55 protein-coding genes and 2 pseudogenes are annotated in these 41,683 nt (G+C 54.0%); 10 read left to right on the top strand and 47 right to left on the bottom strand.

From position 1 onward, the window contains the following. Nucleotides 1-577, bottom strand: a pseudogene (locus AB8B76_RS13525) (amino acid hydroxylase); the annotation flags it as partial. Next, nucleotides 574-1,050: a MarR family winged helix-turn-helix transcriptional regulator gene (locus tag AB8B76_RS13520; RefSeq protein ID WP_405273248.1), complete on the bottom strand. Its 477-nt coding sequence runs from the start codon at nt 1,048-1,050 to the stop codon at nt 574-576. The gene AB8B76_RS13520 and the pseudogene AB8B76_RS13525, both read right to left, overlap by 4 nt. A gap of 76 nt (nt 1,051-1,126) precedes the next feature. On the opposite strand from AB8B76_RS13520, the gene AB8B76_RS13515 reads away from it, so the two are divergent. The 3 genes from AB8B76_RS13515 to maiA are packed head-to-tail and all read left to right on the top strand — an operon-like array spanning nt 1,127 to nt 3,936. After that, complete coding sequence (locus AB8B76_RS13515) at nt 1,127-2,260, top strand: homogentisate 1,2-dioxygenase (RefSeq protein WP_405273246.1); 1,134 nt, start codon at nt 1,127-1,129, stop codon at nt 2,258-2,260. A gap of 29 nt (nt 2,261-2,289) precedes the next feature. Beyond that, on the top strand, nt 2,290-3,282 hold the full coding sequence (locus tag AB8B76_RS13510; RefSeq protein WP_405273244.1) for a fumarylacetoacetate hydrolase family protein: 993 nt from the start codon (nt 2,290-2,292) through the stop codon (nt 3,280-3,282). 3 nt (nt 3,283-3,285) lie between these two features. Continuing rightward, nucleotides 3,286-3,936 (top strand): maleylacetoacetate isomerase, encoded by a 651-nt coding sequence (gene maiA / locus AB8B76_RS13505; protein WP_405273243.1) that lies wholly within the window; start codon nt 3,286-3,288, stop codon nt 3,934-3,936. Here maiA and AB8B76_RS13500 read toward each other — a convergent pair. Beyond that, nucleotides 3,918-4,547, bottom strand: a complete 630-nt coding sequence (locus AB8B76_RS13500) for an NTP transferase domain-containing protein (RefSeq protein ID WP_405273241.1) — start codon at nt 4,545-4,547, stop codon at nt 3,918-3,920. The genes maiA and AB8B76_RS13500 overlap by 19 nt on opposite strands. A 179-nt stretch (nt 4,548-4,726) precedes the next feature. Between AB8B76_RS13500 and AB8B76_RS13495 the strand changes: the two genes are divergently transcribed. Continuing rightward, the gene (locus AB8B76_RS13495) at nt 4,727-5,320 is read left to right on the top strand and encodes a YegP family protein (RefSeq protein WP_405273239.1); all 594 of its coding nucleotides are present in this window, start codon (nt 4,727-4,729) and stop codon (nt 5,318-5,320) included. Nucleotides 5,321-5,544: 224 nt separating this feature from the next. On the opposite strand, the gene AB8B76_RS13490 is transcribed toward AB8B76_RS13495, so the two are convergent. After that, nucleotides 5,545-5,889: a UrcA family protein gene (locus tag AB8B76_RS13490; RefSeq protein WP_405273238.1), complete on the bottom strand. Its 345-nt coding sequence runs from the start codon at nt 5,887-5,889 to the stop codon at nt 5,545-5,547. Nucleotides 5,890-6,219: 330 nt separating this feature from the next. On the opposite strand from AB8B76_RS13490, the gene hemH reads away from it, so the two are divergent. Continuing rightward, on the top strand, nt 6,220-7,314 hold the full coding sequence (hemH, locus tag AB8B76_RS13485; protein ID WP_405273236.1) for a ferrochelatase: 1,095 nt from the start codon (nt 6,220-6,222) through the stop codon (nt 7,312-7,314). On the opposite strand, the gene AB8B76_RS13480 is transcribed toward hemH, so the two are convergent. From AB8B76_RS13480 to rplU, 5 genes are all read right to left on the bottom strand, one after another. Further along, nucleotides 7,303-8,199 (bottom strand): ZIP family metal transporter, encoded by an 897-nt coding sequence (locus AB8B76_RS13480; RefSeq protein WP_405273235.1) that lies wholly within the window; start codon nt 8,197-8,199, stop codon nt 7,303-7,305. The two genes, hemH and AB8B76_RS13480, sit on opposite strands and share 12 nt — an antisense overlap. Beyond that, nucleotides 8,199-9,326: a glutamate 5-kinase gene (gene proB / locus AB8B76_RS13475; RefSeq protein WP_405273233.1), complete on the bottom strand. Its 1,128-nt coding sequence runs from the start codon at nt 9,324-9,326 to the stop codon at nt 8,199-8,201. The genes AB8B76_RS13480 and proB overlap by 1 nt, the downstream gene beginning before the upstream one ends. After that, complete coding sequence (gene cgtA / locus AB8B76_RS13470) at nt 9,323-10,510, bottom strand: Obg family GTPase CgtA (protein ID WP_405273231.1); 1,188 nt, start codon at nt 10,508-10,510, stop codon at nt 9,323-9,325. The genes proB and cgtA overlap by 4 nt, the downstream gene beginning before the upstream one ends. Before the next feature lie 150 nt (nt 10,511-10,660). Then, nucleotides 10,661-10,918, bottom strand: a complete 258-nt coding sequence (gene rpmA / locus AB8B76_RS13465) for a 50S ribosomal protein L27 (RefSeq protein WP_405273229.1) — start codon at nt 10,916-10,918, stop codon at nt 10,661-10,663. A 12-nt stretch (nt 10,919-10,930) separates the two neighbouring features. Beyond that, a complete protein-coding gene (gene rplU / locus AB8B76_RS13460; protein WP_405273227.1) occupies nt 10,931-11,239 on the bottom strand; it encodes a 50S ribosomal protein L21 in 309 nt (102 codons plus the stop codon). Nucleotides 11,240-11,643: 404 nt separating this feature from the next. On the opposite strand from rplU, the gene AB8B76_RS13455 reads away from it, so the two are divergent. Continuing rightward, nucleotides 11,644-12,606 carry a polyprenyl synthetase family protein gene (locus tag AB8B76_RS13455; RefSeq protein WP_405273226.1) on the top strand — a complete coding sequence of 321 codons (963 nt, stop codon included), beginning with the start codon at nt 11,644-11,646 and terminating at the stop codon, nt 12,604-12,606. A 27-nt stretch (nt 12,607-12,633) separates the two neighbouring features. Here the strand turns inward: AB8B76_RS13455 and AB8B76_RS13450 are convergent, their stop codons facing one another. From AB8B76_RS13450 to AB8B76_RS13440, 3 genes are all read right to left on the bottom strand, one after another. Further along, nucleotides 12,634-13,986, bottom strand: coding sequence for a phosphomannomutase (locus AB8B76_RS13450; protein WP_405273224.1), 1,353 nt, complete (start codon nt 13,984-13,986; stop codon nt 12,634-12,636). An 8-nt stretch (nt 13,987-13,994) separates the two neighbouring features. Beyond that, a complete protein-coding gene (gene galU, locus AB8B76_RS13445) occupies nt 13,995-14,825 on the bottom strand; it encodes a UTP--glucose-1-phosphate uridylyltransferase GalU (protein WP_405273222.1) in 831 nt (276 codons plus the stop codon). 78 nt (nt 14,826-14,903) lie between these two features. Then, nucleotides 14,904-16,313, bottom strand: a complete 1,410-nt coding sequence (locus AB8B76_RS13440; RefSeq protein WP_405273220.1) for a mannose-1-phosphate guanylyltransferase/mannose-6-phosphate isomerase — start codon at nt 16,311-16,313, stop codon at nt 14,904-14,906. A 469-nt stretch (nt 16,314-16,782) separates the two neighbouring features. On the opposite strand from AB8B76_RS13440, the gene fabA reads away from it, so the two are divergent. Both fabA and fabB read left to right on the top strand, forming a co-directional pair. Further along, on the top strand, nt 16,783-17,298 hold the full coding sequence (gene fabA / locus AB8B76_RS13435) for a 3-hydroxyacyl-[acyl-carrier-protein] dehydratase FabA (protein WP_405273218.1): 516 nt from the start codon (nt 16,783-16,785) through the stop codon (nt 17,296-17,298). A 3-nt stretch (nt 17,299-17,301) separates the two neighbouring features. Further along, nucleotides 17,302-18,528 carry a beta-ketoacyl-ACP synthase I gene (fabB, locus tag AB8B76_RS13430; protein ID WP_405273216.1) on the top strand — a complete coding sequence of 409 codons (1,227 nt, stop codon included), beginning with the start codon at nt 17,302-17,304 and terminating at the stop codon, nt 18,526-18,528. A 97-nt stretch (nt 18,529-18,625) separates the two neighbouring features. Here the strand turns inward: fabB and glp are convergent, their stop codons facing one another. The 5 genes from glp to AB8B76_RS13405 form a co-directional block, all read right to left on the bottom strand. Then, entirely contained in the window at nt 18,626-19,831 is a 1,206-nt protein-coding gene (glp, locus tag AB8B76_RS13425) for a gephyrin-like molybdotransferase Glp (RefSeq protein WP_405273214.1), read from the bottom strand. 9 nt (nt 19,832-19,840) lie between these two features. Beyond that, entirely contained in the window at nt 19,841-20,353 is a 513-nt protein-coding gene (gene moaB, locus AB8B76_RS13420; protein WP_405273212.1) for a molybdenum cofactor biosynthesis protein B, read from the bottom strand. Between the two features lie 2 nt (nt 20,354-20,355). After that, a complete protein-coding gene (locus AB8B76_RS13415) occupies nt 20,356-21,237 on the bottom strand; it encodes a sugar nucleotide-binding protein (protein WP_405273211.1) in 882 nt (293 codons plus the stop codon). Nucleotides 21,238-21,295: 58 nt separating this feature from the next. After that, nucleotides 21,296-21,799, bottom strand: coding sequence for a single-stranded DNA-binding protein (gene ssb, locus AB8B76_RS13410; RefSeq protein WP_405273210.1), 504 nt, complete (start codon nt 21,797-21,799; stop codon nt 21,296-21,298). Between the two features lie 76 nt (nt 21,800-21,875). After that, nucleotides 21,876-23,081 carry an MFS transporter gene (locus AB8B76_RS13405; protein WP_405273208.1) on the bottom strand — a complete coding sequence of 402 codons (1,206 nt, stop codon included), beginning with the start codon at nt 23,079-23,081 and terminating at the stop codon, nt 21,876-21,878. A gap of 171 nt (nt 23,082-23,252) precedes the next feature. Between AB8B76_RS13405 and uvrA the strand changes: the two genes are divergently transcribed. Beyond that, nucleotides 23,253-26,102, top strand: coding sequence for an excinuclease ABC subunit UvrA (gene uvrA / locus AB8B76_RS13400; RefSeq protein WP_405273206.1), 2,850 nt, complete (start codon nt 23,253-23,255; stop codon nt 26,100-26,102). Between the two features lie 211 nt (nt 26,103-26,313). Here the strand turns inward: uvrA and rplQ are convergent, their stop codons facing one another. From rplQ to AB8B76_RS13255, 29 genes are all read right to left on the bottom strand, one after another. Then, a complete protein-coding gene (gene rplQ / locus AB8B76_RS13395; RefSeq protein ID WP_405273205.1) occupies nt 26,314-26,706 on the bottom strand; it encodes a 50S ribosomal protein L17 in 393 nt (130 codons plus the stop codon). Between the two features lie 101 nt (nt 26,707-26,807). Beyond that, complete coding sequence (locus AB8B76_RS13390) at nt 26,808-27,812, bottom strand: DNA-directed RNA polymerase subunit alpha (RefSeq protein WP_405273203.1); 1,005 nt, start codon at nt 27,810-27,812, stop codon at nt 26,808-26,810. A 72-nt stretch (nt 27,813-27,884) separates the two neighbouring features. Then, nucleotides 27,885-28,505, bottom strand: coding sequence for a 30S ribosomal protein S4 (rpsD, locus tag AB8B76_RS13385; RefSeq protein ID WP_405273201.1), 621 nt, complete (start codon nt 28,503-28,505; stop codon nt 27,885-27,887). A gap of 14 nt (nt 28,506-28,519) precedes the next feature. Continuing rightward, a complete protein-coding gene (gene rpsK, locus AB8B76_RS13380; RefSeq protein ID WP_405273199.1) occupies nt 28,520-28,912 on the bottom strand; it encodes a 30S ribosomal protein S11 in 393 nt (130 codons plus the stop codon). A gap of 94 nt (nt 28,913-29,006) precedes the next feature. Next, nucleotides 29,007-29,363, bottom strand: a complete 357-nt coding sequence (rpsM, locus tag AB8B76_RS13375) for a 30S ribosomal protein S13 (RefSeq protein WP_405273197.1) — start codon at nt 29,361-29,363, stop codon at nt 29,007-29,009. Nucleotides 29,364-29,498: 135 nt separating this feature from the next. After that, nucleotides 29,499-29,615, bottom strand: coding sequence for a 50S ribosomal protein L36 (rpmJ, locus tag AB8B76_RS13370; RefSeq protein WP_075998814.1), 117 nt, complete (start codon nt 29,613-29,615; stop codon nt 29,499-29,501). 27 nt (nt 29,616-29,642) lie between these two features. Continuing rightward, nucleotides 29,643-30,965 (bottom strand): preprotein translocase subunit SecY, encoded by a 1,323-nt coding sequence (secY, locus tag AB8B76_RS13365; protein ID WP_405273194.1) that lies wholly within the window; start codon nt 30,963-30,965, stop codon nt 29,643-29,645. 64 nt (nt 30,966-31,029) lie between these two features. Then, nucleotides 31,030-31,464: a 50S ribosomal protein L15 gene (rplO, locus tag AB8B76_RS13360; RefSeq protein WP_405273249.1), complete on the bottom strand. Its 435-nt coding sequence runs from the start codon at nt 31,462-31,464 to the stop codon at nt 31,030-31,032. An 8-nt stretch (nt 31,465-31,472) separates the two neighbouring features. After that, nucleotides 31,473-31,661 carry a 50S ribosomal protein L30 gene (rpmD, locus tag AB8B76_RS13355; protein ID WP_405273193.1) on the bottom strand — a complete coding sequence of 63 codons (189 nt, stop codon included), beginning with the start codon at nt 31,659-31,661 and terminating at the stop codon, nt 31,473-31,475. 76 nt (nt 31,662-31,737) lie between these two features. Next, the gene (gene rpsE, locus AB8B76_RS13350; protein WP_008292592.1) at nt 31,738-32,244 is read right to left on the bottom strand and encodes a 30S ribosomal protein S5; all 507 of its coding nucleotides are present in this window, start codon (nt 32,242-32,244) and stop codon (nt 31,738-31,740) included. A 12-nt stretch (nt 32,245-32,256) separates the two neighbouring features. Beyond that, nucleotides 32,257-32,607 (bottom strand): 50S ribosomal protein L18, encoded by a 351-nt coding sequence (gene rplR / locus AB8B76_RS13345; protein WP_009024895.1) that lies wholly within the window; start codon nt 32,605-32,607, stop codon nt 32,257-32,259. A 12-nt stretch (nt 32,608-32,619) separates the two neighbouring features. Beyond that, a complete protein-coding gene (gene rplF / locus AB8B76_RS13340; RefSeq protein WP_405273191.1) occupies nt 32,620-33,147 on the bottom strand; it encodes a 50S ribosomal protein L6 in 528 nt (175 codons plus the stop codon). 82 nt (nt 33,148-33,229) lie between these two features. Then, nucleotides 33,230-33,625, bottom strand: a complete 396-nt coding sequence (gene rpsH / locus AB8B76_RS13335) for a 30S ribosomal protein S8 (RefSeq protein ID WP_405273188.1) — start codon at nt 33,623-33,625, stop codon at nt 33,230-33,232. Nucleotides 33,626-33,649: 24 nt separating this feature from the next. After that, entirely contained in the window at nt 33,650-33,955 is a 306-nt protein-coding gene (gene rpsN, locus AB8B76_RS13330) for a 30S ribosomal protein S14 (RefSeq protein ID WP_405273186.1), read from the bottom strand. A gap of 8 nt (nt 33,956-33,963) precedes the next feature. Beyond that, nucleotides 33,964-34,503, bottom strand: coding sequence for a 50S ribosomal protein L5 (gene rplE, locus AB8B76_RS13325; protein WP_405273184.1), 540 nt, complete (start codon nt 34,501-34,503; stop codon nt 33,964-33,966). Nucleotides 34,504-34,526: 23 nt separating this feature from the next. Continuing rightward, nucleotides 34,527-34,841, bottom strand: a complete 315-nt coding sequence (gene rplX / locus AB8B76_RS13320) for a 50S ribosomal protein L24 (protein WP_405273182.1) — start codon at nt 34,839-34,841, stop codon at nt 34,527-34,529. A 66-nt stretch (nt 34,842-34,907) separates the two neighbouring features. Further along, the gene (rplN, locus tag AB8B76_RS13315) at nt 34,908-35,276 is read right to left on the bottom strand and encodes a 50S ribosomal protein L14 (RefSeq protein ID WP_008292599.1); all 369 of its coding nucleotides are present in this window, start codon (nt 35,274-35,276) and stop codon (nt 34,908-34,910) included. Continuing rightward, nucleotides 35,273-35,542 (bottom strand): 30S ribosomal protein S17, encoded by a 270-nt coding sequence (rpsQ, locus tag AB8B76_RS13310; RefSeq protein ID WP_405273180.1) that lies wholly within the window; start codon nt 35,540-35,542, stop codon nt 35,273-35,275. The genes rplN and rpsQ overlap by 4 nt, the downstream gene beginning before the upstream one ends. Before the next feature lie 2 nt (nt 35,543-35,544). Further along, on the bottom strand, nt 35,545-35,736 hold the full coding sequence (gene rpmC / locus AB8B76_RS13305) for a 50S ribosomal protein L29 (RefSeq protein WP_008292601.1): 192 nt from the start codon (nt 35,734-35,736) through the stop codon (nt 35,545-35,547). Then, complete coding sequence (gene rplP, locus AB8B76_RS13300; protein WP_405273177.1) at nt 35,736-36,149, bottom strand: 50S ribosomal protein L16; 414 nt, start codon at nt 36,147-36,149, stop codon at nt 35,736-35,738. Before rplP ends, rpmC begins: the two co-directional genes overlap by 1 nt. 29 nt (nt 36,150-36,178) lie before the next feature. Continuing rightward, nucleotides 36,179-36,847 carry a 30S ribosomal protein S3 gene (rpsC, locus tag AB8B76_RS13295; protein WP_405273175.1) on the bottom strand — a complete coding sequence of 223 codons (669 nt, stop codon included), beginning with the start codon at nt 36,845-36,847 and terminating at the stop codon, nt 36,179-36,181. Nucleotides 36,848-36,866: 19 nt separating this feature from the next. Continuing rightward, the gene (gene rplV, locus AB8B76_RS13290) at nt 36,867-37,205 is read right to left on the bottom strand and encodes a 50S ribosomal protein L22 (RefSeq protein WP_008292606.1); all 339 of its coding nucleotides are present in this window, start codon (nt 37,203-37,205) and stop codon (nt 36,867-36,869) included. A 28-nt stretch (nt 37,206-37,233) separates the two neighbouring features. Further along, nucleotides 37,234-37,509: a 30S ribosomal protein S19 gene (rpsS, locus tag AB8B76_RS13285; RefSeq protein WP_405273174.1), complete on the bottom strand. Its 276-nt coding sequence runs from the start codon at nt 37,507-37,509 to the stop codon at nt 37,234-37,236. 48 nt (nt 37,510-37,557) lie between these two features. Next, nucleotides 37,558-38,385 (bottom strand): 50S ribosomal protein L2, encoded by an 828-nt coding sequence (gene rplB / locus AB8B76_RS13280; protein ID WP_405273173.1) that lies wholly within the window; start codon nt 38,383-38,385, stop codon nt 37,558-37,560. Between the two features lie 14 nt (nt 38,386-38,399). Next, nucleotides 38,400-38,696, bottom strand: a complete 297-nt coding sequence (gene rplW / locus AB8B76_RS13275; protein ID WP_405273172.1) for a 50S ribosomal protein L23 — start codon at nt 38,694-38,696, stop codon at nt 38,400-38,402. Further along, complete coding sequence (gene rplD, locus AB8B76_RS13270) at nt 38,693-39,310, bottom strand: 50S ribosomal protein L4 (RefSeq protein WP_405273170.1); 618 nt, start codon at nt 39,308-39,310, stop codon at nt 38,693-38,695. Before rplD ends, rplW begins: the two co-directional genes overlap by 4 nt. A gap of 17 nt (nt 39,311-39,327) precedes the next feature. Continuing rightward, nucleotides 39,328-39,963, bottom strand: a complete 636-nt coding sequence (rplC, locus tag AB8B76_RS13265) for a 50S ribosomal protein L3 (RefSeq protein WP_405273168.1) — start codon at nt 39,961-39,963, stop codon at nt 39,328-39,330. A gap of 128 nt (nt 39,964-40,091) precedes the next feature. Then, entirely contained in the window at nt 40,092-40,403 is a 312-nt protein-coding gene (rpsJ, locus tag AB8B76_RS13260; RefSeq protein WP_008292615.1) for a 30S ribosomal protein S10, read from the bottom strand. A gap of 194 nt (nt 40,404-40,597) precedes the next feature. Next, nucleotides 40,598-40,834, bottom strand: coding sequence for a YdcH family protein (locus tag AB8B76_RS13255; RefSeq protein WP_405273166.1), 237 nt, complete (start codon nt 40,832-40,834; stop codon nt 40,598-40,600). Nucleotides 40,835-41,017: 183 nt separating this feature from the next. Here AB8B76_RS13255 and AB8B76_RS13250 point away from each other — a divergent pair, with 183 nt between their 5' ends. Beyond that, nucleotides 41,018-41,401, top strand: coding sequence for an NINE protein (locus tag AB8B76_RS13250; protein WP_405273164.1), 384 nt, complete (start codon nt 41,018-41,020; stop codon nt 41,399-41,401). 147 nt (nt 41,402-41,548) lie between these two features. On the opposite strand, the pseudogene tuf reads toward AB8B76_RS13250, so the two are convergent. Further along, nucleotides 41,549-41,683, bottom strand: a pseudogene (gene tuf, locus AB8B76_RS13245) (elongation factor Tu); the annotation flags it as partial.

Here is a 41,683-nt window from a genome sequence, read left to right as displayed (position 1 = left end):
CAGAGACTTCTTCGACCTGGCTCGCGGGGTTCTCCTTGAGAATGGATAGCTCCCTAATCGCTTCGTACAATTCGTGATCGTGCTCGTTAGCGATCGCTTCCATACCGACTTCACCGAATCGCTGCAGGAATTCGGCATAGTCAACGTCGATAAGAAACGGCGCATGCCCTGCAGACTCGTGAAGGATATCGGGAGCCGGCGTATAAAGAAGATGCTCAACACTGCGCATCTCAAGGGCAATCACCAGGACTTTTAGTGCCTGAAACTCCATAAAGATCGCTGGTGGAATGAAGCCATCAACGACCACTGCACGCCACCCGAGCTTCGCCAGGCAGGCGTTCATTTCGTCGATGGAAGGTATATGGCCAAGAGCGATACCCGTTCTTGCGAGACCCTCTAGATAAACAGGATGGGCAGTCTCAGCAAGCCCCCGCGTTAAAGCAGTCATGAGAAACCGCCATACCGCATGATCGCGAGCCGTATACTGACTCTCAGGGTCCTGCACCGTGACGAACGGGCGCAGATGCGCTGGCAAACTGGCCACAATCTGTTGCTGACTCACAGAACTAGCACTCACCGTGTAGCTCCTCCCATAACCGCCTTCATCTCCGCCGGCATCTTCGCGTGCTCCTCAAGCCTTTGCAGGATTCTCGCGAGATCTCGACGATCCCCATCCTCGAGCACCCCCAAAAAATCCTCCTCCCAACGGAGAGCCAGCGGTGCAATAGACTCAAACAGTCTTGCTCCCTCCAGTGTCAGACAAAGCTCATTGACCCTCGCATCGTCCGGGCTCAGATAGCGCTTGAGCAAACCCCGCGCCTCAAGATCCGCCACCGCCCGGGACACCATGACTTTGTCGAGATTGCCCTGCTGAGCAATAGCTTTGCTGCTGAGGTGTGGCGTTTCGTGCAGCAACGCCAGGATGCGCCACTGCGGCACAGTGATATTAAAACGACGTCGATACACCTCCGCAAAGGAAACGCTGATGTGTTTGGCGAGACGATCAAACCGGTAGGGCAAAAAACCCTCGAGCTGAAAGAACTTTTTCATACCACTTCCACGCGCTAGATAGTTTCATATGAAACTAGTATGCTGCCGTCCTGTCAAGAGCAAAGGAATATTGATCATGAGTCGGCAGTGGTTTCCCCATGTGATTCGCGAAGGACAGCATTCGCGACAGGCGCATTGCGATCTTCCCGAGGGCACCTATGAACGAGAAATGGGTCGCGAGGGATTTTTTGGTCCGGCAAGTCATATCCACCACAAACATCCACCGACCGGATGGATTGACTGGAAAGGCCCCCTGCGCCCCTATGCTTTTGATCTCACGCAGCTCGATTCCTTGAGCGAGTCCCCCTTCACTCAGCAAGCTTTGTTAAGCAACAACGATGTCACCTTAAAGTTTTGGCGCTGCGCTAGCGCCATGACCCACTTGGTTCGCAATAGCGATGGTGATGACCTGTTGTTTATCCACAATGGCAGCGGCTCGCTCTATTGCGACTACGGACAACTTGATTTTCGCGACGGTGATTACCTGGTAATCCCCCGGGGTACAGCTTGGCGTATGGAGCCTACAGAGCCCGTGGAGTGTTTGATCATCGAAGATCGCGACGGCGCCTACCAGTTACCCGATCGCGGAATGCTGGGACCAAACGCTGTCTTTGACCCAGCAATACTCGAGCACCCCCACATCAATGACGCATTTCTCGCGCAGCACAGCGAAGATGAGTGGGAAGTGCACATCAAACGCCACGATGAAGTCAGTATCGTCACCTTCCCTTTCAATCCGCTCGACGCAGTAGGCTGGCACGGGAACAACACCGTTCTTCGCTTGAACTGGCGAGACATACGTCCGGTGATGAGTCACCGCTACCACCTCCCGCCTTCCGCACACACAACATTCGTAGGCGGCGGTTTCGTGGTCTGCACTTTTTGCCCGCGGCCGATCGAAACAGACCCCGGCGCGCTAAAAGTCCCGTTCTATCACAACAATGATGATTACGATGAGGTGCTCTTCTATCACCGCGGAAACTTTTTCAGTCGCGACAACATCGAAGCAGGCATGATCACCTATCACCCTTGCGGTTTTGCGCATGGCCCGCATCCGAAAGCCCTTAAGAAATCGCAAACTGATCCTGCCAAAGAAACCGACGAAGTGGCGGTAATGATAGACACGCGTCGCGCCCTTAGCATTAAAGACATCGCGCAAAGCGTCGAAAACCCAGACTACGTTAACTCCTGGCGCAGCCAGGGCGCCTAAACGCCTGCACGGAATAAAGGAATTCGCTTATGAAACTCGCATCTTACAAATCCGGTCGCGACGGCGCTTTGATGATCGTTGATCAAACACTCACGACCTGCTGCTCCGCAACCCAAATTGCATCAACAATGCAGGAAGCGTTGGATGACTGGGACAGCGTCGCACCCAAGCTGGAAGAGCAGTACAAACTACTCTGCGAGGGCAAACACCACGGCGCGATGCCCTTTGATACGAGCCGATGCGCAGCGCCTTTGCCTAGAAGCTTTCATTGGGCCGATGGCAGTGCCTACGTAACCCACGTAGAGCTGGTAAGAAAGGCGCGCGGCGCAGAGCTCCCCGCATCTTTCTGGGAGGACCCCCTCGTGTACATGGGCGCCTCCGATGCCTTTATCGGACCCGAGGATCCCGTTGAGGCTGAAAGCGAGGACTGGGGCATCGATTTCGAGGGAGAAGTCGTTGTCATTACTGATGACGTGCCCGCTGGCACAACAGTGGAGCAGGCAGCGAAGCACATCAAACTTGTGGGGCTGGTTAATGATATTTCTCTGAGAAACCTGATTCCCGGCGAGCTGGCAAAGCAGTTTGGTTTTTACCAATCCAAACCCTGGACTGCCTTTTCACCCGTGCTGGTTACACCCAGCGAACTAGGATCAGCTTGGGACGGTGCGCGCCTCCACCTCCCTCTGCGCGCAACCTATAACGGCGACTTGGTAGGAGCGCCGAATGCCGGCCAGGACATGACCTTTGATTTCCCGACGCTTATAGCTCACTGCGCAAAAACCCGTTCACTCATGAGTGGAGCCGTCATTGGGTCCGGGACGGTCTCTAACGTGGGATCAAAAGACGGATCCTGCTGCCTTGCAGAAATTCGTTGCCTTGAAACCATTCGAGACGGCAAGCCCAGCACACCGTTCATGAGTTTTGGTGACCGTATACACATCGAGATGCTGGACTCCGAGGGAAATTCAATTTTCGGTGCGATCGATCAACACGTGGTGCGCTACCAGCCCAAGGGAGACTAGCCCATGGAGCTTTACAGCTACTTTCGCTCTACAGCTGCGTACCGCGTAAGAATCGCTCTGGGGTTAAAGGAGCTAGAGCATGAACTAACTCCAGTGAATCTAGTCATGGGCCAGCAGCGCGAGCAGGGGTTTCTTGCAGAAAACCCTCAAGGCTTGGTACCGGCGCTAAAACTGGATTCTGGCGAAGTCCTGGCTCAATCGAGCGCAATCCTGGAATGGCTAGAAGAAGCCCACCCAAATCCTCCGCTTTATCCCCAAGACCTACTCGCAAAGACGCGCATGCGCGCACTCTGCCAGCACATTGCCTGCGATATACATCCGCTAAATAACCTCAGGGTGTTGCGGTATTTGGGCGAAACACTAGATCTCGAACAAAGTCAGGTCGACAATTGGTACGCACACTGGATTCATCGAGGCTTTAGCGCGATTGAAGAAACAGTGGCCAGTTTCAAAGCGGGATTTTCCATGGATGGGTATCCGGGAATGCTCGAAGTTTTTTTAATACCGCAGGTGTACAACGCCTATCGCTTTAAGGTCGACCTCAGCGCCTTCCCTCACATCGTCGCCCTCGATCAACGCTGCCAGACATTAGCGGCTTTTGCTACGGCTCATCCGATCCGACAAACTGACACTCCTCAGGAAGAACGCGCCTGAAGAAACCCTTTCAGCCTACGCAAGTCTTCCGGGGTATCAACATCAAGAAGCACCCCGGGATCGTCCACCTCCACTGCCACGCACCGTGCAGCGTTTTCCTCGAGTAACTTGCTTGCTCCGCGATCGCCTGAGAGCAATTTAATCAGCGGCAGGAATCGACCACCGAACACCACGGGGTGTCCTCGTTTGGCTTCATAAACCGGGTACACAATGTGCTCACTGTCAGCATGCTCCAACAAAGTCAAAACCGTGCTCGGCAGCAACGCAGGCATGTCTGCCAAGGCAATCACCAGTTTAGAAACATCACCAATTGCAGCAGCGCTTTGGGCAAGCGTACCTCCCATCCCCTCATTCGCGCGACCGCATCGTAGACATTCGACGGACTTCTCTCGCAAATATTCCTCGAGAGAATCATCTTCACCACGGGCTGAAAGACAAACCAAAACCTCAAGATCGACATTCGTATATTGCGAAATAGTCTTCTCTATAAGCATTTTTTCTTCATCTATTATTTCACGCCGCTTATCAGAACCGAAACGACTTGCACTACCCCCCGCTAGCAGAAGTACCAGTGAACTCTCGCGTGAATTCTGTTTCGAGCCTCTATTCATAGCTAAATCCGCAATATTTCCCACTGAAAAGCCCCAAATTACTTTGCATTTAATTCCCAGGAAATGGGGATTTAGCCCTTGCGATAGCCTCGGAAAGCCTTATGCTGTCAAGCGCGGGGCAAGTATTTCGCACACACATAACGTGACTGGGCATAGGGATCATTACAAGGGGTGTGATCATGGCAGGAAAGTTTGAACTTAAGAAAGGTAAAACTGGAAAGTTTTCCTTCAATTTAAAATCAGGAAACGGACAAGTCGTATTTACAAGCCAGACTTACGACAACAAACGTTCGGCAACCGCGGGCATAGCTTCTGTTAAGAAAAACGCGAGCAAAGATACAAGTTACGAGCGTAAGACCTCAACGAAGAAGCAGCCTTATTTTGTAATGAAGGCGACAAATGGCCAGGTTATCGGCAAGAGCCAGATGTACTCCAACGCGGTAAGCATGGAGAAAGGCATCAAGTCAGTCGGCCTGAACGCACCTAGCGCTGACACTGTCGATTTGACTGTAGAAGCGCCAAAGAAAAAAGCAGCTCCCAAGAAAGCCAAAGCTGCACCCAAGAAGAAGGCCGCTGCAAAGAAAGCTAAAGCAGCACCTAAGAAAGCCGCCAAAAAAGCTGCCAAGAAAGTTGTAAAGAAGGCTAAGGCGGCACCGAAGAAAGCTAAAGCGGCAGCCAAGAAAGTTGTAAAGAAAGCAAAAGCAGCACCGAAGAAAGCTAAGGCGGCTGCAAAGAAAAAAGCTCCAGCGAAAGCTAAAGCCAAGAAGAAGTAAGTCTTCGGCGGCAGCTGACTCTCAGCTGCCGCCCTATTCACCGTTTCAAAATTTAGTCGTTTCTAGCTCTTCTGCACTTCGTCCGTCTTTATTACTGCATTGGTGCATCAGTGCATCATCATAATCGCTGAACAGCGCGAAATTCGGCAGTAATAAAAGAGATCCGGGGGGCCGCAGGGTACGGCCCCCCGGGGTTCCGCCAGGGGTAGCGGGAACGAGGTAGATCAGTTCGTAGATGCAACAGCCGATGCGGTAACTCTAGACAGCGCGCGTGAAAGTGACTGCTCGAAGCAATCCTCATTGCGAGCTGCTTGGGAGACACCGCCGGCTCGGCGGATATCACTGTGGCCGCACACCTTTTCAGCGGCAGTCGCCAGTCGATAATGCAGTGCTTTTTGGCCTGCTACGGAATCCAGATCCAGATCCGAGTAGCTCACCGACACCTGCGCAGATGCACCGACGGAATCGGCGATGACTTCTGTTGTGCTCTCGGCATTAGCCTGAAGCGCGGATACGGCAAATAAACCTGATACTACAGCTGCGATGCCTACTTTCTTGAATGATTTCATGATCAATCTCCATACTCTATTTGATTGGCCAGAGGCCGGATTCGTTTGCGGTCTGCGCCCTTCATCGCCATCCCACGCACTCAAGTTAAGACAACAGGCAACACGCCGATAGGCTGATTCGTCGAAACGCGATGAACCATCGACGAATCGATGGAATCCAGCGGTTAAAGGTTTGCGTAACTCTTACTGGCATCGCTATGAGTGCGCACCATTCAGCAGCGCAGCTTTAGCGGTACAATGTTCGGTTGAGGACAAGTGATAAGCAGTGCGGATACAAATAGTGAGCGACGCGGCTGAAGCGGCGCTCTTCAGCAAAAGCGAGTTTAGTTAATGAAGTATTTAGGCAGTCCAGATTTTGATCACGCCCAGCGGGGAAGTATCGGCGTGCTCGTTACAAATCTGGGCACGCCTCAGGCACCGGAAAAAACCGCACTTCGCCCCTATCTGAAACAGTTTCTCTCGGACCCGCGGGTTGTAGAAGTCCCCAGATTGCTGTGGTGGTTCATTCTCAACGGCATCATCCTCAATGTACGGCCCGCGCGATCAGCTGAAGCTTATCGAACGGTCTGGACTGATGAAGGCTCACCCCTGCTGATCCATACGCGCAACCAGGCTACAGAGCTGCAAAAAAGACTTAACGCTGAGCACGACGGTGAAGTAATCGTGGACTTCGCTATGCGTTACGGACAGCCATCCATCGCTAATGCCTTGCAGTCTCTCAGGGATCGCGGTGCCCGCCAGTTGGTGGTACTTCCGCTCTACCCCCAATATAGCGGCCCCACTGGGGGATCGACCTTTGACGCCGTTGCCGAAGACTTCATCAAGAGACGCTGGATTCCAGACTTCCAGTTTGTTGCCAATTACCACGATCAGCCAGGCTACATCAGCGCGGTTGCTGACAGTATTCGACAGCATTGGGAAGCTCACGGTCGCGCTGAGAAGCTGTTGTTTTCCTACCACGGAGAACCCCGACGCTATCTCGATGAGGGCGACCCTTATCACTGTCATTGCCACAAGACCACAAGGTTGGTCGCAGAAGAGTTGGGACTAACGGAAGACGAGTATCTAAGCGCGTTTCAGTCGCGATTCGGGCGCGAGGAATGGCTCAAACCCTATACCGATCATACTCTCAGAGAGATGGCAGGTAGTGGCATCCGTTCGGTACAGGTGGTGTGCCCGGGGTTTTCCGCAGACTGCCTGGAGACCATAGAGGAAATCGGCGAAGAGAACCGAGACTATTTCCTTGAGGCCGGAGGGGAGCGCTACGAATACATCCCCTGCCTAAACTCCAGTGAGGGGCATATAGACTTTCTGACGGATCTGGTAAACGAGCGCATAAGCCCCTGGCTACGCGCAAAGTCTTCGGTCGCAGCGGCTCTTACAGCGACTATGGCCGACGCCATGAAGGCGCGTTCAGCGGCCTGACGATAAGTCCGTGGGTGACGTGTGCTTATGATCAGGCGTCGAGTTAGCCATTCCGTACGCCAACAATATCCCCAGCAAAAAGACTGCAGTTAGCTTAACGCGATCATGGCTATGAAACTGCACCTCTGGCAGAAGGTCACTCAAGGCAATACACACAAAAGCGCCGGCGGAGAACGCCAGTGCGGAGGCGATCACGACTTCAGCACTAGTACCGAGCTGAGTGGCGTAGAAATAGAACAAAACTGCACCCAGAGGACAGACAAAGGCAAATAGCAGGTTCGCCTTGGTTTGCGCCGATGTTGTGGTCTCAGACGCTTTCATAAGCGCGACGATGGACATCGCATCGAGCGGCTTGTGTAACAGAATGGCCAAAAACACACCAAAGCCAAGAAGCTGTTGCTCATGCCCATGAGATCCTGACAGCAGTGCAGCCCCCAGAGCTACGCCGTCAATAAATGTATGAAAGGTTAGCCCTGTCAAAACGCCCTTCCAACTAACGTCAGGCGGAATAATAGGCTTGTGGTTGTCGTCCAGGGTCAGAGAGTGTGCGTGCGCATGATCGTGGTCGTGATCACACGACACCTGCGCTTCAGCTGAGAACTCTGGTTGATGAAAATGCAGCATACGAAGCATTAGCAGCATCACGATGAGACCGAGCATCGTCCAGGACATTACGGTGGTCAGCCCGTGATCTATGCCAAGAGTCAGAATGGCATGGGGCAAGAGGTGGAAGAACGCCACTCCCAGCATCAAGCCCGACACCAGGCTCATCGCCAGCTGTGTCCGCGTGTGAGTCATGGCTACGCGCTGGGTCAAAGCACCGCCAGCCAACGAAAAAATGATCAGGGCTGCTCCATAGGCGACAAGTAGAAGCATAGGGGACATCAGAGCAGCACCAAATTATCGCGATGAATCAACTCCGGCTCACCACCATAACCAAGGGTTTCAGCGATTTTCTTCGAGCTCAGTCCTTTTATTTGAGCCACCTCTTCAGCGCTGTAATTGCTCAACCCACGGGCAACCTCCCTGCCCTGCTGATCGCGACACAGAAGTACGTCACCCCGCGAAAACCCGCCACTAACGGATCTAACGCCCACGGGAAGCAAGCTGCGGCCCGAGGTTTTCAGTACGTTAACGGCACCGTCATCAATTTCGACAACGCCCCGAAAAGTCACGAGGCTCGCCAACCACTGCCTTCGGGCATTTTCAGGAGCACTTCCACTTTCCAGCCAAGTGCCGAGGGGCTCGCCAGAGGCAAGACGCGCAAGCGGCTTTACCTCGCGCCCACTCAAAATCACCGTCTCTGTGCCAGAGCGCGCGGCAAGGCGAGCCGCTCGAAGTTTAGTCATCATTCCGCCGCGCCCTAACGCACCACCCGTGCCTGCCACGGCATCAAGGCCTGGATCATCTGCACGAGCATGCTGAATTAGCTTCGCCTGCGCATGAGTCCTCGGGTCTGCATCAAAAAGCCCGTCTTGATCGGTCAGCAACACGAGCACATCAGCATCTACAAGGTTTGCCACCAATGCAGCCAGCGTGTCGTTGTCGCCAAACCGAATTTCATCGGTCACCACGGTATCGTTCTCGTTGATAACCGGCACCACGCCATGGGATAGCAGTGTCTTCAACGCCGCGCGTGCATTGAGATAGCGATCTCTTGCGAATACGTCATCGTGACCCAAAAGAATCTGAGCCACCATCAGTCCGTTGGCGGCGAAGGCCTCTTCATAACGACGAAGCAGAGCAGACTGCCCCACAGCTGCCGCAGCCTGTAACTCGTGGAGTTCGGTAGGCCGCTCGGTAGCACCAAGACGTAACAAACCGGCCGCGACTGCCCCACTGCTTACCAGCAGAACCTCGCAATCCCTCTCCCGCAGTTCAACCAACTGCGCAACCAGCCCTTTGATAATGGTCTCATCGATACTTCGGCCATCATCGGTTAGTAAGGCGCTTCCAACCTTGATGACCCAGCGCTTCGCAGACGCTGTCCAATGGCGTGCCTCGACGCTCACGGCGCGTACTCAATCTCCACGTCATGATCGTCATCATCCTCATCCTCAGAACCGGATTCCTCTTCGCCCCGGCGCCGGGACCGAAGGAGATTGACCCGCTCACGCGCTTCTTCTTGCATCGCATGCTGCGCTTCGCGCTCCGAGAGCACTAACTCCGGATCCTCGGCTTCTTCCTCGGCACACCGCTCAAGGTAGTCCATCATGTCCTGACACAGGCGATCGGTACCGTCATGAGCGAGCGCTGAAATCGTGTAAACCGGCGCCTCCCATTGCAAGGTGGCAATAACTTCAGCGCGAATTGCCTCCACGGCTTCATCATCAATAAGATCGGTCTTGTTCAACACTAGCCAGCGCTCCCGCGCGGCGAGTGTAGGACTGAATCGTTCCAGTTCGCGAACGATGGATGCCGCGCTCTCCGCAGGGTCACTGCCATCCATGGGTGCCACGTCGACCAGGTGCAACAATATTCGATTGCGAGTGAGGTGTTTTAAAAAACGAATTCCCAAGCCCGCGCCATCTGAAGCACCTTCAATCAATCCAGGGATATCCGCGACTACAAAACTTCGCAGAGCATCAACTTTGACGACGCCTAACTGAGGCACCAGGGTAGTAAACGGATAGTCAGCCACTCTCGGGCGCGCCGCTGATACTGAGCGGATGAATGTGGACTTCCCCGCGTTGGGCAGACCCAACAAGCCCACGTCAGCGAGTACGTTTAACTCGAGCTTGAGCGCACGCTGCTCGCCCTCACTACCGGGGCTGGTCTGTTGGGGAGCACGGTTAACGGAAGACTTAAAACGCGTATTGCCCAGGCCGTGGAATCCACCCTGAGCAACCAGCAGGCGATCACCCACGGCCACCAAATCCCCTAAAGTTTCACCACTATCTTCATCAAGCACTGTGGTACCCACTGGCACCGGCAATTCCAGGTCGTCTCCGCCCGCGCCGGTACAGTTGCGACTGCGGCCTTTTTGGCCATTCTCGGCCCGATAGACTCGCTGAAAGCGATAGTCAACCATGGTATTGAGGCCCTGATCAGCAACCAGATACACACTGCCGCCGTCGCCGCCATCTCCACCGTCGGGACCACCGCGCTCTACATATTTCTCGCGCCTGAAACTCAGGCAGCCGTTACCACCGTTACCGGCGAAGACGCGAATACTGGCTTCATCTACGAATTTCATGATTGCATTCTATCTTGCGTTGGACCGGACCGGAGCCTCGATCGAAATATTTGCCATATCGGCACTTGGTCGAAGCGAACGAGCACAAGTGACAGACAAAAAAAAGCCCCGGATGAAACCGGGGCTTCTCACTACGCTATCGGTACCGCCTTAGGCGCCAACGATTCGTACAAACTTACGGTTCTTGTTGCCGCGAGTGATGAACTCAACCTTGCCTTCGATAGTCGCAAACAAAGTGTGGTCCTTACCCAAACGCACATTCTCTCCAGCATGGAAACGCGTTCCGCGCTGACGAACGATGATGTTACCGGCCTTAACCTGCTCGCCACCAAAACGCTTTACGCCGAGACGCTTGGCATTTGAATCACGACCGTTACGAGTACTACCGCCTGCTTTCTTGTGTGCCATTTGTCAGTCTCCTTACGCGCTGATGCCGGTGATACGAACTTCAGTAAACCACTGACGATGTCCAGTCTCTCTGCGGTAGTGCTTACGTCGATTAAACTTGACGATCTTCACCTTCGCGTGGCGGCCTTGGGCAACAACTTCCGCCGTTACTTTAGCGCCGTCAACCAACGGGGTGCCTACCTGCATGTTGTCACCGCCTACCATCAACACTCGATCGAATTCGATGGTGTCGCCAGTAGCCGCTTCAATTTTTTCCAGCTTGAGGGACTCTCCCTCGGTAACACGGTGCTGCTTGCCACCACTTTCTATAACTGCGTACATCTTCCTTCTCCATTGTTCGCCCTCCCGCAAATTCACGAAAAACCGACGTCTGCTGCGAATCGTAGGCCCTTAGGGCCGCGCTCATAGCGGTAGTGACAATCGGCAACACTGTTCTCACAGTGGGCAGGGACGGGCACAAGTATCTGTATTAAAACGAGTTTTCGTCTCCTAGGTGCAGAGAAACTCATCGACCCATAAGCTTGGCTAAACACCGCGGTGCCAACCACAGAACTTTGGGGCGCGAGATTGTACTCAAAAGGCACCCCAAGCTCAAGAAGCATTTCCGGCAACATGGAGGCGCGCGAGCTAGCTTTTGACCAAGCCCTAAACTTCGAATCCTTGACACTCTAGCGGCCTACACCTAGCATCCGCGACCAATTCTCGGGGTCAAGGTTCTACCCACCATGCAAGAAGTCCGCGCAGTCGTTAGCGCAGAACTAGACGCGGTCAACGCTGTGATTATCGATCAGCTGCGTTCTGACGTAGAAATGGTCGAAAACGTCGGCCAGTACATTGTTGACGCTGGCGGAAAACGTCTCCGTCCGGTGTTGGCGCTGCTGTCTTCTGCCGCGTTGGGAGGCATAAGCGACGTACAAGTTCGCTTTGCTGCGGTGGTCGAGTTCATCCACACAGCGACCTTGCTCCACGATGACGTCGTCGATGTATCTGAACTGCGTCGTGGGCGCCCTACGGCCAACAGTACCTTTGGAAATGCGCCTAGCGTACTCGTCGGGGACTTTCTGTATACCCGCGCATTTCAGCTCATGGTCGCCTTGGGCAACCATGAGCTACTTAAAATGATGGCGGACACCACGAATACTATCGCCGCGGGTGAGGTATTACAGCTTATCCGTGCCGGAGATCCCGCAACCAGTGAGGCCCAGTATTACGACGTAATCGATCGTAAGACCGCGGCTTTGTTCGCCGCAGGATGTGAAGGCGCAGGCTTACTTGCGGGAGCGGATGCTCGAAAGGTGGAACAGCTGGGTGTTTACGGCCGCAATATTGGTATCGCGTTTCAAATTGTCGATGACTTGCTGGACTACGAAGGCGATCCGGAGATCACTGGAAAGAACGTGGGAGATGATCTATCTGAAGGCAAGCCTACCCTGCCGCTGATTCACGTTATGCGCGAGGGCAGTGAAGCGCAAGCGAGCATGGTACGGGGCGCTATTCAGGCAAAGGACAGAGAAAAACTTCCGGAGATCATCCAAGCTGTGAAAGACTGCGGCAGTCTGGACTACACACGAAATGCGGCTATAGAGTGCCGAGACAAAGCTCTTGACGCCCTGGTGGATTTCCCGGAATCACCCGCGAAAGAAGCTCTGATCCGCCTCGCAAAGCTGTCCCTCGAGCGCTCTCACTAAAGCTTTCCCGAGCACCCCGAGCAAAAATCAGTTCGCGTCGATAAGTGCCAGTAATTCCCGGGTTTTCGTTTCCATCAACGCAACATCTCCCCGAGACTCTACGTTAAGCCGTACGAGAGGCTCGGTGTTTGACATGCGTAGGTTGAAACGCCACTCAGCGTATTCGAAACTAAGCCCATCAACGGCCTCAAACGTCAGAGCTGACTCCGCATACTGCGCTTCCACCCTGGATAACACCTCTGCAGGATCATCGATAGAGCGGTTGATCTCACCACTGCAGGGATAAGCCGCCATGCGTTCTTCGACCATCGCTGCAAGAGACAGATCTCGAGCGCTGATTAGATCGGCTACGAGAAGCCAGGGAATCATCCCGCTGTCGCAGTATGCGAAATCACGGAAATAGTGGTGGGCGCTCATCTCACCGCCATAAATCGCGTTCTCGAGGCGCATCCGTTCCTTGATAAAAGCGTGGCCAGTTTTACTCTGCACGGCCCGGCCGCCCAGCTTATCGACCACCGCTCGAGTGTTCCAGGTGAGGCGGGGGTCATGCACCACCGGCTCACCCGGATTACGTTTGAGAAACGCTTCCGCGAGGAGGCCCACCAGGTAGTATCCCTCGACGAAGCGACCGCTCGCATCAAAAAAGAAACAGCGGTCAAAGTCACCATCCCAGGCAATACCCAAGTCTGCTCCGTGCTCGCGAACCGCCGCGATAACCGGCTCCCGGTTCTCTTCGAGCATCGGGTTAGGAACGCCATTGGGGAAGTTACCGTCGGGAGCATGGTGCAACTTAATGAACTCAAACGGCAGATGGGGCTCAAGAAGATCCACCACCTTCCCTGCTCCGCCATTGCCGGCTTCTACAACGATTTTCAGGGGCTTCAAATTTGGCACATCCACGTAGCTCAAAAGATGCGCTACGTAGGCTTCTTCCGTGTTAAGAGGCTTAAGCTCTCCTCGAGTGTCTGCAGCGATAAACTCATTTTTCTCTGCCAGCGCTTTGATGTCGAAAAGACCCGTGTCTCCCGAGATAGGCTTTGAGCCCTCTCGCACAAACTTCATCCCGTTGTAATCTTTTGGATTGTGGCTTGCAGTGACAGCAATACCACCGTCCATGTCCGCGTGATGAGTCGCGAAATAGATTTCTTCGGTACCGCAAAGACCGATGTCGTAGACGTCCACACCCTGGGAAAGAAGACCGTCCGTAAGGGCTGCCTTTATCGCGGGACTACTAAGACGGATATCGTGACCCACAACGACCTTCTTGGGTTTGATGACCTCTGCATAAGCACAGCCAATACGCCGTGCGATATCTTCATTTAGCTGACCGGGGACCTGACCACGAACGTCATAGGCTTTGAAACAGGTGATTTCGTCCATAGTGCCGCTCAACTCTCTTTGAGGTAATGATTCTGATACATGTGATTTGTCGCCTCTACGAAGCCCGGGACGCTACCGCAGTCAAAACGACGACCTTTAAATTTGTAAGCCATGACGCAACCGCGATCCGCCTGAATCTGCAGCGCATCCGTGATCTGCACCTCGCCGTTCGCACCTGGCGGTGTCTCACGAATGATGTCAAAAATATCCGGTGTCAGAATATAGCGCCCGATGATTGCAAGATTGGACGGCGCCTCTTCGGCGCTCGGTTTTTCAACCATCTTGTCGACACGATAGATGCCATCCTTGAGGGACTCTCCGGCAATCACCCCGTATTTGTGAACTTCCTCAGCAGGCACTTCCATGATCGCAACAATTGAGCAGCGAAACTGGTTGTACAGCTCGGCCATCTGCGCGAGCACGCCAGGCCCGTCGTTGATACATAAGTCGTCGGACAGCACCACACCAAAAGGTTCGCTACCGATGAGTGTTTCACCCGTGAGAATGGCATGACCCAAGCCCTTCATTTCCCGTTGGCGAACCATCGTAAAAATACCTTGATCCAGAACATTACGAATACTGTCCAGATAAACCTCTTTAGTGGTACCGCTAATCTGATGCTCTAGCTCGTAGCTGATATCAAAGTGATCGGTGATAGCGCGCTTACCGCGACCAGTAACCATCGCGCAGGTTGTCATGCCCGCTTCAATAGCCTCTTCCACGCCGTATTGAACCAGGGGTTTGTTAACGATAGGGAGCATTTCCTTGGGCATACTTTTGGTAGCCGGGAGGAACCGCGTGCCGTAGCCCGCCACTGGAAACATACACTTATTGATCACGACAAACTCCTGTTGTATTGGGTGGTGTACATGGAACAGTTTGAGCGGCGGCAAACAACACTTGGGCCGCAGGTCAAATCAGGAGCTACGTCCGTAGACATCCTCAAAACGTACGATGTCATCTTCGCCCAGATAACTGCCCGACTGGACTTCTATGAGCTCTACGGGAATCTTCCCCGGATTCGCGAGCCGGTGTTTGTGACCAAGCGGGATATACGTCGACTGATCTTCAACAAGCGTAAAGACTTTGTCTTCGCAGGTGACCTCGGCTGTACCGTGGACCACGATCCAATGCTCTGCGCGGTGATGATGCATCTGCAGGGACAAGGTTTGCCCCGGGTTCACAACGATACGCTTAACCTGAAATCGATCGCCCTCAATGAGAGACTCATAGCTACCCCAGGGACGGTAGACCCGCTGATGCAAAGAAGCCTCGGTACGACCCTCAGATTTGAGACGATTAACGATCTGCTTAACGTTTTGCACTTCATCTCGGTCAGCTACCAATATCGCATCGGGTGTTTCCACTACGATCAGATTCTTAATGCCAGTGGCGGCGATTAGACGCGATTCGCTACGAAGATAGCTGTCAGAACAGCCTTCAATCATGACATCCCCGAGAAGAACGTTCCCGTGGCTGTCACGCTCTGATACCTGCCACAAGGTAGACCAAGCGCCAACATCACTCCAACCGCAATCCAGAGGAATCACACCGCCTCGCTGCGTCCGCTCCATCACGGCGTAATCAATACTGTCTGAAGGGCAGGCTAAAAACGCATCTCGGTCCGGACGCAGAAAATCAAGGTCAGCGCTGGCGTTCGCCATTGCCCGCTCACAGGCCGCGTAGATTTCGGGTGCGTGGGCTTTGAGCTCGTCAAGATAGGTTGCCGCAGAAAGCAGGAACATGCCGCTGTTCCAATGGTACTGCCCGCTATCGAGGTACTCTTTTGCCGTTTGCGCATCGGGCTTCTCGACGAAACTATCGAGAGCGAAGAGGCCGGTGTCATCGCTAGCACCCAATCGCAGGTAGCCGTAGCCGGTCTCAGGCGCATCCGGTACGACGCCAAAGGTCATCAATGCACCCGACCTCGCTTTACCCAGACCCAATTTTACGGCCTCGGTAAATGACTCGGTATTCCTTATCACGTGGTCCGCCGGGAGCACCAGGAGTATCGCCTCGGGCGATGTAGACAGCGCCTGAAAGGCCGCCAGAGCAACGGCGGGTGCAGTGTTGCGTCCTTCGGGTTCCAGGATTATTGCCGCAGGATCAACGGAAAGCTGGCGCAGCTGCTCTGCCACCATAAATCGATGCTCGTCATTACAGATGACCAGTGGCGAGGCGCTCTCGAGCCCAGAGGTGCGAGCCATAGTGTCCTGAAGCATCGAAAGCTCACTGGCAAGCGCCAAAAACTGCTTTGGATAAGCCTCGCGCGAGACGGGCCACAGGCGACTGCCTACGCCTCCAGACAGTAAAACAGGTATCAACATCTACTCAGTACCCCAAACATTCAATTAAAGGAACAATCTTGTTTATTCCGCGCGCTCAAACTAGCTCGAAAACGGAAACATCTCAACGACATAAGGCCTTGTTCCTGCATAGTTTTTTGTGGCAACGGGTGGACTTGTGAGGTGCATCCATTAAACTAGCGTCCCACGACCGTAGGCAACAATGAATAGACTAACCAATTAGTGGGCGCTGGCAAGTGCAGGGTTCGCAAAATGCGATTCATCATGCAGTAATCGCCGACTGCATCACACCGCGATTCAAAGCTTTTATGGCAGAAGACATGCCTGAAGAACTTTCAGACACACTCGGTACTAATCGCCTTCCAGTAAACTCTTTGTTTACACCACTGTTGAATTGTTTACACCGCTGTTGAACCCAACACTTAACCCACTCTTAACCCAACACTTAACCCAACACTTAACCCAACACCGCGGACGAAAAAATACCATCATGACGCCTCAATCGAGCTACACCAAAGACGAACTTATTGCCTGTGGTATGGGCGATATGTTCGGCCCGGGAAATGCCCAGCTACCCGTGGGCAACATGCTGATGCTTGACCGGATTACCCACATCAGTTCTGAAGGTGGCTCCAAAGATAAAGGCCAGATAATCGCCGAACTCGACATTCATCCCGATCTTTGGTTTTTTGATTGTCACTTCCCCGGCGACCCGGTAATGCCCGGCTGCCTGGGGCTGGATGCGATGTGGCAGCTGGTGGGGTTTTTCCTGGGGTGGCGCGGCAATCCTGGGCGCGGACGCGCACTGGGCTCCGGAGAGGTAAAGTTCAGCGGACAGGTTTTACCTTCAGCCTCCAAAGTTTCTTACACCATCGATATCCAGCGGGTTATCGAGCGTAAACTGGTGATGGGCATAGCGAACGGCATCGTAAGTGTCGACGACAAAGAGATTTATCACGCGTCTGATCTACGCGTCGGGCTTTTTCAATCTACCGAGAGTTTTTAAGTCATGCAGCGACGAGTAGTAGTCACAGGTTTGGGCATTGTGTCCTGCCTGGGTAACGATGCAGATACTGTGACCGAAGCGCTTCGTCATGGGCGATCTGGCATTAGCACGAGTCAGTCGCAAATCGACGCCGGTATGCGCTCGCACGTTTCTGGCGCACCCGAGATAGACTTCAAGGAACACATCGATCGAAAGCAGCTCCGCTTTATGGGCGATGCAGCCGCGTATGCCTACATCGCGATGCAACGCTGCATAGCAGACGCAGGACTCAGTGAAGCGGAAATTTCGAACGATCGTACGGGCATCATCGCAGGATCCGGGGGCGCTTCTTCAGCCAGTCAAACGGAAGCCGCGGATATTCTCCGAGAGCGCGGCTTACGTCGTGTAGGGCCTTATCGGGTCACACAAACCATGGGCAGTACGGTTTCTGCGTGCCTGGCTACACCGTTCAGCATTCGCGGTGTGAACTACTCTATTTCTTCTGCATGCTCCACCAGCGCGCATTGCATCGGCAACGCAATGGAGCAGATCCAGCTAGGCAAGCAGGACCGTGTGTTTGCAGGTGGCGGCGAAGAACTCCATTGGACAATGAGCAGCCTGTTTGACGCCATGGGCGCCCTGTCCACCAAGTATAACGACACACCCGAGCGGGCATCCCGCGCCTACGATGCAGACCGCGACGGTTTTGTCATTGCGGGGGGCGGTGGCATGGTCGTGCTCGAAGCGCTGGAAGTAGCGCAAGCACGGGGAGCAAAAATCTACGCGGAGCTCGTAGGCTACGGAGCTACGTCAGATGGCTACGACATGGTAGCCCCTTCTGGAGAAGGTGCCGTGCGCTGCATGCATCAAGCACTTTCCACCGTTGACGGCCCCGTGGACTACATCAACGCACACGGTACAAGCACCCCCGCTGGCGATATTCAGGAGCTCAAGGCGGTGCGGGAAGCCTTTGCGGACAAAGGTCGCACGCCCGTCGTCGGCTCGACAAAATCTCTTTCGGGGCACTCATTAGGTGCAGCGGGCGTGCAAGAGGCCATCTACAGTCTTCTTATGCAGCAAGCCGGTTTCATAGCTGCTTCTGCAAACATCGAAAATCTGGACCCGGAAGCCGAGGGCATGCCCATCGCCAGAGAGCGCCAAGATAACGTAGATCTTCAGCGAGTCATGTCTAATAGTTTTGGCTTTGGCGGCACCAATGCATCACTGGTGTTCCAGAAGTTTCTGGGGTAAGGCCTGACTTAATGGTCGGGCACGTAGACTAAACAGGTCTCACCGCTCAAGTGGGGTCCTTAAGTGTGGTACTTAAGCGGGGTACTAGCGGGGTACTTCAGTACAACAGGGCGTCAATTCTCAGTGTTTGAACGAGTTGTCCTCGCTCAATAGTTTTCCCGATAGGAACCACCGCCAGAGCATCGCTCGCAGACACTGAACTCAGCACACCCGAACTCTGATTCATGTAAGGGGTGACCCAAACCTCGCCGTCAGTTTGACGCGTCGAGACGCGCAGAAATTCCTGCCGAGTACCGGGCTTAGCAATAGCGAAGTCGGCCTTTGCGGGTACGACTGACGGCGCCTCTTCAGACCGCCCTTGCAGCGCACAAATATACGGTCGAGCGAGCAATAGAAAGGTCACAAAGGCGGAAGATGGGTTGCCCGGCACACCCATAAAAGGAGTCTCGCCCACCCGCCCAAAAGCAAAAGGCTTACCGGGCTTTATGGCAATGCGCCAAAGGGCTATTTCACCAAGCGCACTTACGGCGTCGCGGACGAAGTCGGCCTCTCCGACAGACACACCGCCACTACTCAGTATCAGGTCTGCCTTATCCGACGCCTCCGCAAGCGCGTCTCTGGTGGCATCTGCAGTGTCCGCGACGATTCCAAGGTCCAGCACATCGCAGCCCAAAGCCGAAAGAAGACCCGAAAGCATAGGCCGATTACTATTGTAAATCGCCCCGGAAGGCAGTGGCCCGGACCCGGGCTCCCTCAGCTCATTTCCTGTAGACAGGAGCGCCACCTTCAGTCGCTTGAACACCGAGACTGTTGCAATACCCTGAGAGGCGAGCAGCCCCATATCCTGTGGCCTGAGCCGTCGACCCGGCGACAACAGCAAACTACCTGACTGACAATCTTGTCCTTGCCGCCGAATGTGCTGACCCGCCGAAACACCGGTGGGAACGTCTATGGAGTCGCCGACAACTTGCACGTCTTCCTGCATGACGACTGCATCGGCTCCACTGGGTATCTCCGCGCCAGTGAAAATTCTCGTTGCGCTGTCAGGCTCCAGGCTGCCAGCTACATCACCCGCCGCAACACGTGAACGTACTGGCAGTCGTCGACCGTCATCGCTGGAGCGCAGGGCATAACCATCCATAGCGCTGTTGTCTGCCGGAGGCACATCTATAGAGGCGCGCTGTTCACCAGCTAACACTCGTCCCAGTGAGTCATTCAGCGAGAGCTCTTCAGTACTCGGTTTTACGGCAACATCGGAAAGCAGTTGCTCAAGTGCATCACCCAAAGGCATTAGCGGTTTCACAGCAAAAATCTATTTGCTGCTAAGCACGGTTACAAAGTTGCAAGGTCGGTGACGACTGTCCAACTGATCTTTCAGAATCCCATTCCACGCGGTGCGGCACGCTCCGGTAGAGCCAGGCATACAGAAAATAGCCGTACGATTCGCCAGACCCCCAAGAGCTCGGGACTGTATCGTTGAAGAGCCAATCTCATCGAGAGACAGAGCGCGAAAGACCTCGCCAAATCCCTCAATGGTCTTGTCGAACAAAGGGACCACCGCTTCTGGCGTTGAGTCCCGACCGGAGAAACCTGTCCCTCCCGTCACAAGAACCGCATGCACGCCAGCGTCAACAATCCACTGCGACAGTACCGCGCGGATTTGATAAATGTCATCGGGTACAAGCGCTCGTTGAACTATCGAATGCCCTTGTTCTGTTGCCGCCTCCGCAAGAAAATCGCCGGAGGTATCATTCTCGGGTCCGCGCGTGTCGGACACGGTTAGTACCGCTACTCCAAGACCTACAAACTCACTCTCTGAAGACATAGTTAGCCCTTGGACTCCTCTACCGCACTACTTTCCGCATACTCTTTGACCGTGGAGTTCATAAAGCCACGCCAAGGCACCTGCTTGATGGCAAAGCTGTCTCGAAGTCGACTGCAGTCGAACACTCGAGTCTCTACGCTTTCCTCAGGGCGCTTTTCCTCAGCACCAATAACGATATCTCCCGAGTCACGGTACTGACTCATCGCGGCGAGGGCCGCCTCGGCAAAAGCGTACTCCGTCGTGCGATCGCCTGAACTGTAATGATAGACACCCTTGGCATCTGCTCCCACACTCAACTGATCAAGCATCGCGACCACAACCCGCGCGATGTCAGCACAAGCGACCGGTGAAAAAACATTTCGATCATCAAACGTAGCATGGCGCTCGATAGCCATCCTGAACAACATCCGAGTCAGAAGATTGTTATCGGTACTCGCAAACAAAGGACCGGTACGAAGCACAATGGCAGACGGGGCGGCCTGCATGACGCGGCTCTCAATCTCCATGATCTGGAAACCCGGCTCATCAAAGGCATCAGGCGCATCAAACTCTCTTAAAGTCCGCGTCCCCTGCCCCGCAAACACCCGATCGCTAGAAAGAAGGAGATAGGGTATGGAGCTGTGTTCACAAGCCTTTGACAGCCAGTGGGCCCGTTCGATATCCAAAGGTTGAGGCACTTCGTCTGTGGCCACCTGCCAGGCGAGCCGGAGATCAACAACAGCTTGCGGCTTATCTTTACGCGCAGCTTTTTTTGCCTGCCGCTCGCTACGCCACCGCGCTGCAGCAGTATTCAATGGCAACGCCCGATGACGCCCCCATTGCGCAAAAACAGCTTGAATCGCCATGCCCGCAGGGTTGTCCGCGCCTATTAAAAGAACATCCACGGGTACCTAGGCAGTCCTTAAGCGACTAAGAGAGTTAAGAGAACAGCACACCGCTGGTCTAGAACGGTATATCGTCGTCGATATCGCCCATCGCAGCTGGCTGGGGCGCCGCTGCAGGGCTGTTTTGAGACGGCGAACTAAAGGTGGAGCCGCCACTCGAACCACCCGCTTCAGGATAGCTCTGGTCATAGCCTCCGTCGTTACTCCCACCGCCACTTCCCCCGCGGCTGTCGAGCATCTGCATCTCACTGCCGACTATCTCTGTGGTATAGCGGTCCTGACCTGATTGGTCCTGCCATTTACGTGTACGGATAGCGCCTTCCACATACAATTTTGAACCCTTGCGCAGATATTCAGCAGCGACTTCGGCGAGACGGTTAAAGAACACCACGCGGTGCCACTCGGTACGCTCCTGCTGCTGCCCGGTTTGCTTGTCCTTCCAGGTTTCAGAGGTCGCCAAACGAACGTTGGTTACCGAACCACCCGAGGGCATAAAGCGCGTTTCTGGATCAGCGCCCAAGTTTCCTACAAGAATCACTTTATTGACGCCGCGCGATGCCATATTGCTATTTCCGAATCTGTAAAAAAGGGCCGATCAATATAGCAATCCAACTCTGGAATTGCGACAGCATAAACGCTCAAGCGGCGCTGGCAGCACCTTGAGACCGGGGAGTAGGACTCATGCGCCATATCAGCACTAGCCAAAGCGCGGCAGCTAGCAAAACCAACCAAAGGAGCCCCGAAAGACCTGCTGAGCCATACACCAAGCCCCCGGTAGTTCCGCCGACAAACGCTCCGAGAAACTGGCAGGTCGCATAAATGCCCAGTGCCGTGCCTTTGCCATGGGCAAAAACGGCCTTGCTCACCAGCGAAGGCAGAGCCGCTTCAAGATAGTTAACAGCGGTAAAGAATCCACACAAGGCAATGTAAAGCAGCAAGATATTGCTCCCCAGAAACAGAGCAGCCAGGGATGCCGGCATCATGATGACGGTGATCTTCAGCGCCAAACTAGAACGCCCTCCTCGCTCCGACAACCGCAGCAAGGGATACATGCCTAGTAATGAGATAACGAGCACCGGGAGATAAACCTGCCAGTGGGAGTCTCTGGGAACGCCCATACTCCCTTCTATGACCGCCGGAACCACTAGAAATGATGCTGTCAGCATAAAGTGCAAAAGAAACACCGAGCCATTCAGACGTTGCAACACGGGATCCGCGAGCACCGGACGGAACATGTTGCGGTTCGCTCCAACACTCTCGTGACTCCGCGTTTCTGCCGACGGTATACCCAGCAGCACGATGGCCATGCCAAGCACCGCGAGAGCCGCCGTCATCCAGAACACGGCGGCGAGACCACCCCAGGCAGCCAGTAGTGGCCCGCAGATCAGCGCCAGCGCAAAGGATAAGCCTATGCTGATACCTATCACCGCCATGGCTTTGGTGCGCTGCTCTTCGGACGTGAGATCAGCAGCCAGCGCCATAACAGACCCGGAGATTGCCCCCGCTCCCTGCAGAGCGCGACCGACAGCGATCACCTGCACGCTATCTGCGAGAGCCGCGACTACGCTACCGAGGACAAACAAGGCCAACCCACCAAGTATCACGGGTTTCCGTCCAATCTTGTCGGACAGCCAGCCCAAGGGTATCTGCAGCAAAGCTTGCGTAGCTCCGTACGCTCCCAGGGCAACGCCGATCATGAGCGGCGAAGCACCCAACATATCCGCGGCGTAAAGTGCCAGCAGTGGCAAAGCCATAAACAAGCCGAGCATGCGGAAGCTGTAAAGCAACGCCAAAGCAGCGACGACACGCCGCTCCAGCGCTGTCATGGGATTAGTTGTAAGCAATACTGAGGTACCTCGCGAATGTCGCAAATGGTAACAGCTTTTAAGTGACGCTCGACCATCCATGCCGGGTTCAAGGGCGTATATTTAGGCAGTTTTCTTACTTACCTTTTGTTCGCTCAAAGCCGCCACCTTATACTGTGGTGTTTTTGCCCGTCACTTGCGGAAGCCAGCATGGATACAATTCAACTGCGTGGAGCGCGCACGCACAATCTGAAGAATATCAACCTTGATATTCCTCGGGACAAGCTCGTGGTCATCACAGGACTTTCGGGGTCGGGAAAGTCATCTCTGGCCTTCGATACACTGTACGCCGAGGGTCAGCGACGCTACGTGGAGTCGCTCTCTACCTACGCCCGACAGTTCCTGAGCATGATGGAAAAGCCCGACATTGATCATGTGGAGGGCCTATCACCAGCGATTTCCATCGAACAAAAATCCACGTCGCACAATCCCCGCTCGACCGTGGGAACCATTACCGAGATTTATGACTACCTGCGCTTACTTTACGCCCGGGTAGGTAAGCCTCATTGCCCGACTCACAATCGCCACCTCCAAGCGCAAACAGTCAGCCAGATGGTCGATACAGTACTTGCACAACCAGAAGGTGCGCGCCTGATGCTGCTTGCTCCCGTAGTGCGAGAGCGCAAAGGTGAGCACCATCATGTGTTTGAAGAGCTGCGCGGTGCGGGTTTTGTCCGTGCCCGAGTCGACGGCAGCGTTCGAGATTTGGATGACCTTCCGGACCTGGACAAAAAGAAAAAGCACAGCATTGAAGTCGTCGTAGATCGCTTTAAAGTGCGTGAAGACCTTAAACAGCGCTTGGCAGAATCCTTTGAAACAGCGCTGGAACTCACCGATGGTCTAGCGCTGGTCGTGGACATGGATGGCGAAGCAGCTGATCTGGTGTTCTCGGCACGTTTTGCCTGCCCCGAATGCGGTCACAGTATCAACGAGCTGGAGCCGCGGCTGTTTTCCTTTAACAACCCTGCCGGCGCCTGTGGAAGCTGCGACGGCCTCGGGGTAAGACAATTTTTTGATCCGGAACGCGTGGTCTTGTTTCCAGAGGCGAGCCTTGCTGAAGGAGCCATACGCGGTTGGGACCGAAGGAATGTCTACTACTTTCATATGCTGACTTCTTTGGCGAGTCACTTCGGCTTTGATATTGATACACCTTTTGAAAATCTCTCGTTAAAGCACCGGAAGATCATTCTGGAGGGCAGCGGCAAGGAAGAAGTGAGCTTCTCCTACGTGAACGATCGAGGTGATGTTTTCAAGCGCTCCCACGCTTTTGAGGGAATCATCCCGAACATGGAGCGGCGCTACCGTGACACAGAATCACAGTCGGTCCGCGAAGACCTGTCGAAATTTCTGACGACTGCGCCCTGCGCGGAATGCGGCGGTAGCCGACTTTGCGAAGATGCACGTCATGTCTTAGTCGATGGAAAGAATCTACCGGCAATAACCGCGCTGCCCGTAGGTCAGGCAGAGGACTACTTCGCCGCCCTGGATCTTGCGGGACGCGATGCTGAGATTGCCGAAAAGATTTTGAAAGAAATCCGCGCTCGCTATCGATTTTTAGTGGATGTGGGCCTGAACTACCTGAGCCTCGATCGAAGTGCCGAAACGTTGTCTGGTGGTGAAGCTCAGCGCATTCGACTTGCCTCACAAATCGGCGCAGGGTTGGTGGGTGTGATGTATATCCTCGATGAGCCCTCTATCGGTCTCCACCAGCGGGATAACGAGCGTCTGCTACGAACACTCACCCACCTTCGAGACCTTGGCAACACCGTGCTCGTGGTGGAGCACGATGAAGACGCCATCCGCATGGCCGACCACATTATCGATATAGGCCCGGGCGCTGGCGTCCATGGTGGCACCATTGTTGCCGAGGGTGATGCCCAGGCCATCATGGACGAGAAAAGCTCTCTCACAGGCGCCTATCTCTCCGGCGAGAGATGTATTGAGATACCCGAGAAGCGCGCCGTAATGGACGAGAAGCGGTTGCTGCGTCTGAGCAAAGCTTCAGGGAACAATCTGCAGGATGTCGATCTTGAAATCCCCGTGGGACTGTTAACCTGCGTTACAGGCGTTTCTGGATCGGGCAAGTCTACGCTGATCAACGCAACGCTGTATCCCTTAGCGGCAACGGCCCTAAACGGTGCGACAACGCTTACCCCCGCCGCTCACGAGGCGATGGAAGGACTAGAACATATCGACAAATGCATCGATATTGATCAGAGCCCCATTGGGCGAACGCCGCGATCGAATCCTGCGACCTACACCGGGATATTTACTCCCGTGCGAGAGCTTTTCTCAGGCACACAGGAAGCGCGCTCTCGAGGCTATAAGCCGGGCCGCTTTAGCTTTAACGTCAAGGGTGGGCGTTGCGAGGCCTGTCAGGGCGATGGCGTAACCAAGGTAGAGATGCACTTCCTGCCAGATATCTATGTGCCCTGCGATATCTGTAAAGGCCGACGCTACAACCGCGAGACCTTGGACATACGCTACAAAGGCAAGAACATTCACGAAGTGCTCGACATGACGATCGAGGACGCGCTGGAGTTCTTTGAGGCCGTGCCGACTATTGCACGTAAGCTGCAAACGCTTATGGACGTCGGTTTAAGCTACGTTCGGCTTGGCCAGGCCGCCACCACCCTCTCAGGCGGAGAAGCCCAGCGCGTGAAACTGTCGCGAGAACTCTCAAAGCGAGACACGGGCAGAACCCTATATATTCTCGACGAGCCGACCACCGGTCTGCACTTCGAAGATATCCGCCAGCTATTGCAAGTGCTCCATCGACTGCGCGATCACGGCAATACGGTGGTGATCATCGAGCACAATCTGGATGTCATCAAAACGGCGGACTGGATAGTCGACTTGGGCCCCGAAGGTGGTAGCGGTGGAGGTCAGATCATCGCAACCGGCACGCCGGAAGCGGTGGCCAAGAATAAAAAATCCCATACAGGGCACTTTCTTAAGCCGATGCTTGGAAGCAAGACCGGCAAGAGTAAAGCGGCTTAACTAGCGCTTGGCGATCCACACACCGAAGCTTCTAACAACGCCCCCGCCGCTGCATGCCTGTTGTGAAGCAGTCAGGAGCGCTCCGCGCGACGCGTAACAACAGGTGTGGTGTTGTCCGCGACACCCTTGCCGCTAGCTAGACCTTAACTATCAGGCACAAAAAAGCCGGGCAAGAACCCGGCTCCTAGTAACGCTTTAAAACGATCGTGGCTTATTCGTCGCCAGCGTCGTCGTAGCTCTCTGGCTCTGGACGGTCAACAAGCTCGACGTAGGCCATCGGCGCCTTATCACCAGTACGGTAACCGCACTTGAGAATACGGATATACCCACCAGGACGAGCCTGGTAGCGAGGTCCCAGTTCGGTGAAGAGTTTGCCTACCGCTGCCTTATTGCGAACGCGATCGAATGCGAGTCGACGATTTGCGACACTGTCGTTCTTCGCAAGCGTGATCAAGGGCTCCGCGTATCCGCGCAGCTCCTTCGCTTTAGGCAAGGTTGTTCTAATCAGCTCGTGCTCAACCAAAGAGATGGTCATGTTACGAAACATGGCTTTTCGGTGTGAGCTGTTGCGGTTTAACTGACGTCCGCTTTGACGATGACGCATTTTTCCAGTCCTTTACTCGGCGTCTCTCGACGCCCTGTTGTCTTTTGTGTTCGTAGCCTTAGCGGCGCAGAGAATAACCAGAGGCTCCTCTGCAAGCCCTATCAGGCGCTGAGCACCTTCTCATCATTTCTCAGACTAGCCGGTGGCCAGCTCTCAAGTCGCATACCCAGGGACAAACCGCGTGAAGCAAGCACGTCCTTGATTTCGGTAAGTGACTTCTTACCCAGATTAGGTGTCTTAAGCAGCTCTACTTCGGTGCGCTGTACCAAATCACCAATGTAGTAGATGTTCTCAGCCTTCAGGCAGTTCGCAGAACGCACAGTCAACTCGAGATCATCGACAGGACGCAGAAGCACAGGATCCACCTCATCTTCAGCGTCGTTAGTCACTGCCTGAGTCTCGCTCTGGAGGTCGACAAATACGCGCAGCTGGTCGTTCAAAATGGTCGCAGCTCGACGAATAGCCTCTTCCGGGTCAATCGTTCCGTTAGTCTCGAGATCGAGAACCAGCTTGTCGAGGTCAGTTCTCTGCTCAACACGAGCGGCTTCTACAACGTAGGACACACGCAGTACCGGAGAAAAGGTCGCGTCTAGCTGGAGACGGCCAATTGAGCGTGTTTCTTCTTCTGGATTCTCCCGAGCATCAGCCGGAGAGTATCCTCGGCCGCGAGCAATCGTAAGCTTCATGTGAACCGCTGACTTGCTGTTCAGAGTGCAAATCACGTGGTCGGGGTTGCAGATCTCGATATCGTGGTCAGTCTGAATATCAGCTGCCGTGACGGGACCTTCGCCTTCCTTGCTCAGGACCAGCTCAGCTTCGTCCTTACCGTTCATGATCAAGGCAACGCCCTTGAGGTTCAGAAGGATCTCAATAACGTCTTCCTGCACACCCTCTATGGCTGAGTACTCATGAAGAACGCCATCAATCTCGACTTCCGTGATTGCACAGCCTGGCATTGAAGACAGGAGGATGCGGCGAAGTGCATTACCCAACGTGTGTCCAAAACCACGCTCCAGTGGCTCAAGAGTTACTTGAGCGCGCGTCTTGCTCTTCTCAGCAACGTTGATCTTGCGAGGAGTCAGTAAATCTTTAACTGATGATTGCATTTATGGCACCTGTATATGTGTTCGGAACGATCGGCTCTGGATACTCATTGAGTGGCGCTTAGCGCCACTTATTTACTTGGAGTACAGCTCGACGATCAGGTTCTCGTTGATCTCAGAAGATAGTTCCTGACGATCTGGGGCGGCCTTGTAAACTGCCTCTAGCTTCTCGACGTTTACGTCGATCCACTCAGGCTCTCCGCGCTGCGCTGCAAGTGCCATGGCAGACTGCACACGCAGCTGCTTTTTGGCCTTCTCGCGCAAGGAGACCACATCACCGGCCTTAACTTTGTAAGAAGCGATGTTCACAACCTTGCCGTTCACCAGAATCGCCTTGTGGGCGACCAACTGACGAGACTCGGAACGTGTAGAGCCAAAACCGATGCGATATACGACATTGTCCAAGCGGCTCTCGAGCAGCTGGAGAAGGTTTTCACCGGTAGCACCCTTAAGACGGGCCGCTTCCTTGTAGTAGTTGCGGAATTGCTTCTCGAGTACGCCATAAATACGACGAACCTTCTGCTTCTCACGTAACTGAACACCGTAGTCGGACAAACGTCCGCGACGGGCACCGTGCTGACCAGGAACAGACTCCGGCTTACACTTGGATTCGAGCGACCGAACGCCACTCTTCAAAAACAGGTCAGTGCCCTCGCGGCGAGCGAGCTTACACTTTGGACCAATATAACGAGCCATAATCTTGCTCCCTCTTAAACGCGACGCTTCTTGGGCGGACGACAACCATTGTGTGGGATCGGCGTCACGTCAGTGATATTGCTGATCTTGTAACCACAGGCGTTAAGTGCACGAACAGCAGATTCACGACCTGGTCCTGGACCTTTCACCTGTACATCTAAGTTCTGGAGACCGTACTCTTTAGCAGCTTCACCGGCGCGCTCTGCTGCAACCTGGGCTGCGAAAGGCGTGCTCTTACGTGAACCACGGAAACCTGAACCACCTGAAGTGGCCCAGCTCAGGGTATTACCCTGACGGTCAGTGATAGTAATGATGGTGTTATTGAATGACGCATGTATGTGCGCTATTCCATCAGCGATGGTGCGCGTGATTTTCTTGCGCGTGCTCTTGCCACCTGGCTTAGCCATGTATCTAATCCTGCTTAATATCAACACTGCACAGCGGTGCAGCTACACTAATTAAGGATTCGCAGTTCCTTTCCGGCCTTTGACCGGCGCGGTTTTAACGGCGAATCGGCTTTCTTGGTCCCTTACGGGTGCGCGCATTGGTTTTAGTGCGCTGTCCACGAAGAGGAAGGTTACGACGGTGACGCAGGCCACGGTTACAACCCAGATCCATCAATCGCTTAATATTCATAGAGACTTCACGACGAAGATCACCTTCGACGGTCAACTCACCAACCTTATTACGCAGTACGTCCAGCTGATCTTCTGAAAGATCACCCACACGAGCGCTTTGTTCTACGCCACTCGCCTCGCAAATACGCTTAGCTTGGGTTCGCCCTACACCAAAAATATAGGTGAGGGAGATTACGGCGTGCTTGTTGTCGGGTATGTTGACCCCGGCTATACGAGCCATTCACTTATCTCCGAAAAACTGTGTACGCGCATCGTGATCGGCAACCAATGGCTGCTGCGACGCGAGATTGCGAAACCCTGAAAAAAGGCGCGCGATTTTAACGATTTCGTTGCCAGAACGCAATGCCTGCAACCCTTAACCCTGTCGCTGCTTGTGTCGCGGATCTGTATTGCAAATCACGCGGACCACGCCCTTACGACGAACGACCTTGCAGTTTCTGCAGATCTTCTTTACGGATGCTCTTACTTTCATCTTTTTACTCCCAAACAGACCGAGTTCTTAGCGAACTCGCCCTGCGTTTCCATAATTCTTGAGATTGGCTTTTTTCATCACTGAATCGTACTGATGCGACATCATGTGACTTTGAACCTGCGCCATGAAATCCATGACTACAACAACGACGATCAATAGCGAGGTACCGCCCAGGTAAAAAGGTACGTTCCACGTCACTACTAAAAACTGCGGCAACAGACATACCAGTGCGATGTACGCTGAGCCAAACACGGTTAGACGAGTCAACACACCATCGATGTAATTGGCTGTCTGCTGACCGGGGCGAATACCAGGAACAAACGCTCCGGACTTCTTAAGGTTGTCTGCCACTTCCTGAGGATTGAACATCAGGGCCGTGTAAAAGAAACAGAAGAACACGATAAAGATGGTGAACAACAAGATATTCAAGGGCTGGCCAGGGCCAATTGCCACCGCCAGATCCTGAAGCCAATCGGCGCCGCCAGACTGTCCGAACCACTGCGCAATCGAGGCTGGGAACAACAAAATACTGCTCGCGAAGATAGCCGGAATAACGCCCGCCATGTTCACCTTCAAGGGCAGGTGAGAACTCTGCGCCTGGTACATCTTGCGGCCCTGCTGCCGCTTGGCATAGTTCACCGTGATCCTGCGTTGCCCGCGCTCGATAAACACGATCATATAAATGACGGCTATCGCCAATGTCAGGATCAGCAAGAGCGCTAGGATATTAATCTCGCCCTGACGAGCCTGCTCCAGAGACTGACCAATAGCCGACGGCAGACCCGCCACAATCCCTGCAAAAATCAGTAGTGAGATGCCGTTACCAACACCCTTCTCGGTAATCTGTTCACCCAGCCACATCATAAATACTGCGCCGGTTACCAAAGAGGTGATCGCGATGACAAAGAACAAGAGGCCGGAGTTGTAGCTCATGCCCTGGTTTGCCATACCTACGGTCATTCCCGTCGCCTGTACGATCGCCAAAACGACCGTCAAATAGCGTGTGTACTGGCTGATCTTCCTGCGTCCGGACTCCCCTTCCTTCTTGAGCTGCTCGAGCTGAGGGGTTACAGCGGACATCAACTGCATGATGATGGATGCAGAGATATAAGGCATGATCCCGAGCGCAAGAATACTCATGCGCTCCAATGCACCACCGGAAAACATATTCGCCAAACCGAGAATCGTGCCCTGATTCTGGTTGAACAGCGCCGCTAGCTGGTTCGGATCGATGCCCGGCACAGGAATGTGCGTACCGATGCGGTAAACAATTATGGCGACCAATACAAAACGAAGGCGAGCAAAAAGCTCGCCCAGTCCGGCTCGGTTTGCTGAGGGTAACTCGGCCATCAGTTTTTCGTTGTCGCTCCTAGATCTCTAGTGTTTACTGCGCTTGGCAAAATTAGTCGAAGACTCAGTCTTCGATCTTGCCACCCGCCTGCTCGATTGCCTCGCGGGCACCCTTGCTGGCTGGTATACCCTTGAGCGTCACCGCCTTCGTCAGTTCACCGGAAAGGAAAACGCGAACACGCAAAACGTCATCACGAACGATGTCGGCGCTCTTCAGTGCTTCCAGATCAATAACTTCAGCATCGACCTTGTTAAGTTCACCCAAACGAACCTGCGCAGTGGTGCGCGAAATACGTGACGTAAAGCCGTACTTCGGCAGACGCTTCTGGAGTGGCATCTGACCACCCTCAAAACCGGGTGCCACTTTACCGCCCGAACGAGACTTCTGGCCTTTGTGTCCACGGCCGGCAGTTTTGCCGACACCGCTACCGATACCACGGCCGACGCGCTTGGCTGCTTTTCGCGAACCAGGAGCGGGGCTCAGGGTGTTGAGTCGCATTGTATCGCTCACGCCTGTTCCTCCACGGTCAGCATATAGCTGACTTTGTTAATCATGCCGCGTACCGAGGGAGTGTCTTCCACTTCCACAGTGTGTCCGATACGACGAAGTCCCAAACCCGCTACGCAAGCGCGGTGATTCTTTAACCGCCCGTTGCTGCTCTTGGTCTGAGTGACCTTAATTGTTGCCTTAGCCATGAGTCGCTAATCCGTGTTGTTACAAAAAACTGTTGTAAAAATGCTGTCGCAAATACTGTCGAGAGAACCGCGCTGTTTAGCCGTAGATCTCTTCGACACTTTTACCGCGCTTGGCCGCTACAGACTCGGGCGAAGCCATATCACGAAGACCATTGAACGTAGCTCGTACAACGTTCACGGGATTTGTTGACCCGTAGCACTTAGCCAAAACGTTATGGACACCCGCAATTTCAAGGACCGCACGCATCGCACCACCGGCGATAACGCCTGTTCCTTCGGAAGCTGGCTGCATGTAGACCTTAGATGCTCCGTGCCGCGCTTTAATCGGGTACTGAATCGTACCGTTATCAAGGTCAACCTGAATCATGTTGCGTCGCGCTGCTTCCATCGCCTTCTGAATAGCGACAGGCACTTCCCGCGCCTTACCACGACCAAACCCGACACGACCTTTGCCGTCACCAACCACGGTGAGAGCAGTGAATCCAAAGATTCGGCCACCTTTGACTACTTTTGCCACACGGTTTACCTGAACCAGTTTCTCCTGGAGGTCACCGTCTTGCTGCTTCTGATCGTTAAACGCCATCGTCTATATATCCTAGAATTCCAGTCCGCCTTCGCGCGCGGCTTCAGCCAGCGCCTTTACTCGCCCGTGGTACTTAAAACCACCGCGATCAAAAGCGACCTTTTCAACACCGGCCGCTTTAGCACGCTCCGCCAGGAGCTTGCCAACAGCTGACGCTGCATCAATATTGCCTGTTGCTCCGCTACGCAGACTGCTGTCCAACGTAGAAGCGCTCGCCAGGACCGTGTCACCAGTAGGCGCAAACACCTGCGCATAAATGTGACGCGGAGTCCGGTGTACGCTCAGACGGTTGGCACCTTGGGTGCGCATACGCTGGCGCGCCTTGCGGGCGCGACGGAGACGCGAATCGTTCTTTGCACTCATCTCGATGTCCTGTTACTTCTTCTTGGCTTCCTTACGTCGGACATGCTCGTCCGCGTAACGAATACCTTTACCCTTGTATGGCTCTGGTGGACGGAAGCTACGGATCTTCGCCGCTGCTTCGCCCACTGCCTGCTTGTCTATTCCGCTAACCACGATCTCAGTCTGAGTCGGTGTTTCTGCACTGAGGCCTTCTGGAAGCTCGAAGTCCACAGGGTGCGACAGTCCCACCGTCAGATTTACTGACTTGCCGGACGCCTTTGCACGATAACCAACGCCATTTAGCACCAGTTTCTTCTGCCAGCCTTCGGATACACCCTTGACCATATTGTTTACGAGCGCGCGAGTCGTACCCGCCATCGCCTTGGACTTATCAGTCTCGTAAGCAAAAGTCACGGTGCCGTCTTCCTGGGCAATGTTTACGCCTTCATAAAGTGACAGAGACAAGGAGCCCTTAGCGCCCTTCACCTGTACCTCACGATCAGCAACGGTCAATTCCACGCCTTTCGGCAGGGAGACTGGATTGTTTGCTACTCTGGACATACTTCGCCCTTTCTCTTTGTCTTCTGCCCGTACCCGAAAGTACCGACAAGTCTTTTAACTAACTCAGCTCGCACCCAGGTCTTTAGAAGACCGTGCAGAGCACCTCGCCACCAACACCGGCAGCGCGAGCCGCACGGTCTGTCATGACACCGCGCGACGTTGAAACGATAGCTATGCCCAAACCGCTTCGAACAGTCGGCAACTCATCTTTGTTTGAGTAGCGACGTACGCTGGGGCGGCTTACGCGATCGATCTCTGCGATCACTGGCTTTCCATCAAAGTACTTGAGCTCCAAACGCAGGCGCGGCTTTACACCATCTGCGTGGGCTTCGAAGCCGGCAATGTAGCCTTCTTCTTCGAGGACTTTGGCAACAGCAGCCTTGAGCTTTGAACCGGGCATGTCGATGCTGGTTTTACCGGCCATCTGCGCGTTGCGAATGCGGGTCAACATATCCGCTAATGGGTCTTGCATACTCATGTTTCTATTCCTTCTCGGCTTCGCTTACCAGCTGGCCTTAACCAGACCGGGGACGTCACCGCGCATAGCGGCTTCACGGAGCTTGTTACGACACAGGCCAAACTTGCGGTACACGCCATGCGGACGGCCAGTTATCTGACAACGACGCTGCTGTCGTACTGGGCTCGCGTTGCGAGGCAGCTTTTGCAGAGCGACCTGCGCGTCCCACTTCTCTTCGTCGCTGGCGGTGGTGCTAGCCAGGACTGCCTTAATTTCTGCACGCTTCGCTGCATAGCGGGCGACAGTACGAGCACGCTTGTCTTCACGCGCTATCATCGACTTCTTTGCCATAACCCGAATTACCCTTTCAGCGGAAAATTGAATGCACGAAGCAAGGCGCGACCTTCGTCGTCCGTTCGTGCAGTCGTAGTGATCGTGATATCCATACCTCGAAGACTGTCTACTTCGTCGTAGTTAATCTCAGGAAAGATAATCTGCTCGGTAACGCCCATGGCGAAATTACCGCGGCCGTCGAAGGACTTTGGGCTAATGCCGCGGAAGTCACGAATACGAGGGATCGCGATGCTTACCAGACGCTCCAGAAACTCATACATACGCTCACTGCGAAGAGTGACCTTGCAGCCAATCGGCCAACCGTCGCGAATCTTGAAGCCGGCGATAGAGCGACGAGCCAGGGTCACTACAGGCTTCTGACCCGCAATCTTGGTCATATCCGAAAGTGCGTTCTCCATAACTTTCTTGTCGCCTACGGCCTCACCAACACCCATGTTTAGTGTGATCTTGGTAATGCGCGGAACTTCCATCACGTTGTCCAAGCCCAGTTCTTCTTTGAGCTTAGCCGCGATCTCGTCCCGGTACTTATCTTTCAAGGTTGCCATCTGCTTGTACCTGTTCCTTGCCCTTAGGCGTCTAGGGCCGCGCCACTAGACTTGTAAATTCTGACCTTCTTGCCGTCGACGACACTGAAGCCAATACGATCTGCTTTGCTGGTCTCGGGGTTGAAGATTGCAATGTTCGACACCTGAATCGCGGCCTCACGCTCGACGATTCCGCCCTGAACACCCGCTTGAGGGTTGGGCTTGGTGTGCTTTTTAATCATATTGACGCCAGTCACAATCACACGGCTGTCATCTACGATCTTGCGCACTTTTCCGCGCTTGCCCTTGTCCTTGCCAGCGAGCACGATCACTTCATCGTCACATTTTATCTTCAGCATTGTTCTCTACTCTTTAGTGCTCACTGCACTGCTTACTGCGCGGCAGCCCCTCAGGGCCGCCTGCCCTCAGATTACTTCCGGTGCTAGGGAAATAATCTTCATGAATTTTTCGCCACGAAGCTCGCGGGTAACTGGCCCAAAAATACGCGTACCGATAGGCGCTTCCTGGTTGTTCAGCAACACCGCAGCGTTGTCGTCAAACTTGATCAGCGAACCGTCGGGGCGACGAACACCTTTCTTGGTGCGAACGACCACGGCAGTCATAACCTGACCTTTCTTCACCTTCCCGCGGGGAATGGCTTCTTTAACGGTTACCTTGATGAGATCACCAACGCGCGCATAACGACGCTTGGAACCACCGAGCACCTTGATGCACATAACCCGGCGTGCGCCGCTGTTATCTGCTACTTCCAAATAGGATTCAGTCTGGATCATTGCGCGACGCTCTCCCCTTTCTCTACAACCTCAACGAGGTTCCAGGTCTTGCTCTTAGAGATAGGACGAGTCTCAGCAACCGTCACCAAATCGCCAATACCACACTGGTTGTCAGCATCATGGGCGTGTACTTTCGAAGAGCGGGTCATGTACTTACCGTACATAGGATGACGAACGCGACGCTCGATAAGCACAGTGATGGTCTTGTCCATCTTGTTGCTTACTACTCGACCAGTTACGGTCCGGGTTCTTTTCTCAGCTGACATCGCTATTCACCTGCCTTTTCGTGCAACACGGTTTTAACTCGCGCGATGTCGCGCTGGTTGGCTTGCAGCAAGTGCGTCTGGCTCAACTGACCAGTCGCCTTTTGCATACGCAGCTTGAACTGCTCCTCTCGGAGAGCCAGCAGCTGCTCGCCTAGTTGTTCTGCGCTTTGCTCGCGCAATTCGCTGCCTTTCATCACATCACCGATCTTTTAACAAACGCGGTGGCAACCGGAATCTTCGCCGAGGCAAGCTCAAAAGCTTCCCGGGCCAACTCTTCCGACACACCCTGTACTTCGTAGAGAACCTTGCCAGGCTGAACCTGAGCAACCCAGTACTCTACGTTACCCTTACCCTTACCTTGACGAACTTCCAAAGGCTTGCCAGTAATTGGCTTGTCTGGAAATACGCGAATCCAAATCTTTCCGCCACGCTTGATGTGACGAGTCATAGCACGACGAGCCGCCTCGATCTGGCGCGCGGTGATGCGCCCACGACCGGTGGCCTTCAGCCCGTACTCGCCAAAGCTGACTTTGCTACCACGATGAGCAAGACCGCGGTTACGGCCCTTCATCGTCTTGCGAAACTTTGTACGTTTTGGTTGCAGCATTCTTCTAAACCCTTAGCTTTTTTGGCCGCTTAGCTGGCCGCTGCCTTACGGCCGTTGTCAGCCTCATCAGCACCTAGCACCTCACCCTTAAAGATCCAGACTTTGACGCCCAGGATTCCGTAGGTGGTTGCTGCCTCATATGTTGCGTAATCAATATCCGCACGCAATGTGTGCAAAGGAACTCGACCCTCGCGGTACCACTCGGTGCGAGCAATCTCAGCCCCGCCCAAACGGCCACTCACCTGGACCTTGATTCCCTCAGCCCCCTGGCGCATCGCATTTTGAACGACGCGCTTCATTGCGCGACGGAACATTACGCGTCGCTCGAGCTGCTGAGCCACGTTCTGTGCTACCAAACGAGCATCTAGATCGGGCTTGCGAATCTCTTCGATGTTGATGTGCACGGGCACACCCATCTTTTCTGTCAATACCTTGCGAAGCTTGTCGACGTCTTCACCTTTCTTACCAATCACGATGCCGGGACGGGCCGTATGAATGGTTATTCGCGCTGTTTGCGCAGGCCGCTCGATGACGACTCGGCTTACGGACGCATTGTCCAGCTTCTTTTCGATAAAACTACGCACGTGCAAATCGGTAACCAACTGCTTTGCATAGTTCTTGCGATCCGCATACCAAACTGAGGTATGGTCCTTGACGATGCCAAGGCGGATGCCCGTGGGATGTACTTTCTGACCCATGTGGTCCTCTCCTGATCCTTTAGCTTTCGCCGTCGGCGACTTTTACGGTGATGTGGCAGCTGCGCTTAAAAATACGATCTGCGCGACCCTTGGCTCGCGGACGCAAGCGCTTCATCGTCATGCCTTCATCGACAAAGACAGTCGAAACTTTCAACTCGTCAACGTCAGCACCTTCATTGTTCTCAGCATTAGCAATTGCAGAGTTCAGCACCTTGCGAACAATGTGTGCTGCCTTCTTGTTGCTGTACTCAAGCACAGACAAGGCTTCTTCTACGGGCTTTCCGCGAACCTGGTCTGCAACTAGCCGCGCTTTCTGCGCAGAGATGCGTGCACCTTTTAATCTAGCTGAAACTTCCATCAATCCGATTCCTATTCCCGGCCCGCGCTTAGCGCTTCGCCTTCTTGTCCACAACGTAGCCCTTGAAAGTACGCGTAACCGCGAACTCGCCAAGCTTGTGGCCCACCATGTCCTCGTTAACCAATACAGGCACGTGCTGTCGCCCGTTGTGCACGGCAATAGTCAATCCAACCATATCCGGAGATACCATGGAGCGACGCGACCAAGTCTTGATAGGTCGGCGATCGTTAGCCTCCAGAGCCGTCTCTACCTTCTTCAGAAGGTGCAGATCGATAAACGGGCCTTTCTTTAATGAACGTGGCACTGTTTTGTTCCTCTAATCCTGTTCGTCCAATCCCAAAGGGCGCCGGCGTTACTTCTTGCGCCGGCGACGCACGATGAGATCATCAGTACGCTTATTCTTGCGGGTCTTGTAACCCTTAGTCGGTGTACCCCAAGGGCTAACCGGATGCCGTCCACCAGAGGTACGACCTTCACCACCACCATGAGGGTGATCAACGGGGTTCATGGCTACACCACGAACCGTCGGCCGCACACCGCGCCAACGCGCAGCACCAGCTTTACCCAACTTACGAAGACTATGCTCCGAGTTAGACACTTCACCCAAGGTCGCCCGACAATCAGACAGCACCTTGCGCATCTCGCCGGAACGCAGACGGATAGTCGCGTAGCGTCCTTCGCGAGCAGCAAGCTGTACCGAAGCACCTGCTGAACGTGCAATCTGCGCGCCCTTACCTGGCTTCAACTCAACCGCGTGCACTACCGACCCCACAGGGATGTTACGCAGAGGCAAACAGTTACCAGCTTTAATTGGCGCTGCGGAACCTGACTGCACAGCATCACCAGCCTTCAATCCCTTAGGAGCGATGATGTAACGACGCTCTCCATCGGCGAACAGAAGAAGTGCGATGTGCGCGGTACGATTGGGGTCGTACTCGATACGCTCAACCTTTGCAGGAATCGCGTCCTTATTGCGCTTAAAGTCGATAACCCGGTAGTGCTGCTTGTGCCCACCGCCAACGTGACGCGTAGTAATACGTCCGTTATTGTTTCGACCGCCATTACGTGACTGCTTCTCAAGAAGCGGCGCGTAGGGTGCACCTTTGTGCAACTCCTGATTGACGACGCGAACCTGGTGACGGCGGCCCGCTGACGTCGGCTTACTCTTTGCAATTGCCATTTGTCCGCTCTCCCTTACTCAGCTGCCGCGAAGTCTATGTCTTGCCCCTGGGCAATTCGGACATAAGCTTTCTTCCAGGTTGGCTTAGTGCTAAACCCGTAGCGATTACGCTTCATCTTGCCCTTGACCTTAAGAGTCTGGACATCCTCAACGCTAACCTTGAACAACTGCTCCACTGACTTGCGGATCTCGCTCTTGGTCGCATCAAGTGCAACTTTAAATACGTACTGATTATTGGCATCGGCAACAATCGCTGCCTTTTCCGACACATGCGGGCCCATCAGCACCTGAAATACGCGCTCACGGTTCATGCCAGCATCTCCTCAATCTTTTTAACGGCGTCCACAGTCACCATAACTTTGTCATGGGCCAGCAGACTTACAGGGTCGATCGCCTGAACATCGCGAACATCGACCTTTTGCAGATTGCGCGACGCCAGATACAGGTTCTCGTTCACCTGATCAGCAATCAGCAGCGCACTGTTTACGCCATAGCCATCCAACTGACTGACCAACAGCTTTGTTTTTGGCGCATCAAGATCCAAAGTCTCAACTACAACGAGGCGATCCTGACGAGCAAGCTCAGACATGATCGTCTTCAGGGCAGCGCGGTACATCTTGCGATTCACCTTAACGCTGTGATCCTGGGGCCGCGCGGCGAACGTTACGCCACCGCTACGCCAGATTGGCGAACGGATGGTGCCCGCACGTGCACGACCAGTACCCTTTTGACGCCAAGGCTTCTTACCACCACCACTGACATCAGAGCGTGTCTTTTGAGCTCGCGTACCCTGTCGGGCGCCGGCAAGAAAAGACGTTACGACCTGGTGTACCAGATCTTCGTTGTATTCGCGCGCGAAGTTGGCATCTGACACTGAAAGCGTGCCTGCCGACTCATTCCCGGGCTTTAATATACTCAGTTCCACCTAAATTCCTCCCGCGCTCAGCCTTTAACGGCTGGACGTACGACAACGTCCCCACCGGGTGCACCAGGTACAGCACCTTTTATCAGGAGCAGATTACGCTCTGCATCTACGCGCACGATCTCAAGACCCTGTACCGTTACGTTGGCGTTACCCATCTGACCTGACATCTTCTTACCTTTGAAGACGCGACCAGGGGTTTGGCACTGGCCAATAGAACCAGGCGCACGGTGCGATAGTGAGTTACCGTGGGTAGCATCCTGCATGCTGAAGTTCCAGCGCTTGATGACGCCCTGAAAACCTTTACCCTTGGACTTGCCAGCAACATCCACTTTCTGGCCTTCTTCGAAACGCTCTACAGTCAGCTCGGAGCCAACTTCAAAGCCTTCTTCCTCGGCAGATAGACGGAATTCCCATAAACCACGACCAGCTTCAACACCGGCCTTGGCGAAGAGACCCGCCTCGGATTTGCTTACCTTGGCAGCCTTTCGGCTACCCGCAGTTACTTGAATCGAACGATAGCCATCGCTGTCGTTATCTTTGATCTGAGTAACGCGGTTTGGAGAAACCTCCACTACGGTTACTGGTATAGATGCGCCGTCTTCAGTAAAGACGCGCGTCATGCCGGATTTCCGGCCGACTAAGCCAATAGTCATTTTGCCAACCTCACAGTGTACGGGGCTTTCACCCTCTATGGCCGCCCAGTCCTTCACCATGAAAGTTTGGGCGTTACACACCTCGCACCGTTGTTACTGGCCGAGGCAGGTCTTGCTACGAATTGTCGTTAACCAAGACTGATTTGTACTTCCACGCCCGCCGCCAGGTCGAGCTTCATCAATGCGTCAACGGTCTTCTCTGTTGGCTCAATGATGTCGAGTAGGCGCTTGTGAGTACGAATCTCGTACTGATCACGTGCGTCCTTGTTTACGTGCGGTGATACCAGCACGGTGTAACGTTCTTTGCGAGTAGGCAGAGGAATGGGGCCTCGTACCTGTGCGCCGGTCCGCCGAGCTGTTTCAACGATTTCCTGAGTCGATGTATCGATCAGGCGGTGGTCAAAAGCTTTCAGGCGAATACGTATGCGTTGATTCTGCACGCGATCAGTCTCCAATCTTTTCAAAAAACCAGAGCCCCGCGGTGGGGACCCCGACAAATGGAGCGCGAATTCTAGGTATGAGCACCCCAACTGTCAAGGAATATTCTATGAAATATCAACAGTCGGGGGAAGAAGTTAAAACGTGGCTACCGCCGCAGCAGAGGATGCCCCGCAGCGCCTGAGGCTTGGCGAAACTACTGGGTAATCATACGGTAGAGCTCATCTTTCAGATGCAAGCGCTTGAGCTTGGCCTCCTCTTCAGTTTGCGTCGTCACGGGAGTGACTTCGGTTTCCATGTTCTCAACCTCCTTGGTTAGATCATGGTAACGCTCGAAGAGCTTCCTAAAGTGAGCGTTGCTCGTCTTTAGATCATGAATACGCTCTTTGTGCTCGGGAAACTCATGGACCAGATCATGGTGTATTACTGGCATATCACATTCCTCAACTAGTCTATTGGTCAGAACCTATTGCCATGAAACTTCGAATTCATCGCAGTATAGCGTCAGCTTAACGTGCGCCTTTCGTCCAACACCATGACCTGTGTCATGATCAATACAGGATTAATCGAAGATTACCCGCAGCTGGCGGCTAGTATTCAAGGAGAATGAACAGTTATGGAACGCTCACACTCTGTAGTTATGGGTTACCTGCTGTGGATCTTCGGATTCATGGGGGCTCATCGCTTCTATTACGGGCGACCTATTACCGGGACAATCTGGTTCTTTACCTTTGGACTGTTCTTTGTCGGCTGGATTATCGATTTGCTGCTGATACCGGGGATGAACGATGATGCCGACAGACGCTATTATGAGGGCGATGTCGACTACAACATCAGCTGGATACTCCTCACATTCCTGGGGGCCTTTGGCATCCACCGCTTCTACATGGGTAAAGTCTTTACCGGCCTTCTATATCTTTTCACCGTCGGCCTGTTTGGCCTGGGGATTCTGTACGACTACTGGACGCTGAATGAACAGATCGATGAGATCAACGAGTGAACCTCTGAGCGCTCGCATCGATCGTCAATGTCAGGCACAAAAAAGCCCAGCTGATCAGCTGGGCTTTTTTGTATTACTTTCCGCGAACTACTTACCGCGAATTACGTCGGCATTACTTCGCTCGCTGCTTGCGCTTTTACGCTCGTCTTACTCGATGATCTTAGCGACAACTCCAGCACCAACAGTTCGACCACCCTCACGGATAGCAAAACGCAGGCCTTCTTCCATCGCAATCGGTGCAATCAACGTCACAACCATCTGTACGTTGTCGCCCGGCATAAC

It is taken from the genome of Congregibacter sp., from assembly GCF_045107095.1.
Taxonomy (GTDB): Bacteria; Pseudomonadota; Gammaproteobacteria; order Pseudomonadales; family Halieaceae; genus Congregibacter.
Note: the sequence above shows the minus strand (reverse complement) of the source record. Positions and strands in the feature narration are given on the sequence as shown.

Excerpts from the sequence above, each read along its gene's own strand:
- AB8B76_RS13520 (WP_405273248.1), bottom strand. The coding sequence starts at position 1,050 with ATGAAAAAGTTCTTTCAGCTCGAGGGTTTTTTGCCCTACCGGTTTGAT.
- AB8B76_RS13515 (WP_405273246.1), top strand. The coding sequence starts at position 1,127 with ATGAGTCGGCAGTGGTTTCCCCATGTGATTCGCGAAGGACAGCATTCG.
- AB8B76_RS13510 (WP_405273244.1), top strand. The coding sequence starts at position 2,290 with ATGAAACTCGCATCTTACAAATCCGGTCGCGACGGCGCTTTGATGATC.
- maiA (WP_405273243.1), top strand. The coding sequence starts at position 3,286 with ATGGAGCTTTACAGCTACTTTCGCTCTACAGCTGCGTACCGCGTAAGA.
- AB8B76_RS13500 (WP_405273241.1), bottom strand. The coding sequence starts at position 4,547 with ATGAATAGAGGCTCGAAACAGAATTCACGCGAGAGTTCACTGGTACTT.
- AB8B76_RS13495 (WP_405273239.1), top strand. The coding sequence starts at position 4,727 with ATGGCAGGAAAGTTTGAACTTAAGAAAGGTAAAACTGGAAAGTTTTCC.
- AB8B76_RS13490 (WP_405273238.1), bottom strand. The coding sequence starts at position 5,889 with ATGAAATCATTCAAGAAAGTAGGCATCGCAGCTGTAGTATCAGGTTTA.
- hemH (WP_405273236.1), top strand. The coding sequence starts at position 6,220 with ATGAAGTATTTAGGCAGTCCAGATTTTGATCACGCCCAGCGGGGAAGT.
- AB8B76_RS13480 (WP_405273235.1), bottom strand. The coding sequence starts at position 8,199 with ATGTCCCCTATGCTTCTACTTGTCGCCTATGGAGCAGCCCTGATCATT.
- cgtA (WP_405273231.1), bottom strand. The coding sequence starts at position 10,510 with ATGAAATTCGTAGATGAAGCCAGTATTCGCGTCTTCGCCGGTAACGGT.
- rpmA (WP_405273229.1), bottom strand. The coding sequence starts at position 10,918 with ATGGCACACAAGAAAGCAGGCGGTAGTACTCGTAACGGTCGTGATTCA.
- rplU (WP_405273227.1), bottom strand. The coding sequence starts at position 11,239 with ATGTACGCAGTTATAGAAAGTGGTGGCAAGCAGCACCGTGTTACCGAG.
- AB8B76_RS13455 (WP_405273226.1), top strand. The coding sequence starts at position 11,644 with ATGCAAGAAGTCCGCGCAGTCGTTAGCGCAGAACTAGACGCGGTCAAC.
- AB8B76_RS13450 (WP_405273224.1), bottom strand. The coding sequence starts at position 13,986 with ATGGACGAAATCACCTGTTTCAAAGCCTATGACGTTCGTGGTCAGGTC.
- AB8B76_RS13440 (WP_405273220.1), bottom strand. The coding sequence starts at position 16,313 with ATGTTGATACCTGTTTTACTGTCTGGAGGCGTAGGCAGTCGCCTGTGG.
- fabA (WP_405273218.1), top strand. The coding sequence starts at position 16,783 with ATGACGCCTCAATCGAGCTACACCAAAGACGAACTTATTGCCTGTGGT.
- fabB (WP_405273216.1), top strand. The coding sequence starts at position 17,302 with ATGCAGCGACGAGTAGTAGTCACAGGTTTGGGCATTGTGTCCTGCCTG.
- moaB (WP_405273212.1), bottom strand. The coding sequence starts at position 20,353 with ATGTCTTCAGAGAGTGAGTTTGTAGGTCTTGGAGTAGCGGTACTAACC.
- ssb (WP_405273210.1), bottom strand. The coding sequence starts at position 21,799 with ATGGCATCGCGCGGCGTCAATAAAGTGATTCTTGTAGGAAACTTGGGC.
- uvrA (WP_405273206.1), top strand. The coding sequence starts at position 23,253 with ATGGATACAATTCAACTGCGTGGAGCGCGCACGCACAATCTGAAGAAT.
- rplQ (WP_405273205.1), bottom strand. The coding sequence starts at position 26,706 with ATGCGTCATCGTCAAAGCGGACGTCAGTTAAACCGCAACAGCTCACAC.
- AB8B76_RS13390 (WP_405273203.1), bottom strand. The coding sequence starts at position 27,812 with ATGCAATCATCAGTTAAAGATTTACTGACTCCTCGCAAGATCAACGTT.
- rpsD (WP_405273201.1), bottom strand. The coding sequence starts at position 28,505 with ATGGCTCGTTATATTGGTCCAAAGTGTAAGCTCGCTCGCCGCGAGGGC.
- rpsK (WP_405273199.1), bottom strand. The coding sequence starts at position 28,912 with ATGGCTAAGCCAGGTGGCAAGAGCACGCGCAAGAAAATCACGCGCACC.
- rpsM (WP_405273197.1), bottom strand. The coding sequence starts at position 29,363 with ATGGCTCGTATAGCCGGGGTCAACATACCCGACAACAAGCACGCCGTA.
- rpmJ (WP_075998814.1), bottom strand. The coding sequence starts at position 29,615 with ATGAAAGTAAGAGCATCCGTAAAGAAGATCTGCAGAAACTGCAAGGTC.
- secY (WP_405273194.1), bottom strand. The coding sequence starts at position 30,965 with ATGGCCGAGTTACCCTCAGCAAACCGAGCCGGACTGGGCGAGCTTTTT.
- rplO (WP_405273249.1), bottom strand. The coding sequence starts at position 31,464 with ATGCGACTCAACACCCTGAGCCCCGCTCCTGGTTCGCGAAAAGCAGCC.
- rpmD (WP_405273193.1), bottom strand. The coding sequence starts at position 31,661 with ATGGCTAAGGCAACAATTAAGGTCACTCAGACCAAGAGCAGCAACGGG.
- rpsE (WP_008292592.1), bottom strand. The coding sequence starts at position 32,244 with ATGGCGTTTAACGATCAGAAGCAGCAAGACGGTGACCTCCAGGAGAAA.
- rplR (WP_009024895.1), bottom strand. The coding sequence starts at position 32,607 with ATGAGTGCAAAGAACGATTCGCGTCTCCGTCGCGCCCGCAAGGCGCGC.
- rplF (WP_405273191.1), bottom strand. The coding sequence starts at position 33,147 with ATGTCCAGAGTAGCAAACAATCCAGTCTCCCTGCCGAAAGGCGTGGAA.
- rpsH (WP_405273188.1), bottom strand. The coding sequence starts at position 33,625 with ATGAGTATGCAAGACCCATTAGCGGATATGTTGACCCGCATTCGCAAC.
- rpsN (WP_405273186.1), bottom strand. The coding sequence starts at position 33,955 with ATGGCAAAGAAGTCGATGATAGCGCGTGAAGACAAGCGTGCTCGTACT.
- rplE (WP_405273184.1), bottom strand. The coding sequence starts at position 34,503 with ATGGCAACCTTGAAAGATAAGTACCGGGACGAGATCGCGGCTAAGCTC.
- rplX (WP_405273182.1), bottom strand. The coding sequence starts at position 34,841 with ATGCTGAAGATAAAATGTGACGATGAAGTGATCGTGCTCGCTGGCAAG.
- rplN (WP_008292599.1), bottom strand. The coding sequence starts at position 35,276 with ATGATCCAGACTGAATCCTATTTGGAAGTAGCAGATAACAGCGGCGCA.
- rpsQ (WP_405273180.1), bottom strand. The coding sequence starts at position 35,542 with ATGTCAGCTGAGAAAAGAACCCGGACCGTAACTGGTCGAGTAGTAAGC.
- rpmC (WP_008292601.1), bottom strand. The coding sequence starts at position 35,736 with ATGAAAGGCAGCGAATTGCGCGAGCAAAGCGCAGAACAACTAGGCGAG.
- rplP (WP_405273177.1), bottom strand. The coding sequence starts at position 36,149 with ATGCTGCAACCAAAACGTACAAAGTTTCGCAAGACGATGAAGGGCCGT.
- rpsC (WP_405273175.1), bottom strand. The coding sequence starts at position 36,847 with ATGGGTCAGAAAGTACATCCCACGGGCATCCGCCTTGGCATCGTCAAG.
- rplV (WP_008292606.1), bottom strand. The coding sequence starts at position 37,205 with ATGGAAGTTTCAGCTAGATTAAAAGGTGCACGCATCTCTGCGCAGAAA.
- rplB (WP_405273173.1), bottom strand. The coding sequence starts at position 38,385 with ATGGCAATTGCAAAGAGTAAGCCGACGTCAGCGGGCCGCCGTCACCAG.
- rplW (WP_405273172.1), bottom strand. The coding sequence starts at position 38,696 with ATGAACCGTGAGCGCGTATTTCAGGTGCTGATGGGCCCGCATGTGTCG.
- rplC (WP_405273168.1), bottom strand. The coding sequence starts at position 39,963 with ATGACTATTGGCTTAGTCGGCCGGAAATCCGGCATGACGCGCGTCTTT.
- AB8B76_RS13255 (WP_405273166.1), bottom strand. The coding sequence starts at position 40,834 with ATGCCAGTAATACACCATGATCTGGTCCATGAGTTTCCCGAGCACAAA.
- AB8B76_RS13250 (WP_405273164.1), top strand. The coding sequence starts at position 41,018 with ATGGAACGCTCACACTCTGTAGTTATGGGTTACCTGCTGTGGATCTTC.